Source organism: Acinetobacter sp. TW_SC_4 (genome assembly GCF_054861205.1).
The window spans coordinates 57672-115342 of record NZ_CM142174.1; the positions used below are offsets into that span (position 1 = coordinate 57672).

General features: G+C 38.6%; 47 protein-coding genes and 5 pseudogenes (2 of these 52 cut by a window edge). 31 read left to right on the forward strand and 21 right to left on the reverse strand.

The genetic code is table 11. The features are described 5' to 3' along the window. The 4 genes from ACWM1W_RS00240 to dnaJ form a co-directional block, all read left to right on the forward strand. Nucleotides 1–446, forward strand: partial view of an efflux RND transporter periplasmic adaptor subunit gene (locus ACWM1W_RS00240; protein WP_208462280.1) — the end only. 658 nt of this gene lie to the left of the window's left edge; only the last 446 of its 1104 coding nucleotides appear in the window; its start codon lies beyond the left edge, outside the window; it ends in the stop codon at nt 444–446. Between the two features lie 2 nt (nt 447–448). Further along, on the forward strand, nt 449–3574 hold the full coding sequence (locus ACWM1W_RS00245) for an efflux RND transporter permease subunit (RefSeq protein ID WP_180047707.1): 3126 nt from the start codon (nt 449–451) through the stop codon (nt 3572–3574). A 141-nt stretch (nt 3575–3715) separates the two neighbouring features. After that, the gene (locus ACWM1W_RS00250; protein ID WP_104426832.1) at nt 3716–4093 is read left to right on the forward strand and encodes a hypothetical protein; all 378 of its coding nucleotides are present in this window, start codon (nt 3716–3718) and stop codon (nt 4091–4093) included. A 103-nt stretch (nt 4094–4196) separates the two neighbouring features. Next, nucleotides 4197–5312, forward strand: a complete 1116-nt coding sequence (dnaJ, locus tag ACWM1W_RS00255; protein ID WP_104426833.1) for a molecular chaperone DnaJ — start codon at nt 4197–4199, stop codon at nt 5310–5312. A gap of 171 nt (nt 5313–5483) precedes the next feature. On the opposite strand, the gene ACWM1W_RS00260 is transcribed toward dnaJ, so the two are convergent. After that, the gene (locus ACWM1W_RS00260) at nt 5484–5669 is read right to left on the reverse strand and encodes a hypothetical protein (protein ID WP_004780424.1); all 186 of its coding nucleotides are present in this window, start codon (nt 5667–5669) and stop codon (nt 5484–5486) included. A gap of 854 nt (nt 5670–6523) precedes the next feature. On the opposite strand from ACWM1W_RS00260, the gene ACWM1W_RS00265 reads away from it, so the two are divergent. The 3 genes from ACWM1W_RS00265 (at nt 6524) to ACWM1W_RS00275 (ending at nt 8784) form a co-directional block, all read left to right on the forward strand. Further along, the gene (locus ACWM1W_RS00265; RefSeq protein ID WP_104426834.1) at nt 6524–6721 is read left to right on the forward strand and encodes a hypothetical protein; all 198 of its coding nucleotides are present in this window, start codon (nt 6524–6526) and stop codon (nt 6719–6721) included. Between the two features lie 539 nt (nt 6722–7260). Then, a complete protein-coding gene (gene dapB, locus ACWM1W_RS00270; RefSeq protein ID WP_104426835.1) occupies nt 7261–8082 on the forward strand; it encodes a 4-hydroxy-tetrahydrodipicolinate reductase in 822 nt (273 codons plus the stop codon). A 57-nt stretch (nt 8083–8139) separates the two neighbouring features. After that, nucleotides 8140–8784 (forward strand): START domain-containing protein, encoded by a 645-nt coding sequence (locus ACWM1W_RS00275; protein ID WP_034170748.1) that lies wholly within the window; start codon nt 8140–8142, stop codon nt 8782–8784. 37 nt (nt 8785–8821) lie between these two features. On the opposite strand, the pseudogene ACWM1W_RS00280 reads toward ACWM1W_RS00275, so the two are convergent. Together ACWM1W_RS00280 and ACWM1W_RS00285 are read right to left on the reverse strand one after the other, a co-directional pair. Beyond that, a pseudogene (locus tag ACWM1W_RS00280) lies at nt 8822–10158 on the reverse strand (IS4 family transposase). Nucleotides 10159–10442: 284 nt separating this feature from the next. After that, nucleotides 10443–11750, reverse strand: coding sequence for an RNA-guided endonuclease InsQ/TnpB family protein (locus ACWM1W_RS00285; protein ID WP_104426836.1), 1308 nt, complete (start codon nt 11748–11750; stop codon nt 10443–10445). Between the two features lie 59 nt (nt 11751–11809). Here ACWM1W_RS00285 and tnpA point away from each other — a divergent pair, with 59 nt between their 5' ends. Beyond that, nucleotides 11810–12208: an IS200/IS605 family transposase gene (gene tnpA, locus ACWM1W_RS00290; protein ID WP_104426837.1), complete on the forward strand. Its 399-nt coding sequence runs from the start codon at nt 11810–11812 to the stop codon at nt 12206–12208. Nucleotides 12209–12674: 466 nt separating this feature from the next. Here tnpA and ahr read toward each other — a convergent pair whose 3' ends face one another. The 13 genes and pseudogenes from ahr to ACWM1W_RS00355 all read right to left on the reverse strand — a co-directional run bounded on the left by ahr (nt 12675) and on the right by ACWM1W_RS00355 (nt 24720). After that, nucleotides 12675–13697, reverse strand: a complete 1023-nt coding sequence (ahr, locus tag ACWM1W_RS00295) for an NADPH-dependent aldehyde reductase Ahr (protein ID WP_461603282.1) — start codon at nt 13695–13697, stop codon at nt 12675–12677. 4 nt (nt 13698–13701) lie between these two features. Further along, nucleotides 13702–14283: a DNA-3-methyladenine glycosylase I gene (locus ACWM1W_RS00300; protein ID WP_461603283.1), complete on the reverse strand. Its 582-nt coding sequence runs from the start codon at nt 14281–14283 to the stop codon at nt 13702–13704. 20 nt (nt 14284–14303) lie between these two features. Continuing rightward, complete coding sequence (locus ACWM1W_RS00305) at nt 14304–14549, reverse strand: hypothetical protein (RefSeq protein WP_004780440.1); 246 nt, start codon at nt 14547–14549, stop codon at nt 14304–14306. 15 nt (nt 14550–14564) lie between these two features. Continuing rightward, nucleotides 14565–15065, reverse strand: coding sequence for a M23 family metallopeptidase (locus tag ACWM1W_RS00310; protein ID WP_461603313.1), 501 nt, complete (start codon nt 15063–15065; stop codon nt 14565–14567). Between the two features lie 90 nt (nt 15066–15155). Then, the gene (gene mutY / locus ACWM1W_RS00315) at nt 15156–16184 is read right to left on the reverse strand and encodes an A/G-specific adenine glycosylase (RefSeq protein ID WP_461603284.1); all 1029 of its coding nucleotides are present in this window, start codon (nt 16182–16184) and stop codon (nt 15156–15158) included. Nucleotides 16185–16349: 165 nt separating this feature from the next. Beyond that, complete coding sequence (locus tag ACWM1W_RS00320) at nt 16350–16709, reverse strand: HIT family protein (protein ID WP_005233203.1); 360 nt, start codon at nt 16707–16709, stop codon at nt 16350–16352. Nucleotides 16710–16788: 79 nt separating this feature from the next. Continuing rightward, a complete protein-coding gene (locus ACWM1W_RS00325; RefSeq protein WP_340834419.1) occupies nt 16789–17523 on the reverse strand; it encodes a dienelactone hydrolase family protein in 735 nt (244 codons plus the stop codon). A 164-nt stretch (nt 17524–17687) separates the two neighbouring features. Continuing rightward, nucleotides 17688–18377 (reverse strand): FKBP-type peptidyl-prolyl cis-trans isomerase, encoded by a 690-nt coding sequence (locus ACWM1W_RS00330; RefSeq protein ID WP_340834416.1) that lies wholly within the window; start codon nt 18375–18377, stop codon nt 17688–17690. 48 nt (nt 18378–18425) lie between these two features. Next, nucleotides 18426–19130 carry an FKBP-type peptidyl-prolyl cis-trans isomerase gene (locus ACWM1W_RS00335; RefSeq protein ID WP_340834413.1) on the reverse strand — a complete coding sequence of 235 codons (705 nt, stop codon included), beginning with the start codon at nt 19128–19130 and terminating at the stop codon, nt 18426–18428. Nucleotides 19131–19363: 233 nt separating this feature from the next. Beyond that, a pseudogene (locus tag ACWM1W_RS00340) lies at nt 19364–20806 on the reverse strand (capsule assembly Wzi family protein). Nucleotides 20807–20952: 146 nt separating this feature from the next. After that, complete coding sequence (locus tag ACWM1W_RS00345) at nt 20953–23136, reverse strand: polysaccharide biosynthesis tyrosine autokinase (protein WP_340834411.1); 2184 nt, start codon at nt 23134–23136, stop codon at nt 20953–20955. A gap of 52 nt (nt 23137–23188) precedes the next feature. Continuing rightward, nucleotides 23189–23617, reverse strand: a complete 429-nt coding sequence (locus ACWM1W_RS00350; RefSeq protein WP_019837353.1) for a low molecular weight protein-tyrosine-phosphatase — start codon at nt 23615–23617, stop codon at nt 23189–23191. Continuing rightward, nucleotides 23617–24720 (reverse strand): polysaccharide biosynthesis/export family protein, encoded by a 1104-nt coding sequence (locus ACWM1W_RS00355; protein ID WP_340834445.1) that lies wholly within the window; start codon nt 24718–24720, stop codon nt 23617–23619. The genes ACWM1W_RS00350 and ACWM1W_RS00355 overlap by 1 nt, the downstream gene beginning before the upstream one ends. A gap of 319 nt (nt 24721–25039) precedes the next feature. On the opposite strand from ACWM1W_RS00355, the pseudogene tviB reads away from it, so the two are divergent. The 22 genes and pseudogenes from tviB (at nt 25040) to ACWM1W_RS00465 (ending at nt 50276) form a co-directional block, all read left to right on the forward strand. Further along, nucleotides 25040–26307 (forward strand): annotated as a pseudogene (gene tviB / locus ACWM1W_RS00360) (Vi polysaccharide biosynthesis UDP-N-acetylglucosamine C-6 dehydrogenase TviB). Between the two features lie 14 nt (nt 26308–26321). Beyond that, nucleotides 26322–27950 (forward strand): cytidylyltransferase domain-containing protein, encoded by a 1629-nt coding sequence (locus ACWM1W_RS00365; RefSeq protein WP_340834409.1) that lies wholly within the window; start codon nt 26322–26324, stop codon nt 27948–27950. Then, entirely contained in the window at nt 27947–29005 is a 1059-nt protein-coding gene (locus ACWM1W_RS00370) for an N-acetylneuraminate synthase family protein (RefSeq protein ID WP_340834407.1), read from the forward strand. Before ACWM1W_RS00365 ends, ACWM1W_RS00370 begins: the two co-directional genes overlap by 4 nt. After that, nucleotides 28995–30203 (forward strand): oligosaccharide flippase family protein, encoded by a 1209-nt coding sequence (locus tag ACWM1W_RS00375; RefSeq protein ID WP_340834405.1) that lies wholly within the window; start codon nt 28995–28997, stop codon nt 30201–30203. Before ACWM1W_RS00370 ends, ACWM1W_RS00375 begins: the two co-directional genes overlap by 11 nt. Further along, nucleotides 30176–31132, forward strand: coding sequence for a glycosyltransferase family 52 (locus ACWM1W_RS00380; RefSeq protein WP_340834401.1), 957 nt, complete (start codon nt 30176–30178; stop codon nt 31130–31132). The genes ACWM1W_RS00375 and ACWM1W_RS00380 overlap by 28 nt, the downstream gene beginning before the upstream one ends. 12 nt (nt 31133–31144) lie before the next feature. Next, complete coding sequence (locus ACWM1W_RS00385) at nt 31145–32215, forward strand: glycosyltransferase family 4 protein (RefSeq protein WP_340834399.1); 1071 nt, start codon at nt 31145–31147, stop codon at nt 32213–32215. Between the two features lie 13 nt (nt 32216–32228). Continuing rightward, nucleotides 32229–33098 (forward strand): glycosyltransferase family protein, encoded by an 870-nt coding sequence (locus tag ACWM1W_RS00390; protein WP_448765229.1) that lies wholly within the window; start codon nt 32229–32231, stop codon nt 33096–33098. Continuing rightward, nucleotides 33095–34108 (forward strand): EpsG family protein, encoded by a 1014-nt coding sequence (locus tag ACWM1W_RS00395; RefSeq protein WP_340834393.1) that lies wholly within the window; start codon nt 33095–33097, stop codon nt 34106–34108. The genes ACWM1W_RS00390 and ACWM1W_RS00395 overlap by 4 nt, the downstream gene beginning before the upstream one ends. Continuing rightward, a complete protein-coding gene (locus tag ACWM1W_RS00400) occupies nt 34105–35232 on the forward strand; it encodes a glycosyltransferase family 4 protein (RefSeq protein ID WP_340834391.1) in 1128 nt (375 codons plus the stop codon). Before ACWM1W_RS00395 ends, ACWM1W_RS00400 begins: the two co-directional genes overlap by 4 nt. Next, nucleotides 35233–35832 (forward strand): sugar transferase, encoded by a 600-nt coding sequence (locus ACWM1W_RS00405; RefSeq protein ID WP_340834389.1) that lies wholly within the window; start codon nt 35233–35235, stop codon nt 35830–35832. Further along, the gene (locus ACWM1W_RS00410) at nt 35833–36798 is read left to right on the forward strand and encodes an ATP-grasp domain-containing protein (RefSeq protein WP_340834387.1); all 966 of its coding nucleotides are present in this window, start codon (nt 35833–35835) and stop codon (nt 36796–36798) included. Beyond that, nucleotides 36782–37447 carry an HAD family hydrolase gene (locus ACWM1W_RS00415; protein ID WP_005249547.1) on the forward strand — a complete coding sequence of 222 codons (666 nt, stop codon included), beginning with the start codon at nt 36782–36784 and terminating at the stop codon, nt 37445–37447. Before ACWM1W_RS00410 ends, ACWM1W_RS00415 begins: the two co-directional genes overlap by 17 nt. A 12-nt stretch (nt 37448–37459) precedes the next feature. Beyond that, nucleotides 37460–38629 (forward strand): DegT/DnrJ/EryC1/StrS family aminotransferase, encoded by a 1170-nt coding sequence (locus ACWM1W_RS00420; RefSeq protein WP_340834380.1) that lies wholly within the window; start codon nt 37460–37462, stop codon nt 38627–38629. Between the two features lie 135 nt (nt 38630–38764). Then, the gene (locus ACWM1W_RS00425) at nt 38765–40639 is read left to right on the forward strand and encodes a polysaccharide biosynthesis protein (RefSeq protein ID WP_340834378.1); all 1875 of its coding nucleotides are present in this window, start codon (nt 38765–38767) and stop codon (nt 40637–40639) included. A 26-nt stretch (nt 40640–40665) separates the two neighbouring features. Further along, nucleotides 40666–41541 (forward strand): UTP--glucose-1-phosphate uridylyltransferase GalU, encoded by an 876-nt coding sequence (gene galU, locus ACWM1W_RS00430; RefSeq protein ID WP_340834376.1) that lies wholly within the window; start codon nt 40666–40668, stop codon nt 41539–41541. Nucleotides 41542–41556: 15 nt separating this feature from the next. Further along, a complete protein-coding gene (locus tag ACWM1W_RS00435) occupies nt 41557–42813 on the forward strand; it encodes a nucleotide sugar dehydrogenase (RefSeq protein ID WP_340834374.1) in 1257 nt (418 codons plus the stop codon). Then, a complete protein-coding gene (gene pgi / locus ACWM1W_RS00440) occupies nt 42813–44468 on the forward strand; it encodes a glucose-6-phosphate isomerase (RefSeq protein ID WP_313659462.1) in 1656 nt (551 codons plus the stop codon). The genes ACWM1W_RS00435 and pgi overlap by 1 nt, the downstream gene beginning before the upstream one ends. Nucleotides 44469–44490: 22 nt before the next feature. Next, entirely contained in the window at nt 44491–45507 is a 1017-nt protein-coding gene (gene galE, locus ACWM1W_RS00445) for a UDP-glucose 4-epimerase GalE (RefSeq protein WP_159123842.1), read from the forward strand. A 662-nt stretch (nt 45508–46169) separates the two neighbouring features. Then, nucleotides 46170–46709: a hypothetical protein gene (locus tag ACWM1W_RS00450; protein ID WP_340834369.1), complete on the forward strand. Its 540-nt coding sequence runs from the start codon at nt 46170–46172 to the stop codon at nt 46707–46709. Between the two features lie 76 nt (nt 46710–46785). Further along, nucleotides 46786–47490 (forward strand): fimbrial biogenesis chaperone, encoded by a 705-nt coding sequence (locus ACWM1W_RS00455; RefSeq protein WP_159123840.1) that lies wholly within the window; start codon nt 46786–46788, stop codon nt 47488–47490. Nucleotides 47491–47512: 22 nt separating this feature from the next. Next, on the forward strand, nt 47513–49846 hold the full coding sequence (locus ACWM1W_RS00460; RefSeq protein WP_461603285.1) for a fimbria/pilus outer membrane usher protein: 2334 nt from the start codon (nt 47513–47515) through the stop codon (nt 49844–49846). A gap of 13 nt (nt 49847–49859) precedes the next feature. Next, a complete protein-coding gene (locus ACWM1W_RS00465) occupies nt 49860–50276 on the forward strand; it encodes a hypothetical protein (RefSeq protein WP_159123838.1) in 417 nt (138 codons plus the stop codon). A gap of 249 nt (nt 50277–50525) precedes the next feature. On the opposite strand, the pseudogene ACWM1W_RS00470 reads toward ACWM1W_RS00465, so the two are convergent. Further along, nucleotides 50526–51055: pseudogene (locus ACWM1W_RS00470) on the reverse strand (IS66 family transposase); the annotation flags it as partial. A gap of 85 nt (nt 51056–51140) precedes the next feature. Between ACWM1W_RS00470 and ACWM1W_RS00475 the strand changes: the two are divergent. Further along, a pseudogene (locus ACWM1W_RS00475) lies at nt 51141–51257 on the forward strand (IS30 family transposase); the annotation flags it as partial. A gap of 20 nt (nt 51258–51277) precedes the next feature. On the opposite strand, the gene ACWM1W_RS00480 reads toward ACWM1W_RS00475, so the two are convergent. From ACWM1W_RS00480 to ACWM1W_RS00495, 4 genes are all read right to left on the reverse strand, one after another. Continuing rightward, the gene (locus ACWM1W_RS00480; RefSeq protein ID WP_166135073.1) at nt 51278–52648 is read right to left on the reverse strand and encodes a phosphohexomutase domain-containing protein; all 1371 of its coding nucleotides are present in this window, start codon (nt 52646–52648) and stop codon (nt 51278–51280) included. Between the two features lie 317 nt (nt 52649–52965). Then, nucleotides 52966–54588: a Tn7-like element transposition protein TnsE gene (locus ACWM1W_RS00485; RefSeq protein ID WP_257224500.1), complete on the reverse strand. Its 1623-nt coding sequence runs from the start codon at nt 54586–54588 to the stop codon at nt 52966–52968. Then, entirely contained in the window at nt 54576–56114 is a 1539-nt protein-coding gene (locus ACWM1W_RS00490; protein ID WP_340835840.1) for a TnsD family Tn7-like transposition protein, read from the reverse strand. Before ACWM1W_RS00490 ends, ACWM1W_RS00485 begins: the two co-directional genes overlap by 13 nt. A gap of 2 nt (nt 56115–56116) precedes the next feature. Continuing rightward, nucleotides 56117–57671: the 3' portion of an AAA family ATPase gene (locus ACWM1W_RS00495; protein WP_166135080.1), read on the reverse strand. Its footprint extends 128 nt past the window's final position; 1555 of the gene's 1683 nt are visible here — the last part of the coding sequence; its start codon lies off the right edge, out of view; its stop codon occupies nt 56117–56119.

Here is a 57671-nt window from a genome sequence, read left to right on the forward strand (position 1 = left end):
AAACCGGCCAACCGGCCTGGGTCACCTTATGGTCTAAACCAAATGAGAAATTTGCTGCCTTTGTTCGTGAGATTTCACCAGCAGCAGATCAATCGCGTACCTTCCGGGTGAAAGTGGCTTTACGCGAGGGTAATAGCCAGATTCAGCTCGGCCAGAGTGCCCGGGTGTTCTTTCAGAACAATCAGGACAATATCCTTAGCGTTCCTTTATCCAGTGTTTCAGCGACCGATCAGCAGGCCTATGTGATGGTAGTCAAGCCGGATCATACCATCCGCAAAGTGCCGGTGCAGCTGGGTGCTTATGGCCGTGATTCTGTGCCAGTCCTCAGTGGGTTAAAGGCTGATGATTATGTGGTAATTGGTGGGGTGCATCTTCTGCGTGATCAGCAAAAAATCAATCCGATTGACCGTGAAAACCGTAGTGTGAAAATTCAGGCAGGGAGTTAAACATGAACTTTAACCTGTCTGAATGGGCCTTAAAAAATAAAGGTCTGGTACTGTATTTCATGATCCTGCTCGGTTTGGTGGGTATCGTGTCCTATTCCAAACTGTCACAAAGTGAGGACCCGCCGTTTACCTTTAAGGTGATGGTAATCCAGACCTATTGGCCGGGTGCCAGTGCCAAGGAGGTGTCCTTACAGGTCACCGACCGGATTGAAAAAGAGTTGATGACTACCGGACAGTATGAGCGGATCATGGCCTATTCCCGTCCGGGGGAATCCATGGTGACTTTTATTGCCAAGGACTCTTTGGCTTCCAAGGATGTCGCGGATGTCTGGTATAACGTCCGTAAGAAAATCAATGATATTCGGCATGAATTGCCGCAAGGCGTACAAGGTCCATTCTTCAATGATGAGTTTGGTGATACCTTTGGTAACATCTATGTCATCAAGGGTAATGACTTCGATTATGCCACGCTTAAAGAATATGCCGACCGTTTGCAGTTACAGTTGCAACGGGTCAAGGATGTTGCCAAAGTTGAACTGATTGGACTTCAAGACCAGAAAATCTGGATCGAAATCTCCAACACCAAAGCTACCCAGCTCGGTATTCCGGTCACTGCCATTCAGCAGGCACTGCAGCAGCAAAATGCCATGACTCAGGCGGGCTTTTTTGAAACCGGTTCTGACCGGATTCAGGTACGGGTGAGTGGTGCGCTGAATAATGTCGAAGAACTGCAGCAGCTACCTTTACTGGTGAATGGCAAGACCATCCAGCTTGGCGATGTGGCGGAGGTTTATCGCGGCTTTACTGATCCGGCACAACCGCGTATGCGCTTTATGGGCGAAAATGGTATCGGTATTGCCGTATCGATGCGTAAAGGCGGTGACATCATTGCCTTGGGTAAAAATCTGGAACAGGAATTTGCCCGGTTGCAGAAAACTTTGCCTTTAGGAATGGATCTGCAAAAAGTTTCAGATCAGCCGGTAGCAGTGAAACGCAGTATTAATGAATTTATGAAAGTTCTGGCCGAGGCCGTAATTATTGTTCTCTTGGTGAGTTTTTTCTCACTCGGGTTCCGTACCGGTCTGGTGGTGGCTTTTTCGATTCCGCTGGTACTGGCAATGACCTTTGCCGGGATGCAGCTGTTTGATGTTGGTCTGCATAAGATTTCTCTGGGTGCCCTGATTCTGGCACTTGGCCTTCTGGTGGATGACGCGATTATTGCCATTGAAATGATGGCAATCAAAATGGAGCAGGGCTTTAGCCGCTTACAGGCGGCCGGTCATGCCTGGCGGACGACTGCTTTTCCAATGCTGACTGGAACCCTGATTACTGCTGCCGGTTTCCTGCCGATTGCGACAGCAGCGTCGAGTACCGGGGAATATACCCGCTCGATTTTCCAGGTGGTGACGCTGGCGCTATTAGTATCTTGGATTGCCGCAGTTCTGTTTGTGCCTTATCTGGGTGACAAACTCCTGCCAGATTTCAATAAGGATCTGGTGCAGAGAGCGCCATGGTATCAGCGTCTCTGGGCGCGTTTACGCAAACGCCCTGAACCGGAGCCGCTGGTGCATCATGCGGGTGAGCATCATGATCCTTATCAAACCAAGTTCTATCAGGGCTTTCGTCGTTGGGTGAATATCTGTGTCACCTACCGTAAAACGGTCATCGCGGCGACTGTCGGGATTTTTGTGCTATCCATTTTGATGTTTAATCTGGTGCCAAAACAATTCTTCCCGCCATCGAACCGTGCCGAAATTCTGGTGGATCTGAAACTGGAAGAGGGCGCTTCATTAAAAGCGACTGAGGCTGCGGTGAAAAAAGTTGAAAACTTCCTGTCCAAACAGGAGGGGATTGATAATTATGTGGTCTATATCGGTACCGGTTCACCACGTTTTTATTTACCTCTAGATCAGCAATTGCCGCAAGCCAGCTTTGCCCAGTTTGTGGTATTGGCTTCATCACTTGAAGACCGCAATGAAATCCGTAAATCCTTAAGCGACCAGATTCGGGTGCTGTTACCAGAAGCCCGTACCCGCGTATCTCTGTTGGAAAATGGCCCACCCGTCGGTTATCCATTACAGTTCCGTGTATCGGGTGAAGACCTTGGATTAGTCCGACAATGGGCACAGAAAGTTGCAGCGACGGTTGGAGACAATCCGAATACCACCAATGTACATCTGGACTGGGGCGAGCCAAGTAAAGTGATTAAACTGGATATCGATCAGGACCGCGCCCGTCAGCTTGGCGTGAGTAGTAGCGATTTGGCCAGTTTTCTAAATAGTTCAATTTCTGGAACTGCGATTGATCAATACCGTGAAAAACGTGAACTGATTGAAATCCGCTTACGGGGTGATCAGGCTGAACGTGTCGATGTCGGTTCACTGAGTAGTCTGGCTGTACCAACTACAAATGGGAGTTCAGTTCCTCTGGCCCAGATTGCCAAGATCGAATACAGCTTTGAAGAAGGCCTGATCTGGCATCGGAATCGCTTGCCGACTATTACTGTACGGGCCGATATCCGGACGCAACTGCAACCGGCAACCGTGGTGAATGAGTTGAAAGATCAACTTGAGCAGCTCAGAGCAGAAATGCCAAGTGGCTATCTGATTGAAGTAGGTGGAACAGTCGAAGAATCTGCGCGAGGGCAGAATTCAGTGAATGCGGGTATGCCATTGTTCCTGGCAGTGGTGATGACTTTATTGATGATCCAGCTTAGAAGTATTTCACGTGCCTTTATTGTCTTCCTAACGGCGCCATTGGGCATTATTGGCGTGGTCTTATTCCTGTTAATTTTCAATAAACCTTTTGGCTTTGTGGCCATGCTGGGTACGATTGCTTTGTCAGGCATGATCATGCGTAACTCATTGATTCTCATTGACCAGATTGAACAGGATATTCAGGCAGGTGAATCGCAATGGAATGCCATTATCAATGCCACAGTCCGCCGTTGCCGTCCGATTGTCCTTACTGCACTGGCTGCCGTTCTGGCCATGATCCCTTTATCCAGAAGCATTTTCTTCGGGCCAATGGCGGTTGCCATTATGGGAGGATTGATCGTTGCAACGCTATTAACGCTGTTTTTCCTGCCAGCCTTATATGCACAATGGTTTAAAGTGAAAAAAGTTTAAATTCTGTTTAAATTTGTCATAATTTCAGGTGCGAAATATTGAAAATTTCAATATAGTAGTGCCTGATTTTTTAATAATTCAAAAAAGACATACTGCTGCGGAACTTGCTTGTGCTGGGCCGCACACTAAGGTTGACTAAACATGACTCAAGACACACTCACCAAGATGCGACGCTCCGTGGCGATGGCTTATGTCTTCATGTTTTTTGCTTTGTTTACAGTGGTGAGCGGCATATTCGCCTACTGGTATGCACGTAAGGTGACCCAGATTGATTATGCCGAAGTCTGGTTACAGGCACAGGCACTCTGGATCATGCGTAATATTGTAATTTATTCAGTACTCGCGATTTTTGCAGCGCTCTGGTTCATTCCATTATTTTTCTTCGCCTGGGATAGCCAGCTTTGGGTGAAAGCCTGCACAGTCGCAGGTGTAGTATTCAGCTTTATTGCCATTATTTTCCTCATTAATGCCTGGTTCAAAGGCATCTTCAAATTTTCTCAAAACAAAGCCGTATTCTAAGCTTTCAATTTTTTTTCAGAATTCCCCTTGTAAAGCTGGGTTTAACCCCAATTTTAGACCACAGTCAATATTAAATAGAATTCCGTGAGGAGCATCGCCAGACATGGCTAAACGTGATTATTATGAGGTTTTGGGCGTCTCTAAAACCGCTAGTGATGATGAAATTAAAAAAGCCTACCGTAAGTTGGCGATGAAATATCATCCAGACCGTAACCCGGACAATCCTGAAGCTGAAGAGAAATTTAAAGAGGCTTCAGAAGCGTATGAAGTTCTGTCAGACAGCGAGAAACGCAGCATGTACGACCGCATGGGCCATCAAGCCTTTGAAGGTGGTATGGGTGGTGGTGCTGGCGGCTTCGGTGGTTTCAGTGCGGAAGATATTTTCAACCAGTTTGGGGATATTTTCGGTGGAGCCTTTGGTGGGGGTGGCCGTGGCCAGCAACGTCAACGCCGTGGTTCAGACTTACGCTATGTGATGGAATTGACCCTTGAAGAAGCAGTGAAAGGCGTTAAGAAAACCATTACTTTTACTGCACCAGCGCCATGTGACGCCTGTGATGGTAAAGGTTCTAAAAATCCGAACGATGTTGAAACCTGTCCAACCTGTCATGGTGCCGGCCAGGTACGTATGCAGCAAGGTTTCTTCTCGGTACAGCAAACCTGTAGTACCTGTCGTGGCCAGGGCAAGATCATCAAGAATCCATGTAATAAATGTCATGGTTCAGGTGTATCTGACCGTCAGCAAACTTTGGAAGTTACTATTCCAGCCGGGGTGGACAATGGCGACCGCGTACGCTTGACTGGTAAAGGTGAAGCGATCCGTGATGGCCAATCAGGTGATCTATACGTTGAAGTCGTGGTACGTGAACACGAAATCTTCCAGCGTGACGGTGCAGATCTGTATATGGATGTGCCAATTTCAATTGCGGATGCAGCTTTGGGTAAAGAAGTTCAGATTCCGACATTAGATGGTCGTGTCAGCCTGAAAATTCCTGAAGGTACGCAAACCGGTAAACTGTTCCGCCTACGTGGTAAGGGCGTGAAACCAGTACGTTCAACCATGCAGGGTGATCTGCTTTGCCGTGTTGTTGTAGAAACACCGGTGAACCTGACTGCACGTCAACGTGAACTGTTGAAAGAGTTGCAAGCGACCATGGAAGATGAGGGCAGCCAGTCTTCTCCAAAGAAAAAATCTTTCTTTGATCGGTTGTTTGACTGATCTGGATAGATAAAAAAGGACGCTCAGGCGTCTTTTTTTATGGCTTAAATTCGGGAAAGGCGTATGAGTTAATTATTAGATAGAAATGATAAGAAAATTATTCTTTTAATAGTATTAGCTTTTTAAGAAGGATTTATATTCCTCACGCAGAGAAATATAAATCCTGTCATATTATTGCGCTTCAGTGGCTTGAGCTTCTGATGCTGGAGCTTCACTTGCAGGTGCTTCAGCAGCTTGAACTTCAGATGCAGCTGTTTCAGTTGCAGCAGGAGCTGTTTGTGCTACTTCTTCAGCAGCAAAAGTTTGTGATGCAGCAATTAACGCTACCCCGGCAAAAGTTAATTGAACTAATTTCATATAAATTTCCTTGTATTAAAAATAGTGTACTACTCAGTACACTTGGCAAAAATATTGACATAAAATGTAGATATTGATGTTTTTTTGTGTGTACTTATGTTTGCTAATGTAATTTGGTGTTATTTAAATAATTGAAATATAAGATTAATCATTAATCTCATAAAATTGAGCAAGTGGCAAAATATATAAGAAAATGGATCCTTTAATGTGATGTATGTTACATATTTTCATATCTAAAGGATGAAATTTAATTTAAATTCTAAAAGAAAAACCCCAACATTCTGCCGGGGTTTTTCGTATGGGTTCACTCGGTATAACTCCTGTCGTACCTTACTGTCCTTGTGCTGATCTATTGTTATTCTTGTTTGGAACTTCCTGTTCCTGATGAGTTCATCATAGGAAACTTCCAGTATTCTGGATAGCAGCAAAAGGCCGAGATTAATGTGAGCCAAAGCGTACAAAGAGTCTGGCTTTACCTTTGCCAGATAGAAAAAATACTTTGTCTTTTAAGACCTCATCATCAGGATATGAAAATCCTGAATTAATGATCTCTCCATTCATTTAACTAATAAAATATTGTGAATAATCGGGAATATTAAAAGAATTGTTACAAAAACTGATTTCTATTAAATTTTTAGCAATCATGAGATTATTAAGAATTTGATATATAAAATTAATTTTTATGCTGACAATCTTACTAAATAGGAAGGATTTAGAAGGTTATTTAATCTGTCGATTCCTCAAAACTTGCAGAACATTTTCTAATTTGTAATCCTTGCGACCAAGGGTGTCTAGCTGAGCTAAGGCAGGTATTTGTTGTAGTCGGGCCGCTACAACTGATAACAGGTGCCTGTATGTTTAATTTAAAGATTTTTAATAAGATCTCTACCGAAGTTTTGACCTTAAAAAATGACCTTGAGCTGAATTCCGAGATTCAACTCATCACTAAATATAAAACATCGATTTGTGAAGATTATAAAAAAGCGATTATTTTGATCTTTAAAGAACGTGGATATACCAGCTTGGAAGTCGGTCAACTACTTGATGCTTGATCCTTAAACATTCCTAAATTTAAAAAAGTATGGATTTATACTTTCATTTACCCAAGCAATCCATCGCGTTTCATCGAAAATAATGCCATGCGCTAAAGGCATATGCTTCAGTACGCGATAATGGATATTTAATTCAATAATATCAGTAATACTTATATTGCTGAGGCGGTCAAGTTGGAGTTTCAATATATTTCCCTTAAATGCAAATGATCTGAATATGAAAAATCAAGATCATACGTATTATGGAAAAATATTTTTATCTTATTAAATTCAATTATTTATAATTAAAATTTAATCTTTATTAACTAGAATTTTTCTTTAAATGAGTTTATCTCTGACTAAGCATTTAATCATTATTCCTCTAATGGAATTATTTTTCTTTTTACTCGTCCATAAACTATTGTTTAAATGGACTGCATATCAAAAACCCTCATGACCTTCTTTAATTCTTTTCATTGATTTTTATGCGATCAATCTTAGTGTTATGAGCGAGTTTTGCTATAGTAAGAGCAATTTCGAATCAACATCAGGACTATGTTATGTCAGTGACACCACGCATTGGGATTTTAGGTGCAGGCGGCCGTATGGGACGCATCCTTATTCAGGCGGTGAAAGAAGCCGGTTACCAATTGGCAGCAGCTGTTGAGCGCCCTGAAAGCTCACTCATTGGTGCAGATGCCGGTGAACTGGCTGGCGTAGGGAGCCTGGGTGTAAAGGTTGTCGGCCATCTTGAAGAAGTGGTCAAAGACTGTGACGTGGTGATCGACTTTACTGCACCTGCTGCGACGGTGAATCATCTTAAAATCTGCCGTGAAAATGGCGTTGCGATCGTGATTGGTACGACTGGTATGAATGACGAACAAAAGGCTTATCTGGATGAATCTGCAAAAGAAACACCAGTGGTCTATGCAGCGAACTATTCAGTAGGTGTGAACGTTTCGATCAAACTACTGGAACTTGCCTCTAAAGTCTTTGGTGATACGGTCGATATTGAAGTGATCGAAGCACATCACCGCCATAAAGTGGATGCGCCATCAGGTACAGCTCTCATGATGGGTGAAGCGATTGCTGGAGCACTGGGTCGTGATCTGAAAAAAGATGCGGTATATCACCGTGAAGGACATACGGGTCCACGTGAACGTAAAAGCATTGGTTTTCAGACCATTCGTGGCGGTGATATCGTTGGTGAACATACTGCAATGTTTATTGGCGAAGGCGAACGCGTTGAAATTACGCATAAAGCCACCAACCGTATGAACTTTGCAGCGGGTGCCGTACGTGCAGCAGCTTGGGTCGTTGGTCGTGATGCACGTAAATATGACATGAAGGACGTACTTGGTTTTAACGATATTCAAGTATAAATTTTCGTCAAAATCCTATATAAAAATAACTTAAAACTAAAATAAGATGACAATGGAATGAAGAAATTAATATTAATGGCGTGTGCTGTAGCCTTTGCCGCTACAGCACAGTCGACCTCTGTGCAGAATGCCAAACTCAGCATTAATAAAAATAATATTAAAGTCTGGACCTATCAGGATGAGCGGAATCCCGTTTTTCTCTATAAAGCCGAAACCACCTACAATGTCCCGATTGAGAATGCCGTTTCTCTGATTCTGGATGTTGATCATGCAGTGAAATGGGTGCCTTATATGGGCAGTATCAAGGTGCTGTCGCGTGATGATAAAAAAGGTGATTTCACATTGTATATGGTGTTGGATTTTCCATTCCCTTTAAAAGACCGTGATCTGATCGTACAAGGCAAAATGATCAAGGATGCCAATGGACAGATTACGATCAAAAATAAAGCGATTCAGACTGGGTATGCCCTAAACCCGAATTATGTACGTTTGACTGATTATCAGGGAGACTGGACTTTCCAGAAACTGGCCAATAACAAGGTCAAGGTATCGACTTATGGCTATGCCAATCCTGAAGGTTCGATTCCTTTAACCTTTGTGAATATGTTTGTGCAGCAGCAGCCTTATCAGATGCTGCAAAAGATGAAAACCGAACTGGCTAAACCTGTGGCAACGCCTGTGTTACCCGAAGCTTTACGCTAAATAGCTAATAAAAAGTCCGCATTAGGCGCAATGCTGTTCACTTAAGAGGAGCAGCATTGCGATCTACCGGATAACGGTTTTTTGACATCTTAACTGTTCGAGGTGTTGTTGGCCTCGAACGCCTTTTCAGAAACAGGCTACCTATCCCTGATCTCAGCTCCGATAGCCGCCTACCAGTCCCTGATAAGGGGTTAGCATTCGCCATCACAATCAGCTGAACGGCTATGTACTGGCATGCAGGCTTGAAACTGATATCCGATGGTGAACGCCCAAAGGCCACTGCTGCAAATGCCGCTTCTCGCCGAATAATATTGTAGGTCAGCAACAACCCTCACAACTCCTGATAAACTAGCTCTACTGTCTTGCTGCGAAGCGTGATGGCATTATGTTGCATCGAACTTTTGATATCCCGAAAGCTCAGCTCGATTTCCCAACGCTCTTGATAGAGCCTAGCGATATCCTTGGCAGGATATTGATCAGCCGGCAGTGAGGTCAGAACTGTTTTCATGATTCCACCCCGCACAGCATAACTGACTTGCCTGACTTCCCAATATTCGGGGAGCATCGGGTTTTTCTTTCTTGCCTGGGATGACACTTTCATCCGTACCTTCACATCACCTTCAGCATACGTCTCGATCACATCACTTTTCAGATTTTTGCGCTCTGGAATCAGCCAGTGACGACCTTGGCCTTGTATCGAGAGTGAAAGCAATAAATCTGCACTCCAAAAACCCTTGTCAAAAAAGGTGATGGAGTTATTCGGAATCTGACTGAGGAACTTTGCAGCCAAAGGAATCTCACCCCTGCGATAGGGGCTAATTTGTGCATCGACCAATGTATGTGAGCGTACATTCATCAGCGCGACGAGCCGTAGCATCGGAAATGGCGTCTGGCGCTGCGTAGAAGTGTTGCCTGAGCCAAAGTGCTCACGCAGATCAATCGTATCCTGAGTCCGGAAGAGCGCACCATCGACAGCAAAGATTTGAAGCCCCTGCCAATGATCATCTGGATATCGCTCATCTCATATCCCCAGTATTGACCCGTTTGGCGAAATAGCCACTCTACAGGATCTGCACCCAAACGCTTACGTGCTTCAGTCAAACCACTGCGCGCCAGTAGTTCAAGAGAGGCTAATCCCTGAGCGCAAATATTGAGTCTTCTTGCCACTTCATGGATGGGCTCATCCCGAAAAATTGCCATCCCAAGAACCAGCCAGAGAACTTGATCTGCAGGCAAGCGCCGCCTGCGGATAGTAGCTGAACTGCTCAACTTGAGTGCAGATTCGACCCACTCAATGGGGATGTTGTCAGTAAAGATACTGAGATCAGAGAAGTTAAACAGACTATTGAGGTCGACAAGATCCTGCTGAAACACTATAAAAAATCCGATGCCAAAGCTGACATCGGATTCTCTAATAAATTTCGCGGGGCTTCAAATGCTTAAGTGAACAGCATTGCGCATTAGGCGGACTTTTTTATGAAAGAAGTTTTAAGGGCATTGCTGCGTAGTCATATCTTGCTGGGGAACCAGTTTCATTTGAATTAAAACTAAAAGCAAAGCAACAGCACTGAGCCCAGCACCAGCAAATGAAACCGCACTTTGACATACTCCCACCACTTTCGTTTTCACTAAAGTGGGGGATTCTAAAAGCAAAGCTCTTAGGCGACTTCCTCACGGATTTCGCTTGCTTTCTGCTTCTTAGAGCGACCTTTACCGCATCCACCCTCCACAGACAAAACGGCATGTCCTGCCGACAATATATTACGAGATGCGTTTAAATCCGCATTCGCAACATAACCGCATCCGACACACTCAAATTTAGCTTGAGTTTGTCGGTTTTCTTTTGCTACATGACCACATTCACAGCAGGTTTGACTTGTGTACTTCGGATCAACTTTTACAAGTAATCCACCTCGCCATTCTTGCTTATATTCCAACATACTAACGAGCATGCCCCAACCTTGATCTAGGATTGATTTGTTTAAGCCTGACTTAGCTTTTACATTCTTTCCTTGATTTTCGATTGTGCCACTTGCTGACTTCGACATATTTGCTACTTTTAAATCCTCAACAGCAATCATTGCGTGGTTTTTGCTGAGCGTTGTAGTGATTTTTTGCAAGTAGTCATGACGAATATCGGCAATATGATGATGTAGTTTATTGATTTTAAAATTCAGTTTTTTCCAATTTTGACTAAATTTAACTTTCTTTCTCTGCTTCCGTTGAAGTCTAGCTAATTTAATCTGATTGGTTTTAAAGCTATTGATCGGGTCAAAGACCTGACCATTTGAGGTGGTGATTAATTTCTTAACACCAAGATCAACACCAATCGCTGATTTTGATGGGTGGATCGGCATTTCAGTAAGTTCTGTTTCAGTACAGAATGAAACGTACCAACGTCCTGACACCTTACTGATCGTCACATTTTTTATTGTGCCTAGAATCTCTTGCGACTTCCTGAATTTAATAACACCTACGCCATTAGGGAGTTTGAGTTTATTTCCTTTAACCCAACAGTATTTATCGAATTGTACAAGGCGAATGGAATCATAACCGTCTGATTTTTTCTTAAATCTAGGCATAAGTGGGCGCAACTGAACCTCAGTGCCATCAGCCAATTTAAAAAATTTAGGTTTCTTAGGTTTGCGCTTTTTTTCTTTTAGTCGAGCATGTTCTTTAGGGTTGAAAAACTTCCCCCATGCTGATGCAAGATCACGAACTTTTTGTTGAAGTGACACAGCATTTGAATTTCCATCTAAAAAGCTAAACTGAGGATTCTTTTTCAGTGCTGTTATCTTTTTTACTAGATTCACCGCATTAATGTGTTCATTTTGAGCAAACATTTCAAATGAAATTGCTAATATTTGATTCCAAACAAAGCGTGCAGAGCCAACAAGATTATTTAAAATAACCTCTTGCTCGACATTAGGCTCAAGCCTAAATTTATACGCTTTGTTGATTCTCATTAATGAGTGTGTATCTGTTAATATGGTGCTGATTTTAACATTTTAGGTATAATTTTTCAATGAGTGAGATATATAAAAACCGACATTCAGCCTTTAATCTTCATGTTCATTTAGTTTTTATAACGAAATATCGAAAAAAAATACTAGGTGAGTTGCATCATAAATATTTTAATGAGTGTGCAACTGAAATATGTAAAGATTTTGATGCTGAATTAAAGGAATGTAATGGTGAATCCGACTATGTTCATATGCTTATTCAGTATCCACCAACGGTACAGTTAAGCAAATTGGTTAATAATTTAAAGTCTGTAACAAGTAGAAGAATGCGAAATGAGTTTTTAGACTTGAGAGGGAATTATACAAAACCTGTTTTATGGTCAAGATCATATTTTGCAGGGTCTTGTGGTGGTGCGCCTTTGGAAATAATCAAACAATATATTCAGAATCAACAAGGTTGAAATTTGTGAAATTCACCTCCACCCTGACTGACGGGTGGAGTCCTCTTTCACTTGGAGATAGATGTTTTATATTTAGTGATGAGTTGAATCTCGGAATTCAGCTCCAGGTCATTTTTTAAGGTCAAGACTTCAGTAGAGATCTTATTAAAAATCTTTAAATTAAACATATAGGCACCTGTTATCAGTTGTAGCGGCCCGACTACAACAAATACCTGCCTTAGCTCAGCTAGACACCCTTGGTCGCAAGGATTACAAATTAGAAAAAGTTCTGCAAGTTTTGAGGAATTGACAGATTAAATAACCTTCTAAATCCTTTCTATTTAGTAAGATTGTCAGCCTAAAAATTAATTTTATATATCAAATTCTTAATAATCTCATGAAACCAATTATTTGCAAATACAGCCATAAAAAATCTGCCCTAACATGAGGCTAGGGCAGATCTAGATTTACTAATGATTAGGACAAATTAGAAATCGGCTTTCAGTACGATCCGGTAACGGGCTTTGCCTGAGTGCAGACGTTCAATCGCAGTATTAATTTCCGACATTGGGAATAACTCAATTTGTGGCGCAATATTTTTACGTGCTGCAAATTTCAATAACTGACGTAAAGCTGCTGGTGAACCTGTTGGTGAGCCAGTCACTGATTTAGCACCACCAATCAGTGAACCTGCAGAAATTTGCATGGGTTCCAGTGGTAAGCCCAGCATATGTACCGTGCCATTTGGTGCCAGTGTTGATAAATAAGCCTGCCAGTCCAATGTGACATTCACAGTACTCATTAATAGGTCAAATTTACCACGAAGCGGTTTAAGCGCTGCTGGGTCACGACTATTCACTACATGGTCTGCCCCCATGGCTTTCAGCTCATCGGTTTTATCCAGATTTGAAGTAAAGGCGGTAATTTCACAACCCCAAGCTTTCAGCAGCTTGATCGCCATATGTCCCAAACCGCCAATACCAATCACACCAACGTGGTGAATGGCCTGAATCTGATGTTTCAGAATCGGATCAAATACGGTAATCCCGCCACAAAGCAGGGGACCGGCACTTTCCGGATCCAGATCTTCAGGTAAGGGAATTGCCCATTGCCAGCCAGCACGGACTTTATCCGCAAAACCACCTGCATGACCGACGATGGTTGCAACCTGACCACCGGTACACAGCACTGGCTGGCCTGAAATACAAGAATCACAATGTTGGCAGCTTTCCGCAGTCCAGCCAATACCGACACGTTGACCTACTTTTAGGCCTTTGGCTTCAGAACCCAGTTGCGTAATGGTGCCGATGACTTCATGTCCGGCCACCACAGGAAAGATCGAAGATCCCCAGTCATTATTGAGTACTGAAATATCAGAATGACATAGACCGCAGTATTCAACTTTCACTTCGACTTGATGCGGCTGAAGTTCACCTGCGTCAAACTGATAAGGTTCCAGGGCAGCGCCTGCGGACATGGCAGCATAGGCTTGAATGGTATTATTCGACATAATTTCAGCTCTTATTTGAATGGGAGGATATTGTTTTAAAGTGACAGTGATTTTCATGGTCATCGACCATGCCGACTGCCTGCATAAAGGCATAACAGATCGTAGGGCCGACAAACTTAAAGCCTGCTTTTTTTAAGGCTTTGGACATATTCTGGCTTTCAATGGTTTGTGCCGGAGCCTGACGATAATCTGCAACATCATTATTCAATCGGGGCTGATGGGCAAAGGACCACAACCATGTGACCACATCAATTTCTTGAGATTTAAGCTGTTGCCAGGCCCGGGCATTATCGCGAATTGCAGTCAGTTTACCGATATGCCGAATTAGACTAGCATCTTGCAGTTTTGCGGTGAGTTGCTCATCTGTAAAAGAAGCAATCGTTTCAATAGAATATTGAAAGAAATATTTGCGATAAGATTCACGTTTTCTGAGTACGGTAATCCAGGCTAAACCAGCCTGCTGACCTTCCAGACACAGCATTTCAAACAGGCGTTTTTCATCATGCAGTGCCTGTCCCCATTCCTGATCATGGTAGGCAGTATAGAGAGGATCATCAGAGCACCAGCCACAGCGTTGGATCGTCAAGGGATGCTCCTTTTCCTAGTTTATAATTTAAATGTCGTCCACTGATCTTGCTGATTATCCCAGTAGGACAGTTCTGCTTGCTGCAGATCACTGAACTGGATCCACATATCCTTACCACTTTTATCGGCATAACCGGTACTGATCAGAAGCGCCTCTTCGGTAATTTCCATGATCCAGCCCTGATAGGTCTGGCCATTGAGCACGATTTTCTGTTGATTGCCTGATTCAGCAAATTCGACCAGACGGTTGATCAACGCTTCTGACATGTAAACTTCCTAAAATTAACGTAAATATGGATAGGGGTTAACGACACCACGGCCCTTACCACTTAAATAGAGACCATAATGCAGATGTGGCGCGGTATGGCGGGCATTGCCAGTATTACCGACATAACCAATGACCTCGCCCTTTTTGACATAGTCACCGACTTTCAGGCCACGCTTATGACCATCCAGATGTGCATAATAATGCCAGGCACCACCTGGACCCAGAATCCAGACTACTTTACCACCCAAATTGTTATTCCGTAAATCCGCGATCAGACCAGGCGTCGCACTACGAACCTTGGTTCCACGTGGAGCCAGAATATCAATGCCCTCATGCAAACGGCCCCTACTACGCGAAGCTCCCCAAGTATCTTTCAATTCACGAGCCTGGACCCGATCTACCGGAATCTGCAGAGAAGAGGGCATACCCATATGATTCAGTTTTTTGACCAATGCCGGATTAAGCTGAACCGCAGAAGGATGTTTCGGTGCGCTACTACACGCCATAAATAACATCACCCAAGAAAGCCCGACAAACGCAAGAGAATGGCGCAAAATATTTATCCTTAAATGAGGCCAGTATGATTCTTCTTGTTCCAGACTATGTCATAAATTTACGGTAGAAATCAATTTTTTCATGGCGGTTGGAATACCTGCATTGACCGCAGTTTCCGGGTTCATCCAGAAGCCCTGTAACTCAATCGCCAGATGTTCTTGCTGATCTGCATCGACTGCAAAAATCATCGCTTCAAGCTGCCAGGTAAAATGGGTGAAACTGTGGCTGATCTGGGCTTTTTGTACGAGATTTTTCAGACCCAGTTGCTGGCACAGTTGTTCAAATGCATGAGTGTCTTCAATAATTGGCAGAGACCAGAGCCCGCCCCAAAGACCACTATTAGGACGCTGTTGCCATAGCCATTCATCACCTGACTGGATCAACAGCACTTGAGCTGCTTTGACCGGTACCGGCTTTTTGGCTTTTTTAAAGGGCAATTCATTTTCCAGACCCTGTTGATGTGCCTTGCAATGTTGCTGCATTGGACAATACAGGCATAAAGGCTTTTTCGGAGTACAGACGGTCGCACCGAGATCCATAATCGCCTGGGTATAGTCATGATTCCGTTCAACCGGGCAAAGCTGTTCAGCAAGCTCCCACAAGGCACGTTCATGAACCGGTTTAGACAGATCATCTTCGATCGCAAAAAATCGTGCCAGCACCCGTTTGACATTACCATCCATGATCACGCCGTACTGACGTAAACCCAAAGACATTAAGGCTCCCGCGGTTGAGCGGCCAATGCCGGGCAGGGCGATCCATTCTTCTAGGCTCGTCGGGAAATGCCCCTGCCTTGCTACAATACCGGCTGCCTTATGCAAATTGCGGGCACGAGCATAATAGCCCAGCCCAGCCCAATAGGGTGCGACTTCATCCCAAGAAGCTGTACCTAAGTCCTGTACTGTCGGAAAACGTTGAATAAACCGCTCAAAATATTGCAGCACGGTTTTGACCTGAGTCTGCTGTAGCATGATTTCAGAGACCCAGACCTTATAGGGATCATCAGCCACTTGCCATGGCAAATCATGACGGCCATGTACATCAAACCATTCTAAAAGGGCATCTGAAAATACAAACATGAAAATAGAACAAACTGGAAAACGAGGCCTAGTATAACTGAAGAGACTCAGCTAAAAGATGAAAAGTCTGCTAAAACAGCGAGACTGTAAAAGAGTAAAAATGAATAAATGGAAGGGACAAGTGAACACTTCGAAAAGCATTCACTCGGCAAAAAAATTAAATTCTTATTCTTCAATGCCCCAGCGTGCATCCAGCTTTAATACCTTGCCTTCATAACGCGGGATTATATGAATGTGTAAATGTTCTGATTTTTCCTGAAATACTTCGCCATCATTAAACCCGACATGAAAACCGGAAGGTTGATAGCGTAGTTGTAGTTCATTACGGGCCTGCTCAAGTAAGGACATCATGCTTTTACGTTCTTTATCTGTGATTTCAAAAAATGACGCCACATGACGTAATGGAGTAACTACATAATGTCCTTTGGACAGGGAGTTGGGTTCAGGTAACACGACAGCAAAATCATTTTTAGCCAGAATATCGTATTCGTCAAAATTACAGTACGGGCAGTTATTTTCAGTCATGATATTGGCTCCTTTCATTGAATTTATTTTTTTCATGTATGACCTAGCCCGATTATGAGCCAGATCAATTTATCTGTTATCAAGCGAGTTGTCGTGCCAGTAATTCATACATGGCAGCCAAGCTTTGTTTCTCTGCTTCAGCATTGTAGCCCAGATCTACACCATTGGCCTTGGCGCGCTCATCCGCCAGCGGGTTACTAAATCCATGCTTGGCATTTTCAAATACAATCACATTATGCTCGACCTTAGCCGCCTGCATTTCTTCTTTAAAGCTGGCGACATCATCCAGACTGACCATACTGTCCTTTTCACCGTGTAGGACCAGAATTTCTGCCTGTACCTGGCCTTTCTGTGCAGGTGCTTTAGGAGACAGGTTGGCATGGAAAGTAGCCACAGCTTTTAACGGTGCATTTGAGCGAGCCAGATCCAGAGCCACTTTACCGCCGTAACAGAAACCAATTGCCGCCAGTTTTTCCGGATTGACTTCATCCTGTGCCGCCAAAGTATCTAAAGCAGCTTTTGCACGGTTCACAATAGTGTCTGGATCTTCAAAAGTCTGCATCATCCATTGATAGGCCTGATCAGAGTTGGTGGTCACTCTCTTGTCACCATACATATCAATTGCCAGCGCGGCATACCCATGTTCCGCCAGCTCACGGGCACGCTGTTCAGTATAGTCATTGCGGCCCCACCATTCTGGCGCCACAATAACACCGGCTACAGGTGCATCAGTTTCTGGTGCGGCAAAATAACCAATCAAAGTGCTGCCATCCTGCGCAGTATATTGAATTTCGCGGGTCTTGATTGCTGCCATGCTGAAGTCCTCTATTGTTGTTGAATATCTTGATTAAACTATAAAATAGCAAAACTGCTATGAATATACATGAAAACCGCCAACTAATTCGTTTCTCATCAGTACAAAAAAAGAAAGGCAAATAATTTGCCTCTCTTTTTTAGTTTTTACAATTAAAGGAATTTTTATTTAATAATTTCCAGTAATTCGATATCAAAAATCAGGGTACTATTTGGTTCAATGATATCTCCCGAACCAATCTGTCCATAGGCCAGATCAGCAGGGATAAAGAAGCGGTACTTGGCACCGACTTTCATCAGCTGTAAGCCTTCTGTCCAGCCAGTAATCACTTGGGTGGTACGGAAATCGACTGGCTGCTGGCGGGCAATCGAACTGTCAAAAACGGTACCATCAATCAGGCGACCTTCATAATGGACACGGACATTACTGTTAGCGCTTGGTGATTTCCCTTTACCTTCTTTCAGCACCAGGTATTGCAGACCAGATTTGGTGGTTTTAATGCCGGGCTTTTTGGCATTTTCCTGCAAGAATGCTTTGCCAGCTTTGGCATTTTCTTCAGCTTTCTGTTTCAGCACAATCAGTTCTTTGGCATCACTTTGACGTTTATACTGAGTCAGCACTTGGGTCATTTCTTCATCGCTTAAACTGGATTTTTGTCCAGCAGCGGCTGTCTTTAAGCCCTGGCTAAATGCATCTAAATCAAGATCCTTTAAAGTGTCTGCATTACTGCGACCCATCAGATAACCAAAGCTGTAGCCAATCTTCTCAGCTTCACTACTTGTATTATTGATCTCTTTAGCAAAAAGACTGCCTGAACTGAGCAGCAAAACCATTAAACTGATTTGTATTTTCATTATCAATTCTCAAAAATAAAGGAGAGCTGATCGCTCTCCCTATTTGTATTATTTTACTTCAATTAATTCCACATCAAAAATCAAAGTGCTATGCGGAGGAATCGTACCAGGGACACCCTGTTCACCATAACCCAGATTTGACGGAATATATAGAGTTGCCTTACCGCCTTCTTTCATCAGCTGCAGACCTTCAGTCCAGCCTGGAATGACTTGATTTAATGGAAACTCAATCGGTTCACCGCGTTCTACTGAACTATCAAATACAGTGCCATCTACCAGTTTACCAGTGTAATGTACTTTCACAATTGAAGAGGCTTTTGGCTGTTTACCTGTACCATCTTTAGTAACTTGGTACTGCAAGCCGGAAGCGGTTGTTTTAATGCCTGCTTTTTTCGCATTTTCAGTCAGGAAAGTATCACTTGAAGCTTGAGCTTGTTTTGCACTATTAAGCTGCTTTTGTTGCATTTCTTTCTGGAACTGCTCATAAGCTGCCTGTAATTCTTCTTCCGTATAGGCAGGTGCAGAACGTGCATGTCCTTCACGTACACCGGTCACAAAACTGTTAATGTCCAGCTCAGGAGGAGTCTGATGAGCCACTTCATAACCGAGTGCATAGCTGATTTTAGAGACAGCAGAGGCATCTTTAGATGCTTTTGTAGTTTGAGTAGCAGGGTTTTGAGTTGCATAGTAAACAGGTACTAGCGCGGCACCGCCTAAAAGAACAGCGACGGCAATCGGTAAGGCCTTACTCATGTATTTGTCCAATCTAATGTTATCGTTGAGGTTCAGTCCATCTTAGCAGAAAATTTTAAGAAATCTTGCAGAATGGGTGGTTTTTTAGCAAGCGGACATCGTAGTTGTGTTGAAGTTTAAAGAGATAAAAAAACCAGCAATAGCTGGTTTTTTTATTTTTCAGAACTTAATCATTGTTGGAGAATGTCTAGGATCAATGACTGCCTCAACCGAAATTATATTTTGCAAAGAGCTTAGTAGGAAAACAAGCTTTTTTCTAAAGGAAATTCAATCCCAATCGATGCACCACCATCATTACCACGTAGGTCTGAATCACTGATCTAGCCATTTAATTTCAGGGGAATATCGGGGCGTAAATAATGGGTCCAGCTCACATCAACAGCTTTTAATTCATCTTGGATTGGAAAAGCTAAATTAGTAGTTCGGTTGGATTCATTCAACTTGGCAAACAGCACTCGAGCATTAACACGGTTCAGGCGATCGAAACGAATATCACCACCCACAGAAACCATTTGACCATCACCACCCATTGCATGTGCTAATGGGTAACCATGTTGATAAAAACCACCAATATAATTGGTGTGATTATAAGAAATACCTTGGGCCTTGCCATTGGTGCGGGTGTCTGCCCATTCGGTATATAGCTGGAAAGGCATATTATTATAGCTAGAAGAATAATCGACCCCAGCCAAATACATTTTTTTGGCTGGTAAGCCACCGGCTTCATCTTCACCAATATATTGTACATACATCCCCATTGGGACTTGCAGTAATGGTTGTAGATTTAAGCGTGCATCAAAACCGGCGATTTGATTGGATGGGTCAGGCTCACCTGTACCACCATTGTCTTTATTACCGACAAAAGCATCCCAAAGTGAACTCAGGCTTTCAGGTCGTCCTTCACCTCCCCATTGAATAGCACGTGATGCACCCAGCTCCAAATAGGGTAAAGGTTGTGCAGTGACACGTAAGCCAATTAATTTAGCATCAGGTACAGCATCATAGTCATCTAGTTGTCCGGCAAAGGCTTGATATTGCCAAGGCCCAATCCAGGAGAGCCATTTATTTGCAAAAGCATGCTGTTCGGCACGCTGCATGGTCACACCATACACAGGACGACTGGCATCACCCCGAATTAAGCTGCCATCATGACCGGGTCCCCAGTAGGTCGGAATTTGTCCAGCAATTAGCCATTGATTCCATAACTTACCTGCGAGGTAAGACCCTTCAACATTCACATCTTGATCATTATCAATCTGGGGATCTTTTTCTGCATTGATACGAAGTCTGGCATCCCAATTCTGATTGCCTGTATTCAACTCTACACTCGCCTGGTATTGCGCTTTTTGCTGATCGCCAAAGGCTTGAGGAATATTTTTTTGATCTGTCTCTGCAAATAGTGATGCTTTAAGTAACTGGTTGTTGGTATTCAAATGAGCCATGACTGAATCAATGACTCTTTGCTGATTATTATTGCTGACTTGGGCCTGAGAAAGGGCGCGTTGAATTTCATCACCACTCATTGGCCAGGTCGAAGTGCTGATTTGAATCACACCTTGCTGATTTAACCAGTTTAAATCGGTACGCAGGTTTTGCTCATTTAAAACGATGCCTTGGGCAAAGGTGAGTGAGGAGCTTAATGCCAAGCTGGCGAGCAGTGTTTTTGATTTAAACATTCTTGTAGATTCTCAGGAGTTTTAAACTGTAACCACGATAGGGTTTTTAGTTGATTTTTTCAACGATGATCATTTGAGATAAATGTAATAGAGGGTGATTTCACATCCTGCTTAAAGCAAGATGTGAAATCAAGGTTTACAATGAATTAGTCATTGTCTTTATTTGCGGTATAAGCATAAGCATAATTATAACCATAGCTACCAGCCGCCCCTTTTTGTACATCATTCAGAATCACGCCATTAACTTTGACATTGGCCTGTTCAAAACGATTCACAGTGATTTCCAACTCTTTGATTTGTGTTTTACCATGACGGGCAATCAATAAATTTACACCCGCATATTGCGCAATAATAATACCATCGGTCACTGCAAGCACAGGTGGAGTATCAATCAGGATATGATCAAAATGAGCAGAGGCCTGATCCAGGAAAGTCTTGAATTGATCAGTACTTAATAGTTCAGATGGGTTAACCGGACTCTTACCACGAGTGACAAAATATAGGTTGTCTACAGTGGAAGTTTGAACAATATCTTCATAGCTATTTTGATGATTCAATAATTCCGCTAAACCTGGCTGTACCTCGGCGTTGAAGTATTTATGTAAATAACCACGACGCATATCACCATCAATCACCAAGACCCGTTTCCCACCTTGTGCTAAAATAGTAGCAAGGTTAGTGGTAATGAATGATTTGCCAATTTCAGGTGCGGGGCCAGAAATGGCAATCACATTATTGGTCGCATTCATTAAGGCAAAATGAATCGCTGTTCGCATACTACGCAGACTTTCAATCGCAATATCACCGCTATCTTTAACTGCAAGAATAGGAATATTCTTTTTCTTCTTCAATAGTTTAATGCGGCTTTCTTGAATAACAGAGCGTGGCACCGTAGCATAGACTGGCAAATCAAGCTCATTTTCAATTTGAGTTGCATCTTTAATACCTGAACGCATCATATTACGTAGTAGGGCGAGTAATGTACCTAAGAAAGCGCCCAAGAAAATAGATAAAATTAGAATTTGTAATTTCTTTGGTTTAATGGGTTCAATGGGCTCGACTGCAGTATCGACAATACGCACATTGCCAATTTCACCCGCTTTGGCAATCCGGAGTTGCTGATAGGAATTCAATAGTCCTGTATACAGCTGCTGTTTAACTTCGACTTCACGGAACAATTGTAAGTATTGACGTTGTAACTCAGGTAAACGTCTTAAAGTCCCATCCAGCTCTGCAATTTTGCTATTAATTGCACCAAGTTGGGCATTCATTTGCTGCATCACCGGATGCTCACCCGTATATTTAGCTGCAGCTTCTGCAACACGCTGTTCCAGTTCGGCTTTTTGGGTTTCCAAAGTAATACTTTGGGTTAAATATAACTCAGATTCTTTGGTCACATCGACTGTATTAAACTGTTGGCGGAAACGGTTAAATTCACGTTCTGCGACATCTAATTGTTGTTTCAGTTCTGGGAGTTGCTCTTCCAAAAACTTTAAGGTCTGTGCCGTTTCTGCAGTACGACGCTCAATATTTTGTTGGCTATACGCCGCTAAAATGGCATTTAGTACTTGGGTAATGTGTTGTTTGTCTGACCCTTGGTAATTCAACTCCAACACGCCTGTTGACTTACCTCTTTCTGCTACAGAATAGTCAGCGGTTAAGCTTTTCATGGCAGCAGGTAAGCTTTGTTTTTGGATGTTATAGGCAGCGTCAAAGCTGTCTTGACTAAAAATAGCGACTTTCCACAGCCCAAATTCAGACTGTAATTGACTGACTTGGTTTAAAGGTGCAGAAAAAACTACCTGTTCTGTTACTGCATCGGTCAGGCTGTATTTGCCTTGTGCAAATTTTAAAATTAAGTTTTTATCTTGAAAATATTGCGGAATATCGAACTGGCGGATATCAAAACTTTTTTGATTGTCTTTAAACAGCACTGACTGAGATGAATATTCACTGTCATATTCATGCTTGGCAATTAAACGGTTCCAGAAACTATCTTCCGTACCTGAAACGCGAATATTTAAATTTAGATGATCAATCACGCTGCCCAACACCAAACGTGATTTTAAAATTTCAATTTCAGCTTGTGCAGGCGATTTCTGCTCAATCATATTAGACAGTTCACCCAATAACGCTGCAGAGGCCCCTTTGTTGTCTTCGACCTGTACCAAAGCATCAACTGCATAGGTGTCTGGCGTAGTTCTTAAATACAGTAAAGCGCAGACGATACTGAGTAGAACGCAAAGGGTAATCATTTTCCATTGTGCGATTAAGGAAAAAAATAATTCCTTTAAATCAATGGTGTCTTCGGTGTTGGCGGTTTGGCTCATAGTTTAAATATCAAAAAAGTAGAATTTTAAAAAAAGTTAGAATATCAAGAAACTAGATATATTTTTTCCAGTCGGCAATGCAGGCTTGAATTAACGCACAGGTCTCATCAAATACGGCCTGATCGTGCTGATAGGGGTCGGCCACGTTTTTACTTTGCCAGTGCCCCAATCTAAAGGTTTTGCCTTTGGCAAAGGGCCAGGTTTGTTCCACATGCTTTTGTTGATTTTGGCTCATCACCAAAATCAGGTCGGCTTTTTTAATTAAGTCTGCATTGAGTTTTTTTGCCACGTGTGGACTCATGTCAATGCCGTGACGTTGCATACATAAACGGGCTTTGTCATCGGCTGCATGACCCACCAAGCCTGAAATACCTGCAGATTCAATCTGTAAGTGTGGGTACTGCTGTTTTAAAAAGTATTCTGCCATGGGGCTACGGCAAATATTGCCAATACACACCACCAAAATGTGATTAATTTTCATTATTTACCCAAATTATCTAGTTGATAAAGCACACTAGAGAACGGAATCATCTGATTCACGACACGTTGCCAGCGGGCCAAGCCTGAAGCATCGACATAGACAATATCATTGCTGCGCATTTTAAACTGATTGGCCAGACCAAAGTCGGCAATGCTGGTTAAATCCATGTGATAGACTTCGGTATGTACTGCATTGGGCTGACTACGGACCACATAAATTTTACTGCGGCTGGCAGACAGTGGGTTTAAGCCCAGACTTTCCCCTAATACATCGCTTAAGCTCATGCCTTGATCACGCATAGGGAGTGATTGATTTTTACCCGATTCACCCATCACATAAATTTTTTGATTTTCACGGTTGTTGACATACAGGGTGTCATTCGGCTGGATGAGTAAGTTGTGCAATGACAAGCCTGCTTTTTCCAGCTCTACGGTATTGAGTTGATAGCTACGCCCCTGACGCACTAAAGTCATAGAAGCATTGTCACCTTGTTGAGCATTGACCCCGCCTGCCATACCTAAGGCGGTATAGACACTCACAGGTTGATCATTTAAATAGAATTGCCCGCCTTTCATGACATTGCCTTGTACCGAGTATCGCTGCCCTTGGTAAGACAAGACTCGTACAATCACGTCTGGGGTTTTTAAATAACGTGCCAATTGACCGCGCAACTCACGATTCACTTGTGCTAAAGATTTACCTGCCGCTTTATAACGCCCGATAATTGGAAACTGAATATAACCCTGTGAATCAATTTGATAACCGTTAGATTCAGCAGATTTTTCACTGCTGACATTACTAGTTGGCGGGGTGATTTCAGGATATGCCCATAAATAAATAGAGAGAATATCGCCTGAACTTAAGGTGTATTGACGCTGTGGTGTATGAAATAAATGCGCATAGTCTTGTTGAATATTGTGAACTGCAGGCTGCACCGCAAGCATTGAGTCTTGGGTGAGTTTGATCACATTGACCGCTGTACCCAAGTCGGTGGTATAGACCCCTTCATTTGGTATGTCATAGGTTTGTAAGCCAGAGGTCACAGCACAGCCAGTGGCGGCAATGCCACATGCCAATAAAACAGCCAGTTGAAAGTGTCGCACGCGAGATTCCATTTTTAATTTATTAAAATCTTTTAAATCAATTGCCGCCATTTTACCGAACTTGTCAAATAGGTACATAGCAATTTGTAATCCATTTGCAGATTCTGTCAAATTCTTTGCGAAAAAAATGATAAAAATCGCAAATTGCGAATTTAATATAAATTAAAAAGTTGAATAGTCACAAAAACTATACACTGAGGCATCTTTCAAGCAATTTGAGCACAAATCATAATAGAAATTTTATAAATTTCTGCTAGTATTCCTGCGGAAAGATTCATTATTTTTCATAAAATATAGATATAAATTGTAAGGCGCTCAAATGCTACAGCTTTCAGACCTAAAAATTGCCATTATTGGTTTAGGCTATGTCGGGTTACCCTTAGCGGTAGAATTCGGCAAGCAGCTGCCTGTTGTGGGTTTTGATATTCAGCAAAAACGTATACAAGAATTACAAAGCGGACAAAATAATACCTTAGAAGTGTCGCCAGAAGAACTTAAACAAGCGATGCAACTGAATTTTTCGGCCAATTTAGATGACCTTCGCAGCTGCAATTTTTTTATTGTGACTGTTCCAACCCCCATTGATGAGTTTAAACAACCCGATTTGACCCCACTCATTAAAGCCTCTACCAGTATTGGGAAAGTACTCAAAAAAGGCGATGTGGTGGTGTATGAGTCTACCGTTTACCCTGGTGCTACCGAAGAAGCCTGTATTCCAGTTTTGGAACAAGTGTCGGGCTTAAAATTTAATCAGGACTTTTTTGCAGGCTATAGCCCAGAACGAATTAACCCAGGTGATAAGCTGCACCGTGTGACCAATATTTTAAAAGTGACTTCAGGTTCTACCCCAGAGGTGGCAGACTTTGTAGATGCAGTTTATCAACTGATTGTGACTGCAGGTACGCATAAAGCACCCAGTATAAAAGTAGCTGAAGCCGCCAAGGTCATTGAAAATACCCAGCGTGATGTGAATATTGCTTTAATTAATGAGTTGGCTGTTATTTTTAATAAGTTGGGTATAGATACTGAAGCGGTGTTGCAGGCTGCGGGAACCAAGTGGAATTTTTTACCTTTTCGTCCAGGTTTAGTTGGTGGGCACTGTATTGGGGTAGACTCATATTATTTAACCCATAAAGCACAGTCTTTAGGCCTGCATCCAGAAATTATTTTAGCGGCACGTCGTTTAAATGACCGTATGGGTGAATACGTTGCAACACAATTGATTAAAGAGATGGTGAAGCAGCGTATACAAGTGGTGGGTTCAAAAATTTTATGATGGGCTTGAGTTTTAAGGAAAACTGTCCTGATATTCGCAATACTAAAATTGTTGATATGGTTAAAGCTTTAAAAGAATATGATTTAGATTTAGATATTTATGACCCCTGGGTGGATCCGTTAGACGCTGCAAAGGAATATGGTATCGATCCTGTTGCTAGTTTGGCGAACGGTAAATATGATGCCATTGTTTTAGCAGTTGCGCATGATCAGTTTAAACAAATGACAGCAGTAAATATACATGCTTTGGGTAAAACTAAGCATGTACTTTATGATTTAAAATATATGGTTGAAAAAATAACGCAGATTTAAGGTTGTAATAAAAAATGAATATATTAGTAGTAATACCTGCTAGAGGTGGTTCAAAAGGTATTCCTCGTAAAAATTTGAGAAATTTAGCAGGCAAGCCTTTATTATATTATGTCGCATCTATGTTGAAAAAATCTAAATATGATTTAGATGTATATCTTTCGAGTGAAGATGATGAGATATTAGGTTTGGGTGAAAAATTAGAATTAAAAACTCATCGTAGAAGTATGGATATATCAGGAGATGCTGTGACTCTGGATCCAGTAGTGTGCAGTTGTCTATTATATGTGGAAAATAAAGAGCAAAAAAAATATGACTTAGTTGTTACTATGCAGCCAACCTCTCCATTATTAAAGGTGGAAAGTTTGGATCAAGCTATAGATCAAATAATTAAGAACCCAGCTATTGATACAATCATATCGGCTTATGATACAACAGCACTTTCATGGTCTAAGCATAATGGTGGTTTTGCCCCACTGTATGAAAAACGATTAAATAGACAGTACTTAAAACCTACATATACAGAGACTGGGGGCTTTTTTATTAGTAGACGAAGCCTTATCACAGAAAACAATCGAATAGGCAGTAATGTTAGTTTATATTTGCTAGGTGAAAATGAGAGTATTGATATAGATACATTCCAAGATTGGGCAATTTGTGAATACTTGTTAAAGAAGAAAAAAATTCTTTTTGTTGTAACAGGTAATGATGTTGTAGGTTTGGGTCATGTTTATAATACATTGTTAATTGCAAATGATATTTTAAACCATGATATTTATTTTTTGGCAGATAAAGATAGTAAATTGGCTGAAAAAGTTTTGTCACAATATAACTATAAGGTTTTTGTTCAAAAAAGTGATAATATTTTAGATGATATAAAATATATAAGTCCAGATGTTGTTATTAATGATTGTTTGGATACAAATGAAGCTTATATATGCGAGTTAAAAAAACTATGTTATAAGGTCATTAACTTTGAGGATTTAGGTGCTGGTGCTGAAAAAGCAGATATAGTTTTCAATGCTATTTATCCTGAAGTAAAAGAACATGAGCATCATTATTATGGTGCAAGTTATTTTTTATTAAGAGATGAGTTTTTACTATCTAAGCCTAAAAATATTTCAGAATCGGTACAAAGTATTTTGCTAACTTTTGGAGGGGTCGATCCTTTAAATAATACATTACATGTATTGACTGCAATTAATGAATACTGTCTTGAGCATAACATTGAAATTAATGTTGTAGCTGGAATTGGGTATAATAAATTTGAAACGTTAAAAGATTTTACTAATATAAATATATTTAAAGATGTGAAAAATATTTCTGAATATATGCTAAAAGCAGATATTATATTTACATCTGCGGGGAGAACTGTTTATGAGGTTGCTTCTTTAGGTGTTCCATGCATTGTACTTGCACAAAATAAAAGAGAGTTAACACATTATTTTGCTTCAAGTAAAAATGGTTTTTTAAATTTAGGTTTAGGTAATGAAGTAAGTACTTTAGAAATTTTAAATAAATTTAAAGAACTGGTTGCTGACACTTCGAAAAGAAAAAAATCCTCTCAATTAATGCGAAAAACAGATTTTGTAAATGGTCGTAAACGTGTTATTGGTTTAATTAAAAACGAGATTGAATTTATATGAAAATTTTAGATTTATTTAATAAGGAGAAACTCTCAGTAGTTGAGCGACCTTATATTATTGCTGAGGTTGGTGTTAACCATGAAGGTAGCATGGATACAGCAAAAAGGTTAATTGATGAGGCTGTTGAAGGTGGAGCACATGCTGTTAAGTTTCAGACTTATAAAGCAGCAACAATTGCATCAAAAGACTCACCAGCATATTGGGATACGACAAAAGAACCTACTACATCACAATTTGAACTTTTTACCAAGCATGATAAGTTTTGGAAAAAAGAAATGGAGATACTAAAAACCTATTGTGATCAAAAGCATATAGAGTTTATGAGTACTCCATTTGATATTGAGTCAGCGAACTTTTTGAATGATTTAATGGATGTTTATAAAATATCTTCATCAGATTTAACAAATAAGCCTTTTATTCAATATATCTGTAAATTTAATAAGCCTATTATTTTATCAACAGGTGCAAGTCATCAGTATGAAATTTCGGAAGCTGTGAGTTGGATTAATCAATATAAAAATCCATTAGCTTTGTTACATTGTGTGTTGAATTATCCTACGCCAGATGAAAATGCAAATTTAGGAATGATTTCAACACTGTTACAAGCATTCCCTAATAATATTATTGGTTATAGTGACCATACTTTACCTAAAGATATGCGTAGTTGTGAAATAGCTACTTTGTTGGGTGCAAAAATAATTGAAAAACACTTTACGCATGATAAAACTTTACCAGGAAATGACCACTATCATGCGATGGATAAAGAAGACTTAAGGAAATTTAATAAAAACTTAGATCGTATTTTTGAATTGCTAGGCTCTTTTGAGTTAACTGCATTAAAGGCAGAGGATCCAGCCCGCTTGAATGCTAGAAGAAGCTTAGTTGCCTTAAGGAATATTAAGGCAGGTCAAATCATTTATGCTGATGACTTAACATTTAAAAGACCTGCACATGGAATTAGTCCAAAATTCATTGATGATTTAATTGGGAAAAAAGCATTGGTTGATATTGAAGAGGATAAAGTATTACAGTGGAACTTATTTAGTGCTGAATAAAAGTACTTTTAAGGATAGTTTCATTTATTTAGTAGGAGAGCTTTTTGCGAAAAGCCTCCCTTTCCTGATGTTGCCTTATTTAACACGAAAATTAGGTCCCGATGGTTTTGGGGAACTATCTTATTATTTGACATGGTTGGCTTTGTTTGGAATTTTTATTGGATTAAGTCAAGAAGGGGCAGTAACTCGCTATTTTTACTTTTATGGTAAAAGGGCTTTAAATATAGTTGTAACAGCAGGTTATTTATACAATGTTGTGATTTCAGCAATACTGCTTTTAGGCTGTTGGCTTTTTCAAGCTGAAATCATGGCATATATTGTATTAGCCACCATGTTTCAGTCTTTTATTAATGTACAACTGGCTTTACGTCAATGTCAGAAGCAACCTTTAAGATATATTATACTGCAAATTATTTTATCTCTAACGAGTGTATTTTTTACAGTTGCAGCATTAGAGTTATTGAGTGGTGATTTGGTTGCATATCGTATTCTTGCAATAGTTATGGCTAATGCACTGACTTTTTTCATTGCTAGTGCTGTATTAGGTGATTTATTTTCTAGTAAAAATACGATTACTTTACAACGTTTGAAGTTAGGTACATTATATATTTTTTCTTTTGGTATCCCTTTAATTTTGCATCAATCGAGCTTTTTTGTTAAAGGTCAGTTAGATCGCTTATTTATTTATGAACAATATACAAAAGCGGAATTAGGAATTTATTCTGCAGGCGTACAAGTCGCCGCCGTATTACCTATTGTATTCATGGCTTTAAATAAAGCAATCGTGCCGTACTATTATCAAAAATTGAAAGAAAAAAAACTATCGATACAAAGTATCAAGAAATACACATTTTTTTGTTTACCATTGTGTATAATTCCTGCCTTAATCGGTTTTGTGTTACCTGAAAGTGTTTATGTATGGTTTTTGGGTGAAAAGTATGCAGAATCAAAATATTACGTGGTGATGTATTTGTTAGGTTATGGGGCGAATTTACCTTACCTAATGCTAGTTAATTATTTATTTTTTCATGCTAAAAATAAGTTGATTGCTAGCATTACTTTTATAAGTTCAATATTTTATGTGGTTTTAATGATTTTTTTAGGGCAGTATTCGATAGAATATATTCCTTATGCATTGATTTTGTCGAATATATTAATGGTATTTATTTTATGGTTCATGATCAGCAAAAAAGCTTAATAATGTGTGTTACACCGTTGCAGATGCTTATTGCGGAAAAAATAATTCATAAATTTAAAGATCAAAAATTTGACGTGATTGTTGTTGCATTAGTGGATAACGAAAAATATAGATATTACTATAAAAAGTTAGAAAAACTAAGCTGTAATAGCTTCTACTACGTACCTAAAAATGGTTTTTTTGGTTTTTTAGAATATATTAATGTTTTAAAAAAAAATGGATTTTTAGAAAAATATACAAATTGCTTTTTAGCAAGTATAGATTCCAGACACTTGCAATACATTATTTCTAAAAATAAAAATACCAATATTTATACTTTTGATGATGGTACGGCAAATATTATTAAAAATAGTATTTATTATACTAATGAAAAAATTCCTAGTTGGAAAAAGCTGATTTGGAATTTTATTGGTATTTACTCTTATATGGAGGACATTAAAAAAAGCTCTAGAAAACATTATACTTTATATGAAAATATTTCCAATATTATTGAAAATACAGAATATTTAAAAATTTTTGAAAATTCAAAATCTAAAGGTGAGTCAACAAAAAAAATTAATATATATTTAGGTCAGCCTTTAACAGAAATTTCAGATAAGTTTACAGAGCAATATATTTTAAAAACTTTAGATATTCTTCAAATAGATTATTATTTTTCTCATCCGAGAGAGAAGGTGGTACCAAAAGGTAATTTTGAAGTTATAACAACTCCATTAATTTTTGAAGATTATATTGTTGAATATCTAGCTGAAAATAAGACAGTAGATATTAATCTATATAGTTATATCAGTTCTGCTCTCCTAAATGTCAAAGGTTTAGATCGAGTAAATGTAAAGTATATATATGATGATTGTTTAATTGAAAAATATAGTAGTTTTTATAGTTTTGTGGAAAATGAATTTGACATATTCTTGGTGAAAGTGGATTGAGGAGTTATTGTAGTGAAAAAAATATGCTTTATTGTTGGTGATTTGAATTGTTCTGGAGGTACAGAAAGAGTTACAAGTCTTATTGCTAATGAATTAGCCAAATATAACTATGAAATTTGTATTTTAAGTTTGAAGAATGGTGATAAGCCATTTTTTAGTCTAGATAACTCTATTAAAACTTCTTCATTGTTTAGTCGGGAGGTTTCTTTTAAAAAAAGCTTTATTAGCACCGTATGGGGTATTAGGAATTATGTTAAGATCAATAAGATAAATACTGTTGTTTCGGTAGAAAGTATCACTTGTATATTTACCATTGTAGGATTATTTGGTTTAAAGATAAACCATATTTGTTGGGAGCATTTTAATTTTAATGTTAATTTAGGTGTGAAATTGAGGGACGTAGCAAGAAGATGGGCTGTAAAATATTGTAATTATATTGTTACTTTGACGCATAGAGATCAGCAGTTGTGGAAAAACAATTTAACTAATATAAGATCTGAGATCATAACAATTGTAAACCCTAGTACATTTGAAGGTATTGAACATACTCCGAATTTAGATTTTAAGGTTATGTTGGCAGTTGGGCGATATAGGTATCAAAAAGGATATGATTTATTATTGCAAGCTTGGAGTAGAGTAACTAATAAAAAAGGATGGAAATTGGTTATTGTTGGTGAGGGAGAAGATAAACAAAAAATTATTGAGCTTAGTAAGTTTTTGAAAATAGATGACACTGTAGAGATAAATTCATCAACAGATAATATTGCTCAATACTTTAAGAGTGCTTCATTTTACTGCATGAGTTCGAGATTTGAAGGCTTGCCGATGGTATTATTAGAGGCTCAAAGTTTTGGTTTGCCTATAGTATCTTTTGATTGTGATACGGGACCAGCAGAGTTGATTGATAATGGGGTTTCTGGATATTTAGTTGAGCCTGAAAATATTGAAAAGCTAAGTGAAGCGATTACTAAGATGATAAATTTGGATAAGGATTCTTATTTGAGAATGTGTGTAAATGCTAAAGAGAATATTAATAATTTTAAAGTTGATGAGATTGTTAAAAAATGGTTAGCGATTCTTTGAGTTGGGGGTTGGTGTGAATATAGGCATACCTTTGTCAAAGTTTGCATATACTCCAGAAGCTTATGCATACGAAAAATATTTAAAAAAACTAGGGCATCAGATTCAGCTAGACTACGAGCTCGATCCTGATAATGATATTAATATATATTTTATGGGTACGCGCCCTTTTTGGAAAAAAAAGGAGGGTCGAGCTATAGAGATTCATGAATATCAGAGTTTATCTACACCTCCCTACGCTCGTTTTAAAAACTTTTCGAAAAAACTTGTTAACAAACAGCCAAGTGGGCGAATTTTTTTAAATAACTTTGTACAGTATGATTTAAACTTTACTGATGATATACCATATATTTATAGAGATATGGGAGTGGATGAGGCTTTATTTCAACGTCCAAATGAAAATCCTTTATATGATATTGTTTACTGTGGCTCTATTGCTGGACGTAATGGTCTTATAGAAGTATTGAGAAGGCTTGCGGGAAATTATAAGGTTGTTGTTGTTGGTCAGGTTAGTGATTTAGAACGCTCTTTATTAAAGCATGAAAATATTACTATTTTAGGTCGGGTAGAACGTAAAGATTTACCAGAAATATATAGGAACGCCAGATATGGTTTAAATTTTACTCCTAATATTTATCCATATAATATTCAGACAAGTACAAAGACATTAGAGTACTTGGCTTCTGGACTGCAGGTCATTTCAAATAGATATTTATGGGCAGAACAGTTTTTTAATAATATTAATTATAAGCCTTTTTGGTTAGATCAAATTGATTCTAACATTTATATAGAAAATAATATTCCTGAAATGGATTTATTTAAGTGGGATAATATTTTAAATGAAGTGGATTTTGGCAATTTTATTAATCGGATAGCTAATAAATGAAATTTAAAACTAACAAAGAAAATATATTTCTATATTTGTTATTTACTTTATTTACTTTATTTACTTCGTATTTTATTTCTATTAGAGATTTAAGTCTAGTAGATGATAACCTTATTTATGCACAAAATTTTATTTATAAATTGTCTATTAACAATTTTCATTATGAATTTTTATTTGATCTCTTAACCTTTGTAGTCAGATTATTTACTGATAGTTATATAGTCTATTTTTTTATTTTAAATATTGTATTAAACTTAATATTGCTTTTTCTATCAAAGAAAATATCTGAATTAGAAAAGATAAATAAAGTTTATTTTTCTTTTCTTTTCTTTTCTTTTCTTTGTATGTCATCTTGGTATCAAGTGGCAGCTGCAAATGGATTAAGGCAAGGTTTATCATTAGCTCTTCTATACTTGTTTTTTGTCTATTTGGTTTTTAATATTAATAAGTTTTATTCATTTTTGTTTTTACTAGGCTCTATATTATTTCATTATTCATCTATTTTGATTATTCCTTTTATTTTTTTGATTAAATTAAATCTAAATAAATTATTTTTTTTGCTAAATATACTTGGTATTTTTTATATTTTAGGGGTAAATGAAAAAATAGTCTATATAATATCTAGTGTGCTTGGTATTTCTTTATATGATAGTATTAAAAACTATGTTGAAGATACAAATTCCTATAGATACGGTTTTCAATGGGATCTTTTTTTATATAGCTTAGCTCTTGCATATATTTATTTCTTTTTCTCAAAATATTTTATTAAAAGCGAGGGTTTATATGGTTTAGTAAAAATCTATTTTTTATTGCTAATGCCATATTTTATATTTGGTTTTGCCGGTTTTTCAAATAGATATGGGTTGTTTGCTTGGTTTTTTAGCATATTATTAAATACTTTAATTTTTTATTATATATTTTCGAAAAGTAAATCTTTTTTTCCAATAGGTATTTTTGTTACTTTTGCTATATCATTTTCTTACTTTAGTTTAGTGTATGGAATTATATGATTATTGCTCTAATAGGAACCGTAGCATCTAGCTTCTATGGCTTTCGTGCAGATTTAATTTGTACACTCTCGAAAAAAGGTCATCAAGTCTATGCATTTACGTCTGAATATACGGCAGAAGATCTGATAAAAATAGAAAAGTTGGGCGCTACACCAATTACATATACATTAAACCGTGGTGGACTAAACCCACTCGCAGATATAGTTGCAACATATCGGCTCTCAAAAAAAATTAAAATAATTAATCCTGATTTAGTATTCTCTTATTTTTCTAAACCTGTCATTTTTGGTACTTTGGCAGCAAAATTAGCTCAAGTACCACGTGTGATAGGTATGCTAGAAGGTTTAGGCTATACATTTACAGAGCAGCCAGAAGGTTTAAGTAAAAAAACTCAGCTCATAAAAAAAATACAGGTTTTTTTATATAAAATAGCATTACCACAACTTGACCAACTTATTTTTTTAAATCCTGATGACCCTAAAGATTTAATTGAAAGATATGTTATAAATGTCAAAAATATAGAGGTTCTAGGTGGAATTGGTTTAAATTTACATCATTATAAATATTCAGAAAACTTTAATTCAAATATATCGTTTATTTTTATTGCACGATTACTTGCAGAAAAAGGAATTCATGATTATATAAAAGCAGCTAAAATTGTGAAGGAAAAATATCCTTCAGTTAAATTCACTGTATTAGGTGCGATTGATAAAGAGGCATTGGGTAGTCTTAAAGAAGAGGAGTTGGAAAATTTAGTAAAGACTAATATTATTGAATATCCAGGCCATGTGAGTAATGTTTCAGAATGGATAGAAAATTCTAGTGTTTTTGTTCTACCTTCTTATTACCGCGAGGGTGTACCAAGAAGTACCCAAGAAGCGATGGCAATAGGACGTGCGGTTATTACCACAGATGTACCGGGCTGTAGAGAAACAGTTGTAGATGGTGTAAATGGATTTTTAGTACCAAAATGGAATCCTGAAGCTTTGGCAGAAAAAATGATTTATTTCATTGAGCACCCTGAACAAGTTAGATTGATGGGTGCAGAAAGCTATAAAATTGCCGTTGAAAAGTTTGATGCAAAGAAAGTGAATCAACGTTTAGTGAATATTCTAGGTCTATAAATGCTAAAACGCCTCCTCGATATTATTATTGCTTCTATTGCCCTGATTTTACTGTCACCACTGTATTTTTATGTGGCACATAAAGTGAAAAAAAATCTGGGTTCGCCCGTTTTATTCCGTCAGGTGCGCCCCGGTTTACATGGCAAACCGTTTGAAATGATTAAATTTCGCAGTATGAAAGACGCGGTAGATGCACAAGGCAATCCGCTGCCGGACAGTGAGCGCTTGACGCCATTTGGTAAAATGTTGCGCTCTAGTAGTTTAGATGAAATGCCAGAACTGTGGAATGTCATTAAGGGTGATATGAGTATCGTCGGACCACGCCCATTACTTATGGAATACTTACCGCTATATAACCAAGAACAAGCAAAACGTCATTTAGTCCGCCCAGGCATGACAGGGCATGCGCAGGTCAATGGACGTAATGCCATTAGTTGGGAAGAAAAATTTAAACTTGATACCTGGTATGTAGAAAATCAGTCGGTTTGGTTGGATTTTAAAATTATGCTCAAAACGGTAAAAAAAGTGCTCGCCAAAGATGATATTAACGCGGAAAATGATGCAACAATGCCAAAATTTAATGGTAATGAGAAGAAATAAATGAATATTTTAATTACCTCAGCAGGACAAAGAGTTTCATTGGTACGCTCTTTCCAAACAGAACTGAAAAAAATTTTTGAAAATGGTCAGGTTTTTACTACTGATTTAAATCCTATTCTAGCTCCTGCATGTCATATTTCTGACCAAAGTTTTAAAGCACCACGTGTTACAAGCCCTGAATATATTGATTATTTATTACACCTTTGCTTGAGTCATCAAGTTAAATTAATCGTACCAACGATTGATACAGAGTTATTAGTTTTAAGTGAAAATATTGCTTATTTTAAGCAACAAGGAATCCATTTATTGGTAAGTGATCCTGAGTTGGTACACCAATGTCGCGACAAACGTCAAATCAATCATTTTTTTGAAGAAAAAGGAATTGATATTCCGCAGCAATATACCTTAGAGAGTTTAAGGTTTCCTGTTTTTGTAAAGCCGTATGATGGAAGCTTAAGTAAAGGTATTTTTACAGCATATTGTGCAGAAGATATTAAACCAGAACATCGTGTGGATCCAAAACTTATGTTTATGGAATACATTAAACCAGACGACTATGATGAATTTACCGTTGACTGTTACTACGATAAATCCTCAGACTTAAAATGTGTAGTGCCGCGTAAGCGTATTTTTGTGCGTGCAGGTGAAGTAAATAAAGGGGTAACAAAAAAGAACTTTATTGTCAGAGAATTTAATCAAAAGTTAAAATATATAGCTGGTGCGCGTGGCTGTTTAACGATACAGGTATTTATGCATAAAACTGAAGATAAAATTTTAGGGATTGAAATAAACCCACGTTTTGGTGGTGGCTATCCTTTAAGTTATTTAGCAGGTGCTAATTATAGTCAGTGGGTTATTCAAGAATATCTTTTAAATCAGGATATTGAAGAATTTTCAGCATGGTGTGATAATTTACTTATGCTGCGTTATGATGCTGAGGTTTTGGTAAATGGCTACCAAGATTAAAGCTTTAGTTTTAGATTTAGATGATACACTTTATGCTGAAATAAGTTATTTGCAATCAGCATACCGCTTCATTGCGGCAAAAATTAGTACTCAGCCACAACAGTTGTACGCGAAAATGTTGGCAGAATATCATGCTGGTGAAAACGTTTTTGAAAATATTTCCAAAAAATATCAACTGGATAAAAAAGAGCTTTTAGATTGGTATCGCTTTCATAAACCGGATATTACCCTATTCCAAGATGTTGCAGAAACATTAACCTATTTTGCTAAGGAATATAAATATGCAGTTATTACTGACGGGCGTTCAAAAACTCAACGTAATAAATTACAAGCGTTAGGGTTAACAAATCTTTTGAATACTATAGTAATTTCTGAGGAAATTGGCTCCGAAAAGCCATCTATAGCCAACTATGAGAAAGTGATGAACGAATTACAGTGTGAAGAATATATTTATATAGGCGATAACCTGAAAAAAGATTTTGTAACAGCAAAATTATTAGGCTGGACCACCATCTGCTTGAAAGATCAAGGTCAGAATATTCATAAACAGAATTTTTCAATTGCTGCGGAATATCAAGCAGACTATTGCTTAAATTCTTGGCAAGAAATTAGAAGCTTCTTGTCGTTGGATAGAAATAAAACTCATTAGGATTAGTAGTACATGCTAAACACTGCATTTGAACCATGGCCAAGTTTTACCCAGCAAGAAGCGGATGCGGTTTCCCGGGTTTTATTGTCGAATAAGGTCAACTACTGGACCGGACAGGAATGCCGTGAATTTGAAAAAGAATTTGCCCAGTTTGCAGAAACCAAATATGCAGTGGCTTTAGCCAATGGAACGGTCGCGCTGGATGTTGCACTTAAGGCACTAGGCATTGGTGCAGGGGATGATGTGATTGTCACCTCACGCACCTTCTTGGCCTCGGCTAGCTCGATTGTGACTGCTGGGGCAAATCCGATTTTCGCCGATGTTGAACTGGATTCACAAAATATTTCTGCTCAAACTATTGAAGCGGTACTTACCCCAAATACCAAAGCGATTATCTGTGTACATCTGGCGGGCTGGATGTGCGACATGGATCCGATCATGCAGTTGGCTTCCGATAAAGGCTTGTATGTGATCGAAGACTGTGCACAGGCGCATGGGGCAAGATACAAAGGCAAATCTGCCGGTTCAATCGGTCATGTTGGTGCCTGGTCCTTCTGTCAGGACAAGATTATGACTACGGGCGGTGAAGGTGGCATGGTCACCACCAATGATGAAAATTTATGGAAAAAAATGTGGTCTTATAAAGACCATGGCAAGAATTTTGATAGTATATATAATAAACAGCATCCACCGGGTTTTCGTTGGTTGCATGATTCATTTGGTACCAACTGGCGCATGATAGAAATGCAGGCTGTGATTGGACGGATTCAATTGAAAAAGATGTCCGAATGGACAGCACAGCGTAATGCAAATATGGAAAAAATTTATGCTGCATTTGCAGATAGCCCATATTTTACAGTTTATCATCCATCAGATGATTATGTGCATGCTGCCTATAAATGCTATGTACAAGTCAATACTGATGCTTTACCAGAAGGTTGGTCACGTGACCGAATCATGACTGAAATTAATGCCGAAGGTGTACCATGCTTTAGTGGGTCTTGTTCAGAAGTCTACTTGGAGCATGCTTTTGATGGCACGCCATGGCGTCCAAAAGAGCGTTTAAAGAATGCTCAAAAACTGGGTGAAACCAGCCTAATGTTCCTCGTGCATCCAACGTTAACAGAAAATAATATTCAAACAACTAAAGATGTTATTCAGCAGGTGATTAGTCGCATATAATTCTCTAGGATTCAATCATGTAAAGTGTATCTTTATAGGTACACTTTAAACATTTATCCAAGTTTTTACCTCAATTCTCTCTAATATTTAATATGAGGTAAAAATTTATAAATAATTATTGAGAAGACACAGCAAGTGAAATCTATCATTCTACCTTTAGTTGAATCTCCACGTGCGGCTAAACAGACATTTCTCGTTATTTTAGACTTCTGCATATTTCCCGTCCTGATCTGGCTTTGCTATGCCATTCGTCAATTCGATCTAGGTGCAGAAGTCGTTCCCAATATTCCTTTTGGTACAGTTTGGGTCAGTGCCATTGCTGTATTGGCTTTATTTGTTTGTGGTGTTTATCGTTTTATTGTTCGTACTTTTAATGAATTTTTTATTGTCAAATTAGGGCTGGCCACTGTTCTGGCAGTCATTGGTTTGTATTTGCTTGCATATACAACGCATGCGTTCATTCCTACTTCTATTCCTTTAATGTTTGGCTTCATGATGTTTGCCTGGGTCTGGTTTAGTCGAGGAATAATCCGTTTCGTTGTTCGTTCATATCTATATGCTGGAGTATCGAAAAAACGGATTGCGATTTATGGTGCAGGCTATGCAGGACAGCAGGTTGCAGCAACTTTAAATCGTTCTAATGAACATTTACCAGTCATGTTTATTGATGATAATCCTTCATTGAGCGGTCAGAATATTGGGGGAATTCAAGTTTATGCACCAGAAATTGCGTTAAAGTCTTTTACTAAACTTCGCATTGATGAAATTCTGATTGCACTTCCTTCAGTAGGACGTATCCGCAAAAGCGAGATCGTAAAATTTTTAGAACCTGCTCATTTAAAAATTACTGAAATTCCAGGGCTGACTAAACTGGTCAATGGTGAAATTCGAGTTTCTGATATTCAGGAAGTTGATATTATTGATCTACTGGGGCGTGACCCAGTCCCTCCTGTAGCAGAACTACTAGAAAAAAATATCAAAGATAAAGTCGTGATGGTTACAGGAGCAGGAGGCTCCATTGGCTCAGAGCTATGTCGTCAAATTATTAAAAATCAACCGGTAAAACTTATTATCTATGAGCTGACAGAGTTTGCTTTATATAGTATTGATAAAGAGTTACGACTTAGTGCCAGTTGTGAAATTATTCCAATTCTAGGTTCGGTAGTGGATGAAAGTAAACTGGAACGGGTCATTGAGCAATACGGTGTTCAAACCGTCTATCATGCTGCTGCTTATAAACATGTTCCACTAGTCGAATGTAATCCATTGGCCGGCTTGAAAAATAATGCGGTAGGGACTGCCTTTAGTGTCAATGCTGCAGTCAAAAAAGGGGTCGAGACTTTTGTACTGATTTCAACTGATAAAGCGGTACGTCCGACCAATGTCATGGGTGCGACCAAACGTATGGCAGAGCTTTATTGTCAGGCCATGGCTGAAGCACAGAATCAAACCCAAATTAGTATTGTACGTTTCGGGAATGTCTTGGGTTCATCGGGTTCAGTTGTTCCATTATTTAAACAGCAGATTGCCAAAGGTGGACCTATCACTGTCACTGATCCTGAAGTGACACGTTTCTTTATGACGATTCCGGAAGCTTCGCAGTTGGTCATTCAGGCAGGTGCTTTAGGCACAGGTGGAGATGTATTCCTGCTCGATATGGGTGAACCGGTAAGAATCCAGGACCTTGCTCGTCAGATGATTTCATTAAGTGGGTTAAAGGTGAAAGATAGCCAAAATCCTGATGGTGACATCGAAATCCAATACACAGGCTTGCGTCCAGGCGAAAAACTGTATGAAGAGCTGTTAATTGACCAGGATAATACAGAGATTACTTCACATAAGCGAATTTTAAGATCGGTAGAAAAGCATTATCCTTTAGCTGAAATTCTGGAAATATTTAATCGTATGCATGTGCTGACAGCGACTCAGAGTGATGTGGACTGGGCGTTAATGCAGCTTGAACATTATGTCGATGGTTATCAGCGTGGTCAGGAAATTAAAGTAAATTAAATTTGGAAATAATTAGGTTGAATAACATGATTAAAAAAGCAATTCTCCCTGTTGCAGGACTTGGCACACGTTTTTTACCAGCCAGCAAATCCATTCCCAAAGAAATGGTGACGGTAGTTGACCGCCCGGCAATTGAATATGTGGTAAAAGAAGCAATTGCGGCGGGGATTGAGCAAATTATTTTGGTAACACATTCTTCCAAAGCATCGATTGAAAATTACTTTGATCGTAACTTTGAACTTGAAACTACACTTGAGCAAAAAAATAAAACCGATTTGCTTAAAGAAGTTACTGAAATTTTACCCCCTCATGTTAGTGTGATTAGCGTACGTCAGCCACAACCTTTAGGCCTTGGTCATGCCGTGCTCTGTGCTAAAGCTGTCATTGGTGATGATGACTTTGCTGTCCTGTTACCGGATGTTCTGGTTAAAGAGCAAGATACACAAAATGACCTGTCTCGTATGATTCAACGTTATGAACAGTCTCATGCATCACAAATCATGGTTGAAGCAGTCCATGATCATCTGGTTGATCAATATGGGATTGTGGATGTTTCTGCTTCGCCTGCGGAAGGTGAAAGCACGGTGATGCAAGGTATTGTGGAAAAGCCAGCGATTGGGACTGCACCGTCGAATTTATCTGTGGTAGGTCGTTATATCCTTCCGGCAAAGATTATGCAACTACTGGAGCAGACACCGAAAGGGGCAGGCAATGAAATCCAGCTAACCGATGCTATTGCACTATTACAGCAAACAGAGGTTGTCGAAGCTTATCGGATGAAGGGTCAAACCTTTGATTGTGGGAGTAAGCTTGGTTATCTTAAGGCTGTATTACATTATGGCGTAGATCATCCCAAACTCGGTGCAGAGTTTAAAGCATTGATTCAGGAACTCGCCTTATAATAAAAAAGGGATATTATGAAAGTCGCAGTATTAGGAAAAACCTTATTTTCAGGGGTTATTTCAGCTCTATTGGCTGAATGTGGCCATCAGGTCATATGGTGTAATAGCTTTAATACTGATGAGCCTGTTCGGACTTATTTCCAAGATGAATCCTTACAATTATTGCTGCAAAAACAGCAGGAGTTAGGGTTCTTAAACTGTTGTGATTTTAAGCATCTGACCTTTAATCAGGATGTTTTTTTCTTCAGTTTTAACGCCACAGAAGAGCAGCTGGCATTTCAGATGCTAAATACCATCCATCATGCCTGCTTTGCGCACCCTAAACTGATGATTAATGCCTCTACCTTTGGTTTGCACGGTACAGCGCGATTCCAGCAGCTTTTGCCAAATGATGACTGGGTCTATCTTCCAGATATTATTCAGGAAGGGAATGCAATTCGTAGTTTCGTTCAAGCGACTCAACTGATTGTGGGTTGTGACCAGCCAAATGTGCAGCTCAAAGTTAGAGAGTTGTTGCGCCCCTTGTTCCCTCGTGCCCAGCAATATCTGTTTATGCCTATTCTGGATGCAGAATTTACCAAACTCAGTATCTCGGGCATGCTGGCTACCCGGATCAGTTATATGAATGATCTGGCGAGCGTTGCTGAAAAACTGGGAATTGATATTGAACAAGTTCGTCAGGGTATGGCGGCAGATAATCGTATTGGTTCAGCTTATTTATTTCCAGGTGTGGGCTTTGGTGGAGAAAACTTTTCTCATGATATCCGGACGCTGACTCACGCCGTGGCGGATTCAGGGGTGAAAAACCAGTTACTGGAACAGGTTTGGGATATCAATGAGCAACAGAAAGAATTGTTATTCCGGAAGTTGTGGAATTATTTCCGTGGAGACCTGCAAGGCAAAACAGTCGCTATCTGGGGAGCTGCATTTAAAGAAAATACGCCAAGTATCCAGCAATCACCGGTGCATGCCATGTTGGCAGCATTGTGGGCACAAGGTGCGACAGTGAAATTGCATGATCCACAGGCTTTGACCAATATTGAACAGATTTATGGTCAACGTACCGATTTAATTTTATGTGAAGACCAGTATCAGGCGGTAGAAGATGCAGATGCATTGTGTTTAATCACGGCCTGGAAACAGTATGGTAGCCCGGATTATGCTTATCTCAGCAAGTTGATGCAGCATCCTTTGATTCTGGATGGACGTAATCTCTATGACCCTGCTTATATCAAGTCACGCGGTTTTAACTATATTGGGGTGGGACGTTGATGTTAGACCAGCTTAAATCAGATCAGAATACCAATAATGCTTATAAAAAGCTGAATTCTGTAAAAGAACAATTGAAATCGATCCATTTACGCCAACTCTTTGCAGCAGATCCTGAACGGTTTAACCAATACTCGGTGCAATTTGAGGAGGTAGTTTTTGACTATAGCAAACATAGAGTCAATCATGATGCTGTGCAGCATCTGATTGAGTGGGCAGAGACACAAAATCTAAGATCCTGGATCGGGTCTTTATTTTCCACTCAGACGATTAACTATACTGAACAACGTGCAGCTATGCACTGGGCCTTACGTTTGCCGAAAGAGGACCAGCAGCATGAAGAACTGGCAGCTGAAGTTCATGCTCAGCTAGATCGTATGTATGCTTTGGTCGAGCAGATTCATGCCGGACAACGCCGTGGCGCTACCGGTGAAGTCATTCAGGATGTAGTGAATATCGGGGTGGGGGGATCTGACTTAGGACCGTTAATGGTCAGTCATGCGCTTTCGGATTTCAAATATCAATCTGCCAAGCCATTAAATGTGCATTTTGTTTCGACGATGGATGGTAGTCAGCTGTCTGAACTGCTACACCAGCTACGTCCGGAAACTACGCTTTTTATTATTTCTTCCAAGTCATTTGGAACGATTGATACCTTATCCAATGCTCAAACAGTGCGTTTATGGCTGGAAAAATCTTTAGGCCAGCATCCTTCTATTGTTAAACATCATTTTATTGGGGTATCCACTAAACCTGAAAAAATGACAGCCTGGGGAATTGCACCCGAAAATCAGCTGTTGTTATGGGATTGGGTCGGTGGGCGTTATTCTCTCTGGTCGTGTATTGGTTTGCCGATTGCACTCAGTATTGGAGTGGACGGTTTTAAACAACTGCTTGCTGGTGCTTATGCCGTGGATCAGCATTTCCAGTACAAGCCTCTGGAACAGAATATTCCAGTATTAATGGGCTTACTGGGTGCCTGGAATACGAATTTTCTGGATATTCAGACCCATGCCATCTTGCCTTATGATGGACGTCTGAAATATTTTGCATCTTATTTGCAGCAGCTGGAAATGGAGTCTAATGGTAAATCCATCCAGCGCAATGGTGAAAAAGTTCAGCTCGACACTTGTCCAATTATTTGGGGCGAAGTTGGACCAAACGCCCAACATGCCTTCTACCAGCTGTTACATCAAGGTACTCAAGCAGTCAGCTGCGATTTTATCGCCCCAGTGAAGCGTTATAACAGTCAACAATATACCTACGTCGATAATGCTGATGCTTTGATCGAACAGCATCATTTGGCTTTATCTAACTGTCTGGCACAATCACGATTATTGGCATTTGGTAATGATGCCTTGGATCAGACTGAATTGCAGGGCTTGCCAGCCTATAAACAATATGAAGGTAACCAGCCAAGCAGTACCATTTTATTACAGGAACTAAACCCTTATAGCCTCGGAATGCTGATTGCATTGTATGAGCATAAAGTTTTTGTGCAGTCGGTGCTTTGGAATATTAATCCATTTGACCAATGGGGCGTAGAAAAAGGTAAGGAAATTGCCAATCAGTTATTGCCTATACTGAATGGTGAGCAAACTGATATTAGCGGTTTAGATGGTTCAACCCAGGGTTTGATTAAAATTCTAAAAGCTTGATTAAAATTGAATTAGGAAAGATATGGCTAAAATTTTAGTAACGGGTGGAGCAGGTTATATTGGTTCACATACCTGCTTGGAACTATTAAATACTGGGCATGACGTCGTAGTATTGGATAATTTATCCAATAGCTCGGTTGAGTCTTTAAATCGTGTCCAGCAGTTGGCTCAAAAAAGCCTGAAATTTGTCGAAGGTGATATTCGAGACAGTCAGATCCTAGATCGAATATTCCAGGAAAATACCATTGATGCGGTGATTCATTTTGCCGGCCTTAAAGCGGTGGGAGAAAGTCAGCAAATTCCACTGGCTTATTTTGAGCATAATATTGCCGGATCTATCAGTTTGGCGCAGGCGATGCAACGCGCAGGGGTGTTTAAACTGGTCTTCAGTTCCTCTGCAACGGTATATGATGAAGCCAATATTTCTCCTTTAAATGAAGAAATGCCCACCGGGATGCCAAGCAACAATTATGGCTATACCAAACTGATTATTGAACAGTTATTGGAAAAACTGGCGATTGCTGATGAGCGCTGGTCAATTGCCTTATTGCGCTATTTTAACCCGGTCGGTGCGCATAAAAGTGGCCAGATTGGTGAAGATCCGCAAGGGATTCCAAATAACCTGATGCCTTATGTGACCCAAGTGGCTGTCGGTCGTCGTGAAAAACTTTCAATCTTTGGCAGTGATTATGATACCGTCGATGGCACAGGCGTCCGCGATTATATCCATGTGGTGGACCTGGCCAATGCACACTTATGTGCACTGAATAACCGTTTAAATGCACAGGGCTGTCGTGCCTGGAATATTGGAACCGGAAACGGGATTTCCGTGTTGCAGGTGAAAAATACCTTTGAACAGGTCAATGGAGTAGAGATTCCATTTGAACTGGTGCCGCGCCGGGCGGGCGATGTGGCAACCTCTTTTGCAGATAATCGGCGTGCTATTGCCGAGCTAGGCTGGCAACCGCAGTATGGTCTGGAAGATATGCTGGCCGATAGCTGGAACTGGCAAAAACAGAATCCAAATGGCTATCGTTAAAACGCTTGAAGTGGTATGAATAAGAATGGGAGCAATATTGTGCTCCCATTTTATTGTAGGTGGGATTACCGGTGGATTAATTGGTTGTACGGTAGATTTTGGGTGTAGGCTTGTTTCATTAGAGAATTATATTGCTGAAGAAGCCTTCAGTGCTAGGATTTTGCAACACAGTCAAGTCAGATTGGTAGTAACTATAGTAATGAGATTTTTGGTAAATGCGATGATGTATGAAAAATAACAAAAAAAACACAACAGAATCACACTATTTTCACCTATCTGCGGGTAAATTGTAATTATTTGTAAAAATTATTAATGGTTTGAGATTGTAATTATCTAAAAAATATAAAAATCATATGGTTAAGTTATAACTGATTAGCTTCTATTTTCTAAGTTCTTTTTTAACCTTAGAGGGAGTTTTGTAAGAATTATATGTAACAATTCTTATTTTTAAATAATTTAATATAAAATAATGGCATACAAAAAATAATAATTGGGGTAAATGGAAAAATATATTGTGAATAATAAAGTATGTGTATTTTTTTTAATCAATGATAATAAGATAACTACACGCTGCATAATCTTACTCATCATGAGAAAGAGTTTTTATGCCAGTGTTACTCAAACAAATAAATATATTCTTTTTTTAAGGAATGGAGAAGATCATGAATAAAATGACTCAAGCAGTATTAGCAGCATTAGCACTAAGCTTTGGTTTTGGCTCAACAGTTGTTTATGCAGCAGATGCGGAAACTGCAGGACGCCCAGGTCATAATCCTAAACCACCAATTGACTGGAGTAAATGTAATACTTTAGGCTGTGAAAAAGAAATTCCAATTTCACTTAAAATTAACAAGAAATGTATTTTAACTGGTGGAAATGCAATACTATTATCTGCTGCCGGTGGAACTCAAAGTACAAATTATTCAATTACAACAAACACCCCTTATGTTCTGAATTTGCAAACTGCAAATGCTGGCGCCAGTAATAATACATTTGTTAGACATGAAACAGATGCATCTGAAACAATTTCTACAACAATTGTGACAACTAAACAAGGTGCAGGCGCTGTTCCGTTTGGTAATTCAAATCATAACGGTCAAGCAGTTGATAATTATACACTTGCAGTTACTAATGCTGCAGTTGATGCTACAAAGTTAGCAGGTAATTATACCGATCGCTATCTAATCAAAGCTTACTACTAATTTATTTAATCAACCTAACCTAACATTTATGTTGGGTTAGGTTGCCTTATTATATTTTTAAGTGGAAAATTATAATATGAGAAAAATAGCTAAATTATTTATTATATCTTTTTTTTCTATGACTGGGGTAAAGGCTGATGTGGCAATTGATCCAGTACAAATGTATATACTTAATGATACAAAACAAAAAACAATAACACTTACTTTAGAATCTATAAATGAAGCAGAAAAAAAGATATTTGAAATAAAAGCATTTAAATGGGATCAAAATAATAAAGGTGAAGACGTGTTGGAGAAGGATAACACTCTTATTATTAATCCAAGAAATTTTATTTTGAAACCTAATGGAAAACAAGTTATACGTGTTGGGTTTAATCGTCCAATAGCATCTGTATTAGATGGTAGGGAAGAGGGTGCCTGGCGTATTATAATTGAGGAATTACCTCAGCCTGTAAAAGAATCATCTATTACTTTTTTGATGAATTTTAACCTGCCATTATTTATTGGAAAGCAAGATAACCTAAAATTAAATTTTAATATTGAAAATGATAAGCTTGTAGTTAAAAATAAAGCAAAATCTCATGTTCAAATTTCAAAGTTACAAATTTTAGACTCGAATAAGAAAGAAGTTTTTACTAGCAATAATATGAAATATGCACTTGAAGATAAGAATATTTTCTATGAGTTGGGAGGAGTTAAAATAAATAATCCTCAGAATTATTTTGTTAAATTAATAACAGATAAGTCAAATGATGAAGTAGAGTTAAAGCTTATGGATTAAAATTATAATCAAGGATTATATTATGCAGTTAAACAGAAAAATAATTTTTTTAGCCAATATTTTATTCTTATGTAATGCTAATGCTAACCAGAATCCTGATGAAGAGTTTTTTGCTAATCTCTGGATAAATGAGCTTCATCATAATATAGATATTATTTTAATAAAAAGTGATAATAATTTTTATATAGAGTGTAGTGTGTTGTTGGAACGAGACATTGATATATCTAAATTATCAAAAATGGCTTCTCGGGATGAGTTTTGTCTTATTTCAGATCAGAATATTCAATCGAATTTTGATGTCTCTGAGCAAACAATTAATCTGACGATACCTACTCCTCTATTTAAGTCAAGTACACAGATTTCTCAGTTACAGACTATGCCAGAGAAAGCCAGCTTTGGAAGTTTTGTAAATTATGATTTTACCTATTTAAATTCAAAAATACACAGACAAACAAATTCTGTATATAACGGCATGACAGAGCTCGGTATTTTTAAAGATTATTGGATATTTAAGAACTCAATAGCTTATTATAATCATCCTTTGAATGAGTATTTTACTCGACTCAGTACTAGTGTTGACTTTGAATTTCCTAAAAGTATGACTCAGCTTACTTTAGGAGATACAACTACAGTATATAATCCATTAATTAATTCTTTACGTTTTGCCGGTTTAAACTGGGGAACTAATTTTACTGAGCGACCAAATTTTATTTATTGGAATACTCCAACCTTACAGGGAAGTGCACGTGTTCCTTCTACAGTTGATTTGTATATTAATGGGGTAAGTATATATAGTCAAAGAGTCAGTCCTGGTGATTTTAATCTTCAAACTGGTGCACAAATTCAACAGGCAGGGAATGCACAAATTGTCGTTGAAGATGTGCTAGGGAATAGAAGCGTACAAAGTTTTCCTATTCTGGTTACAAATCAGTTATTAAGACCCAATCTCAGTGAATATAATATTTCATTAGGAAAGTTACGTTATAACTATAATATAGAAAGTGATGACTATCGTGATTTTTTCTCTAACTTTTATTATCGTTATGGGGTATCTAATCGGACAACACTTGGTTCTAATTTTTCTTATAGCGAAGACTTGCAAAATTTAGGCTTTCTATGGACTCAAGCGATTAGTCATTATTTGGTTTTGGATAGTGTTGTTCAAGTTTCACATGATGAACTTAATAAGTTTAATTATTCATATGGATTATCTGCTGCAAAGGATTTTGGAAGAGTTTCACTTGGTGCAAGTGCAAAATATACAGAAAGAGATTTTAAATATTTAGGTGATGCTCTGGATAACTTTTATACTTATCCTAAGTATGAGTATTTAATTTATGGAGGAATGAGCAATATTCCTCTCCTACATAATATTTATTTGAATTATGCTGCCCAGAGTTTTCATCAGCAAGAAATACGCGTGGAAGATGAGATTCCTTTATTTTTTCAAAATGATCGTAAAACTTTAAATTTAGGGTTTAATCGTCGGTTAGGTAGGAAGGGGAGCCTAGGTTTAAGTTATTTTAGCTCATTCGGTGATGATCGGGATTCTGGAGTTGTCTTATCACTCAGTTATAGTTTTGATGATGATAAAGCAGTTTATTTTAGTCATTCAACAGAGGAAAGAACTAAATTACAATTTGTTAAAAGTAATCCTAATCAGGTTGGATTTGACTATGAAACAGGTGTAAATAGGCTGGATGATGAAACACTATATAATTTTAATGGGCGATTGAAAACAGATGTTGGGGATTTAGGTTTTTATCATATAGAAGGAGATAATGAGTCTGAATCACAACTAAATTATCGTGGAGCGGTTATTTTTCTGAATAATAAATTTAATTTTACCAAGTTGGTTGATAATGCATTTTCTGTTGTTAGTGTAGGAGATTATCAGGATGTCGATGTTCTAAGGTCTTTATCTGTAGTAGACAAGACGAATAAGAAAGGCTATACCTTTGTTCATGATATAATCCCTTATGTAAATTATGATATTGGTTTTGATCAGAATCAGTTACCTGTTGAAGATAAAATTCCTTATGCAACCAAGAGGCTTACCGCTTTAGATCAGCGGGGCTATATTATTAACTTTCCTATATATAATACAAAACAGGTCACGATTTTACCTGTGGATAGTAATAATAAATTTACAGCTGGTTCAGAATTATATATCAATAATGATGGTGGGGAGGTTTATCCTATCTCGTCTGATGGTACGGTCACATTATATGGGCTTATTCCAAATACTTACAATATTAAAATCACCAGCACTGAATCTAAAACTTGCTTTGCACAATTAATGGTTACAGAAAATCAAAAAGAAGAAAGCGGACTATCTACGCTTATCTGTAAATAAAGGATGAAAAATAATGAAACTTAAATTTATTATACTTATGTTCTCTCTATTATTGACCAATCTAAGTCATGCCCAACGTTGTCAGATTGAACGGTCGACAGCATCAGAACTTAAATTGAATTCTTCTTATCTGAGTCAAGCTGCGACTTCATTTATTGTAAGGTGTGATAGCAGTTATGCTATTCAATTTAATTCTAAAAACTTAACCAGCACTAATGGCAGCAGTTATTTGGTTAATGAGCGCAATCATAAAATAAGAACACAAATGTATATTTCTGGGGCGACCTCATCTCGTTGGAATATGCCGATATCTCAACCGGCAACTAACCTAAATAAATTTGTTGTATTGGTACAGCTGGCTGAGCAACCTTCTGCCTTGACTCCAGCTGGAGTTTATAAAGATAGTTTATATGTGGATCTTATCTACTAAATACTTATATTTAGGACAGCCCTGGTAATCCCCCCTACAAATAATAGGATCTAAAATTAGAATTTTTTCTATACAAGTAGGAGCTTCTGCATGAAAACATCTAAATTTACTGACAGTCAGATCATCATGTCCATCTTGAAACAGGCATAGTCAGAGACACCTGTAACTGCGCTTTGTCGTGAACAATGGTATGAGTAATGCCACCTTTTATAAATAGCGTGCCAAATATGGCGGTATGGATACATCATTATTGCCATCATCGAGATATCGACTTAAAGCTAGCCAACGCTTCAGACTGTAATTGATTGCCTTGGCGGTTGGAGAACTCGATGGCACCGTCAAATAATGTTGGTTGAGCTATTCATACAATTGTTGCATCACCAGTTGACTATGTTGTTATCGGTATTCGCGGCGGTGTTCTGCTGTACCCTCGGTCTTTTTCCTGAGTTCAGCTTCTATGGCATACAGTTTCTGAATCAGCACTAATGCCTGTTCAGCAATCTGACTTTTCCTGGTCACATGCAGTTCATGGAATTTACGACGTGCATGCGCCATGCAGCCACCTCAATGACCTGGCCTGATTTAAAGCGTGCTTTATAACCACTGTAATCATCACAGACCAGATGGCCCTGCCAGCCTTTCAGGAACTCTTCAGCATGCTGACCTGAACGGCTATCCTGAAAGTCATAGATTACCGCATGAACTGGATTGTACTGTGTGGTGGCATAGGCCCACACATAACCTTTCTTCGGTTTTTTCTCATCATCGCCCATCTGCATGAATCACCTACTTTTGCAGCATAAGCTGTTTTAAAGCATTATTCTGAATGAGGTTCAAAAAAGTGCTGGAAGTTACGGCTATGGTTATATTGCAGAAATCACTCACCGCCTTAATCACCGCCCAAGAAAAAGACTCGGCTTTAAAAGTTCGAGTCAGGTATTATGGCAACAACATGGTGTTGCACTTCAAATGCTAATCTAAGTTGTTAATGAATATTTTAATTAACTTTGAATTAGCTGAGTTAACTCATCAACATAGTCTTGCATCGGTCGCGGGTTACGATTACGACGGCTTTCAATATTCAAACGCAGTAAAGGTTCAGTATTCGATGCACGGACATTAAAACGCCATGCACCAAAATCCAGACTCACTCCATCCGTCTGGTCGATAGCAGGTTTTTGATCGGCATAATGATCAAAGAGTTTTTGAATCGTGGTTTGAGTATCTGCAACTTTAAAGTTGATCTCACCTGAACATGGGAATTTGGCAATCATTTCTTCGACTAGAGAGGATAATGATTTTCCTGTTTCAGATAGTACCGCTATTGCCAGTAACCATGGAATCATACCGCTATCACAATAGGCAAAGTCACGGAAATAGTGATGGGCACTCATTTCACCGCCATAAACCGCATTATGTTCACGCATTTTTTCTTTAATGAAAGAATGGCCTGATTTGGATTGAATTGCTTCACCTTTGAATTGTTCAACAATATCAAAGGTATTCCAGACTAAACGTGGATCATGCACGATTTTCTCGCCAGCCTGTTTCAGTAAGAAGGCTTGAGCTAAAAGACCGACAATATAATAGCCTTCAATAAACTGGCCTTTTTCATCGAATAAGAAACAGCGGTCAAAGTCACCATCCCAGGCAATACCCATGTCTGCTTGATGTTCTAATACTGCATTACGGGTGCTGTCACGGTTTTCAATTAAAATCGGGTTAGGGATTCCGTTGGGGAAATTGCCATCGGCTTCATTGTGAATTTTCACGAATTTCACTGGAATCTGCAGCTGTTGAAACTTCTGTTCGATTGCATCAACGACATGACCTGCAGCACCATTGCCGGCATTCATCACCAGTTTCATCGGGCTGATTTTTGCCGGATCAATATAAGTCATCAGGTGATCAATAAACTCAGGCAAAATATTGTATTTTTCAGTATGCCCTTTTTGTGCAACTTCAATAAACTGACCTGATTCAGCTAAAGCCTGAATCTCTTTAAGACCAGTAGCTGCACTGATTGGACGTGCATTTTCACGTACCAATTTCATGCCATTATAGTCCATAGGGTTATGACTGGCCGTCACTTCAATACCACCCTGCACATCGAGGTGGAAGGCACCAAAATAGACTTCTTCAGTCCCTGTCATGCCAAGATCAAGCACATTGACTCCAGCATCATTTAAACCACGAATGGTGGCTTGTTTTAAGCCGTCACTGCTGAGGCGTATATCACAGCCAATCACTACAGTTTTCGGTTGGTAGATCTGTCCATAGGCACGACCAATTTTATAGGCAATCTCTTCATTCAGCTCGGTGCTGAGTTTGCCGCGAATATCATAGGCTTTAAAGCAAGTCAGTTGTGTCATGTGATTTCTCAAAATTCGCAAAAAAGAGTCGAAGGTATAAAGTATTGAAATAGTATAGAGATAATGTGGCAAGATTAAAAAACAAAAAACCCCATAAAAAATTACAGAGGTTTTAGGATATAGATTCAAGCGAGCTAAAGTCTTTTATTCAAAGATAATTTAGAAACATTCCCACTGAGGCTAAACCATAACGTTTGTCTAAACGTGAAGCGGTAACGCCATTGTAGAGGAAGGTGATATCACCGACAAAATTATGCTGGAATATTTGACCTTCGACAAATCGGTAGGTACGGTTCAGTATCCTTATCTACACTGTCTCATTCTTTTCTAATTTTTTTAAGTAATTCCTTAATTATTTTATCGAATCGTTCAACCCATCGTTCGAACTCCTGACTTGATTCATTAAGTTCATTTAGATTTTTAGGATGATGTAAGGTTTTTGCCAAACCATAGTCTGCAAAATATTTTAAAGTCGGCCATCTTAGTGAACACTGCATAATTTTTTTCATCATTGCTTCAATTGATGTCTCATCAAACTCTTTTATATCATTTAAGCAGAGGACTAGGGTTGAAAGTTTTTTCACATTATCTGTGACATCTATTTCAAAGATTATGAAATTGTGATCGAATAGTTTATCCAACCTGTAAATCATTAGAGAGCGCTTGTTTCCATCCAAAGTTATGTGGAGTTTAGATCGCTGCAATCTAGGAAGTTTATAGAGTTTTGAGGTTGTCGCCTTAATATTATTTTGCTCAATAAACTTTTCTATCATGAATCTGAAGGCTTCAAAACGATCCATAAGCAAATCTAAATTATTACTCTCATCTTCTAAACCCTCAAATTCACCACGACCAATTGTTCCAACCCTAGTCGCTTCATCAGTCCCTACAGCATCATAGTCTTGGATTTCCTCTTCCAGCGAAGGCAAGGATGTGTTCTTGGCTCTTTTTTTATTATAAATTTTACGGGTGAGAACTGGATCGGAAAAGCTGAGTAATACAGGATAGCTAGGCAAAGTAAGGATTTTACGATCACTATTAGCCTCTTGACTATCATCAATTTCTGGAGATTCGGACTCTTGTCGGGTTGAGTAAGTACCTGATTTCCCTGTAGACGATGTATTTTTATTTTGAGTAAATCGCGAACTAGAAAAATCAATCTTCTTGGGTAAGTTCGATTCTAATCCTTTAATCTCTACAATTTCATTGATATAAATTTGATTCAATTTTTTAGAATAATAGGCTTTAACAGTTATTTCTACATTTGCTAAAGAAGGGGGATCAAAATTGAAATACCACCATTCTTTATTTGTACCTTGTATTTTTTCACTAAAAAAATGAGTAGCAATACTTTCATAGCTTCTTCTGATTTCAGGGTTGATTAAAATCCAAGCGAGTAAGTTGCGCATGCCAGGATGATTATATTGAGATGGGGGAAAATTACTCGAGGATAGTTCTGTAATCAGCACATGGTTTTCTGAAACTCTTTGAACGTCAAATTCCAGACTTAAAAAATTTTGTGAAAGTGCATTTCTCGCAAAATAAGCATTATGAAAAAATAATGCTCTAGCAAGTTCCAATTGTGGCAAATGTACAATTGTATTTTTAAATTTTTGATCAAGGTCAGTTAATTTCTGTGTGAGTTGAAATTGTTTTGTCGCAATATTATTGCTGACCTGCCATTTTGTGAGATCGCTAATTTTAAATTTTAGTGTTAAATGATTTTCATCTTTCAATTCAACTGAGGAATTTAAGCATCTCCGTTGTGCGACCAAGTGCATGCTTGAAAATCGAGTATGTTTAAAAAACCTTTGTTTTTCATATTCTAATCCGAGATTAATATTCCAATCTCTCTCTTGTTTATTCTTAAAAATTGCCCCAATATATGAAATTCTAGCGTTTAACGGAAAACCCCTAATAACCAAAATTAATTCTCCCAATGAATAAGTTTAATAACGTTCGTTAAAAAATTATTTGCTTCAGTTTTTATTCTTTCTTCACTTAAACCCGATTTTCGTAAGATGATCCAGCGTGACAGTTGTTCATTTGCTGAATATGATTGCAGTAATACTCGGGTTAGTCGCCTAATCTGAAAGCAGCTAATATCCTCATTATATTGATCTAAAAACTGTTTAGTTAATGGCAAATTATCTAAATTTTTTTCAATAGTAGCTGGATTCCTAAGTTGCTTGATCCACCAGTTTCTCGATTTTCTAGGTAAATCCAAGTTTTCTATAAGTTGTTGTTTAATCTTGATTAATAGTTTAACGGTTTCAAGATCACGTGTATCCCAATCAATTTTATTTCCTGTAGGTATGTGAGGTTGCTGATAATGACTGTTTGTTTCAAGTAGCCATTCTTGATCATTGCGATAGAGCCATGCATATAGAGCACTATTTTGTTTTCTTGATGCATTGATGCTGTCTTGATTGATTGCCTCAAGCCATTTTTTTCGTTTTTCTAATATAATTGTATTTTGAGATTCTGTTATATCCGAGGATTGTAATTTTATAGATTGTGGTTTAATGACTGGTTGTAAAGAATTAACAGTTACTAAGATCTCATTAAATGACCACTCTCTACCGGCATTCATAGCTTCAATTACAATTAAATGTTGAAGATAGCTAAAACATTTACGATGTTTTCGGAAAATACTACGTAGCCAACTATTTTCAGAACTGAAATTGTCCAAATGATATTGTTTTAAAAACTGTTTAGACCAGCGGGTCGAAATTTTTTCATAAATGGATTCATATAAAATATGAGAGTTTCCTCGGACACAATTATTTTGATGGGCAAGTTTCTTATAAAAAAGACTCCATTGCTCAAAACTTGCAGATTGTTTTGGACAAAGCTGTAAAAGCTCATCTACTTTTTTACAGATGAACAGATCATCTAATTTGGCTGCTGACTGAGTGACAATCGGGCAGTTTTTAACATCAGCTGCAATAAATTCATGTTTGTGTGGTGACCTAAACTCTATATTTGTTTGTATAAGTTCACCATGTTTTTGACAACAAGTAACACCTTGGACTTGCCAAAGTCTGGACCAATAGTATTCTTTATATTGTTTAAGCTGTTCATTTATACATCCTGGGCAATATTGCAAATAGGTGGGAGTTGCTATGTAAGATGCATTAATTCCTAGGGCTAAATGTACTGAACCATTTGATTTATTCAGCATCCATTGCATGCATTCTTGTCTTCGCTCTTCTGGAACAAATGGGGCATAAAGAGGAAAAAGAGTATGCTGATAAATTAGTTTTTCTGCATCAAATTGTGTTTCAGGTAACAGCTTTAAAATTTTTGATAAATTTGCGGGCAAATCTATTGTCGCTACAACTTCACGATCTTGGAAAATCTCATCTAAAAGTTGTTTTGGGCTATTAATTGCTAATCGTATTCCAGCTCTAGCAACTGAACTATAGATTAACTCATTAGCATAAGGAACCGGAAAATTTAGCATATTTATCCTGCCTCTTTTATTAAAGTCTCCATATTGATGACATAATCAGTCTGGTTTTTTAGATGTTCATAAAAGCTTTGTTTATTTTCTTTCTGACTGAACTGAAAACGTAAATCATCATTATCAAGAGAGTGCCATAATTTGGATTGAATTCTCTGTTTTCTTATCTTTTGTGTATCTTGTGGTTTATTTGCACTAGAAGGTGAAGAGAACTCCTCATTTTGCTCATGCAGCCAGCTTAGGATAATCGGCATTACTGATTTCATGTCAAATTTAGGATTCTCTCGGAATACTTTTTTAACTAGAGGTGCTAATAAATTTGATTCGTATCCCAGCTCAATCAGTAGGCGATGTAAATGAATAGATTCTTGATGTCCATCATAGATATCAATATCTTCCATGAACTCTTTTTTTTGCTCTAGTTTTGCTTGTAAGAGGAGTAGCTTTTTATCAACTTCGGGAATAATCAGATCGGAAAATTGTGAAATTTGTTCGGCATCACCTGAGCGTAGCGCTTTAATCATTGGGTGAATTGGGATTAAATCTTGTTCATATGTCTGTTTCAGTAATTTTACCGTGATACGCTCCAGCCCTGATTCAATTGCTCTCATTTGGGCTAATACAAATAATTTAACCACAATATCTGGAATGCCTTGGCTGAGATCATACCAGCAGTTCCTGATTTCTTCACTTATCATAAGATCTGCTTTTTTGAGCCACTGATACTTCCAAAGTGCTTCAGTAAATCCGACCCATTCTGATTTAATTATTTTTTTTGTCTGTGGGTGAATAAAGTTTTCTTCATTTTTAATCTGTTCCCACAGAATTGAGCCTAATCCCACCCCTCGTCTAGCAGATCTCAAATCATCTTCAAAAATAAATCGAGCTTTTGGTGTGCCAACCATCACGACTGGCAAGCCAACCACATTAACCAAAGTGACAAAGAAATTCAGCATTTTATCTGCACCTCCAGACTTGTTCACACTTAGATGCTGAATTTCATCAATAATAAGCAATCCAATTGCATGTAAATTGGCAATCTGGCGCATTAAGTTGAGTAATGTTTCAATACCATGTCTTTTTAATGCATATTTTCTTTCATAATCAGACCCTAGTGCTTGATCGATTGCTCTGAAAAAATGTAGGCACAAACTTTTTAAAGAGCCATCATGTGGGCAATCAATTTTTAAATAAACAATTTGCGTAAAATTATATTTTTCATGAAAAATGACCTGAGGATAAGTAGCGAGAATTCGATTTAATGTAGTAGTTTTGCCACTTCCTGAACAGCCAATAAAACACATACTTCGTGCAGTGGACTTAGCTGCTTCAAAGCGAATGGCATTTACATCACCAGTCATCATTCGCTCATAACCATTCTGTAGATGTGAATTAAGAGAGCCATTTGCAAGATTACGCCCTACGTAACCTTCACGAAGTATAATGGAGAGTTTTTGTTCCAATTGAATATGCCGTGCAATCGGTTGAAAAAAATTATTCATCAATTGAGCAATTAGGTGACCTCTAACTACACCTGATTCATGTTTTTCTGATGGG

Excerpts from the sequence above, each read along its gene's own strand:
- ACWM1W_RS00465 (WP_159123838.1), top strand. The coding sequence starts at position 49,860 with ATGAAACTTAAATTTATTATACTTATGTTCTCTCTATTATTGACCAAT.
- ACWM1W_RS00480 (WP_166135073.1), bottom strand. The coding sequence starts at position 52,648 with ATGACACAACTGACTTGCTTTAAAGCCTATGATATTCGCGGCAAACTC.
- ACWM1W_RS00285 (WP_104426836.1), bottom strand. The coding sequence starts at position 11,750 with ATGAGAATCAACAAAGCGTATAAATTTAGGCTTGAGCCTAATGTCGAG.
- pgi (WP_313659462.1), top strand. The coding sequence starts at position 42,813 with ATGTTAGACCAGCTTAAATCAGATCAGAATACCAATAATGCTTATAAA.
- ACWM1W_RS00415 (WP_005249547.1), top strand. The coding sequence starts at position 36,782 with ATGGCTACCAAGATTAAAGCTTTAGTTTTAGATTTAGATGATACACTT.
- ACWM1W_RS00265 (WP_104426834.1), top strand. The coding sequence starts at position 6,524 with ATGTTTAATTTAAAGATTTTTAATAAGATCTCTACCGAAGTTTTGACC.
- ACWM1W_RS00405 (WP_340834389.1), top strand. The coding sequence starts at position 35,233 with ATGCTAAAACGCCTCCTCGATATTATTATTGCTTCTATTGCCCTGATT.
- dnaJ (WP_104426833.1), top strand. The coding sequence starts at position 4,197 with ATGGCTAAACGTGATTATTATGAGGTTTTGGGCGTCTCTAAAACCGCT.
- ACWM1W_RS00420 (WP_340834380.1), top strand. The coding sequence starts at position 37,460 with ATGCTAAACACTGCATTTGAACCATGGCCAAGTTTTACCCAGCAAGAA.
- ACWM1W_RS00435 (WP_340834374.1), top strand. The coding sequence starts at position 41,557 with ATGAAAGTCGCAGTATTAGGAAAAACCTTATTTTCAGGGGTTATTTCA.
- ACWM1W_RS00460 (WP_461603285.1), top strand. The coding sequence starts at position 47,513 with ATGCAGTTAAACAGAAAAATAATTTTTTTAGCCAATATTTTATTCTTA.
- ACWM1W_RS00370 (WP_340834407.1), top strand. The coding sequence starts at position 27,947 with ATGAAAATTTTAGATTTATTTAATAAGGAGAAACTCTCAGTAGTTGAG.
- ACWM1W_RS00450 (WP_340834369.1), top strand. The coding sequence starts at position 46,170 with ATGAATAAAATGACTCAAGCAGTATTAGCAGCATTAGCACTAAGCTTT.
- dapB (WP_104426835.1), top strand. The coding sequence starts at position 7,261 with ATGTCAGTGACACCACGCATTGGGATTTTAGGTGCAGGCGGCCGTATG.
- ACWM1W_RS00260 (WP_004780424.1), bottom strand. The coding sequence starts at position 5,669 with ATGAAATTAGTTCAATTAACTTTTGCCGGGGTAGCGTTAATTGCTGCA.
- ACWM1W_RS00395 (WP_340834393.1), top strand. The coding sequence starts at position 33,095 with ATGAAATTTAAAACTAACAAAGAAAATATATTTCTATATTTGTTATTT.
- ahr (WP_461603282.1), bottom strand. The coding sequence starts at position 13,697 with ATGTCGAATAATACCATTCAAGCCTATGCTGCCATGTCCGCAGGCGCT.
- ACWM1W_RS00410 (WP_340834387.1), top strand. The coding sequence starts at position 35,833 with ATGAATATTTTAATTACCTCAGCAGGACAAAGAGTTTCATTGGTACGC.
- ACWM1W_RS00335 (WP_340834413.1), bottom strand. The coding sequence starts at position 19,130 with ATGAGTAAGGCCTTACCGATTGCCGTCGCTGTTCTTTTAGGCGGTGCC.
- ACWM1W_RS00305 (WP_004780440.1), bottom strand. The coding sequence starts at position 14,549 with ATGTCAGAAGCGTTGATCAACCGTCTGGTCGAATTTGCTGAATCAGGC.
- ACWM1W_RS00325 (WP_340834419.1), bottom strand. The coding sequence starts at position 17,523 with ATGGCAGCAATCAAGACCCGCGAAATTCAATATACTGCGCAGGATGGC.
- galU (WP_340834376.1), top strand. The coding sequence starts at position 40,666 with ATGATTAAAAAAGCAATTCTCCCTGTTGCAGGACTTGGCACACGTTTT.
- tnpA (WP_104426837.1), top strand. The coding sequence starts at position 11,810 with ATGAGTGAGATATATAAAAACCGACATTCAGCCTTTAATCTTCATGTT.
- ACWM1W_RS00250 (WP_104426832.1), top strand. The coding sequence starts at position 3,716 with ATGACTCAAGACACACTCACCAAGATGCGACGCTCCGTGGCGATGGCT.
- ACWM1W_RS00365 (WP_340834409.1), top strand. The coding sequence starts at position 26,322 with ATGAATATATTAGTAGTAATACCTGCTAGAGGTGGTTCAAAAGGTATT.
- mutY (WP_461603284.1), bottom strand. The coding sequence starts at position 16,184 with ATGTTTGTATTTTCAGATGCCCTTTTAGAATGGTTTGATGTACATGGC.
- ACWM1W_RS00345 (WP_340834411.1), bottom strand. The coding sequence starts at position 23,136 with ATGAGCCAAACCGCCAACACCGAAGACACCATTGATTTAAAGGAATTA.
- ACWM1W_RS00400 (WP_340834391.1), top strand. The coding sequence starts at position 34,105 with ATGATTATTGCTCTAATAGGAACCGTAGCATCTAGCTTCTATGGCTTT.
- ACWM1W_RS00380 (WP_340834401.1), top strand. The coding sequence starts at position 30,176 with ATGGTTCATGATCAGCAAAAAAGCTTAATAATGTGTGTTACACCGTTG.
- ACWM1W_RS00310 (WP_461603313.1), bottom strand. The coding sequence starts at position 15,065 with ATGTTATTTATGGCGTGTAGTAGCGCACCGAAACATCCTTCTGCGGTT.
- ACWM1W_RS00455 (WP_159123840.1), top strand. The coding sequence starts at position 46,786 with ATGAGAAAAATAGCTAAATTATTTATTATATCTTTTTTTTCTATGACT.
- ACWM1W_RS00490 (WP_340835840.1), bottom strand. The coding sequence starts at position 56,114 with ATGCTAAATTTTCCGGTTCCTTATGCTAATGAGTTAATCTATAGTTCA.
- ACWM1W_RS00330 (WP_340834416.1), bottom strand. The coding sequence starts at position 18,377 with ATGAAAATACAAATCAGTTTAATGGTTTTGCTGCTCAGTTCAGGCAGT.
- ACWM1W_RS00275 (WP_034170748.1), top strand. The coding sequence starts at position 8,140 with ATGAAGAAATTAATATTAATGGCGTGTGCTGTAGCCTTTGCCGCTACA.
- ACWM1W_RS00245 (WP_180047707.1), top strand. The coding sequence starts at position 449 with ATGAACTTTAACCTGTCTGAATGGGCCTTAAAAAATAAAGGTCTGGTA.
- ACWM1W_RS00320 (WP_005233203.1), bottom strand. The coding sequence starts at position 16,709 with ATGACTGAAAATAACTGCCCGTACTGTAATTTTGACGAATACGATATT.
- ACWM1W_RS00350 (WP_019837353.1), bottom strand. The coding sequence starts at position 23,617 with ATGAAAATTAATCACATTTTGGTGGTGTGTATTGGCAATATTTGCCGT.
- galE (WP_159123842.1), top strand. The coding sequence starts at position 44,491 with ATGGCTAAAATTTTAGTAACGGGTGGAGCAGGTTATATTGGTTCACAT.